This is a genomic window from Polyangiaceae bacterium, assembly GCA_016715885.1.
Taxonomy (GTDB): domain Bacteria; phylum Myxococcota_A; class Polyangia; order Polyangiales; family Polyangiaceae; genus Polyangium.
The window spans coordinates 115,344-173,014 of the sequence record JADJXL010000004.1 but is presented as its reverse complement, the minus strand read 5'-3'; the positions used below and the strand labels follow the sequence as shown (position 1 = coordinate 173,014).

Annotated in this window: 45 protein-coding genes, 2 pseudogenes and 1 CRISPR repeat array (2 of these 48 cut by a window edge); of the genes and pseudogenes, 16 read left to right on the top strand and 31 right to left on the bottom strand. The window is 60.8% G+C overall.

Going from position 1 to position 57,671, the window contains the following annotated elements:
- Both IPM54_09000 and IPM54_08995 read left to right on the top strand, forming a co-directional pair.
- Window positions 1-1,032: the 3' portion of a HAMP domain-containing histidine kinase gene (locus IPM54_09000; protein ID MBK9259958.1), read on the top strand. The gene continues 264 nt to the left of window position 1, outside the view; only the last 1,032 of its 1,296 coding nucleotides appear in the window; the start codon falls outside the window, past its left edge; its stop codon occupies window positions 1,030-1,032.
- Entirely contained in the window at window positions 1,029-1,565 is a 537-nt protein-coding gene (locus tag IPM54_08995) for a response regulator (GenBank protein MBK9259957.1), read from the top strand. Before IPM54_09000 ends, IPM54_08995 begins: the two co-directional genes overlap by 4 nt.
- A 24-nt stretch (window positions 1,566-1,589) precedes the next feature.
- Here the strand turns inward: IPM54_08995 and IPM54_08990 are convergent, their stop codons facing one another.
- The 6 genes from IPM54_08990 to IPM54_08965 all read right to left on the bottom strand — a co-directional run bounded on the left by IPM54_08990 (window position 1,590) and on the right by IPM54_08965 (window position 9,165).
- On the bottom strand, window positions 1,590-2,420 hold the full coding sequence (locus IPM54_08990; GenBank protein ID MBK9259956.1) for a hypothetical protein: 831 nt from the start codon (window positions 2,418-2,420) through the stop codon (window positions 1,590-1,592).
- Between the two features lie 58 nt (window positions 2,421-2,478).
- Window positions 2,479-3,306 carry a hypothetical protein gene (locus IPM54_08985; GenBank protein MBK9259955.1) on the bottom strand — a complete coding sequence of 276 codons (828 nt, stop codon included), beginning with the start codon at window positions 3,304-3,306 and terminating at the stop codon, window positions 2,479-2,481.
- An 18-nt stretch (window positions 3,307-3,324) separates the two neighbouring features.
- The gene (locus IPM54_08980; GenBank protein MBK9259954.1) at window positions 3,325-5,481 is read right to left on the bottom strand and encodes a TonB-dependent receptor plug domain-containing protein; all 2,157 of its coding nucleotides are present in this window, start codon (window positions 5,479-5,481) and stop codon (window positions 3,325-3,327) included.
- A gap of 825 nt (window positions 5,482-6,306) precedes the next feature.
- The gene (locus IPM54_08975) at window positions 6,307-7,020 is read right to left on the bottom strand and encodes a hypothetical protein (protein ID MBK9259953.1); all 714 of its coding nucleotides are present in this window, start codon (window positions 7,018-7,020) and stop codon (window positions 6,307-6,309) included.
- 380 nt (window positions 7,021-7,400) lie between these two features.
- A complete protein-coding gene (locus IPM54_08970; protein ID MBK9259952.1) occupies window positions 7,401-8,393 on the bottom strand; it encodes a hypothetical protein in 993 nt (330 codons plus the stop codon).
- A gap of 10 nt (window positions 8,394-8,403) precedes the next feature.
- Window positions 8,404-9,165, bottom strand: coding sequence for a hypothetical protein (locus tag IPM54_08965; protein MBK9259951.1), 762 nt, complete (start codon window positions 9,163-9,165; stop codon window positions 8,404-8,406).
- Window positions 9,166-9,290: 125 nt separating this feature from the next.
- Window positions 9,291-12,370: a CRISPR direct-repeat array (repeat unit 36 nt; unit sequence GCTTCAATGGAGCCGCTCCCTTTCGAGAGCGGAATG).
- A gap of 767 nt (window positions 12,371-13,137) precedes the next feature.
- On the opposite strand from IPM54_08965, the gene IPM54_08960 reads away from it, so the two are divergent.
- Window positions 13,138-13,905, top strand: a complete 768-nt coding sequence (locus IPM54_08960; GenBank protein ID MBK9259950.1) for a hypothetical protein — start codon at window positions 13,138-13,140, stop codon at window positions 13,903-13,905.
- A gap of 149 nt (window positions 13,906-14,054) precedes the next feature.
- Here the strand turns inward: IPM54_08960 and IPM54_08955 are convergent, their stop codons facing one another.
- The 5 genes from IPM54_08955 to IPM54_08935 form a co-directional block, all read right to left on the bottom strand.
- Complete coding sequence (locus IPM54_08955; GenBank protein MBK9259949.1) at window positions 14,055-14,219, bottom strand: hypothetical protein; 165 nt, start codon at window positions 14,217-14,219, stop codon at window positions 14,055-14,057.
- A 48-nt stretch (window positions 14,220-14,267) separates the two neighbouring features.
- Entirely contained in the window at window positions 14,268-14,690 is a 423-nt protein-coding gene (locus IPM54_08950; GenBank protein MBK9259948.1) for a hypothetical protein, read from the bottom strand.
- Between the two features lie 2 nt (window positions 14,691-14,692).
- Entirely contained in the window at window positions 14,693-15,451 is a 759-nt protein-coding gene (locus IPM54_08945; GenBank protein ID MBK9259947.1) for a hypothetical protein, read from the bottom strand.
- 77 nt (window positions 15,452-15,528) lie between these two features.
- Window positions 15,529-16,035, bottom strand: a complete 507-nt coding sequence (locus tag IPM54_08940) for a DUF1648 domain-containing protein (GenBank protein MBK9259946.1) — start codon at window positions 16,033-16,035, stop codon at window positions 15,529-15,531.
- Between the two features lie 33 nt (window positions 16,036-16,068).
- Entirely contained in the window at window positions 16,069-16,527 is a 459-nt protein-coding gene (locus IPM54_08935; protein ID MBK9259945.1) for a DUF3291 domain-containing protein, read from the bottom strand.
- Between the two features lie 225 nt (window positions 16,528-16,752).
- On the opposite strand from IPM54_08935, the gene IPM54_08930 reads away from it, so the two are divergent.
- Window positions 16,753-18,213: an alanine:cation symporter family protein gene (locus tag IPM54_08930; GenBank protein ID MBK9259944.1), complete on the top strand. Its 1,461-nt coding sequence runs from the start codon at window positions 16,753-16,755 to the stop codon at window positions 18,211-18,213.
- A gap of 24 nt (window positions 18,214-18,237) precedes the next feature.
- Here the strand turns inward: IPM54_08930 and IPM54_08925 are convergent, their stop codons facing one another.
- The 4 genes from IPM54_08925 to IPM54_08910 all read right to left on the bottom strand — a co-directional run bounded on the left by IPM54_08925 (window position 18,238) and on the right by IPM54_08910 (window position 21,866).
- Window positions 18,238-18,720, bottom strand: a complete 483-nt coding sequence (locus IPM54_08925; GenBank protein ID MBK9259943.1) for an SEC-C domain-containing protein — start codon at window positions 18,718-18,720, stop codon at window positions 18,238-18,240.
- 513 nt (window positions 18,721-19,233) lie between these two features.
- Window positions 19,234-19,683: a hypothetical protein gene (locus IPM54_08920; protein ID MBK9259942.1), complete on the bottom strand. Its 450-nt coding sequence runs from the start codon at window positions 19,681-19,683 to the stop codon at window positions 19,234-19,236.
- 95 nt (window positions 19,684-19,778) lie between these two features.
- The gene (locus IPM54_08915; GenBank protein ID MBK9259941.1) at window positions 19,779-21,218 is read right to left on the bottom strand and encodes a M14 family metallopeptidase; all 1,440 of its coding nucleotides are present in this window, start codon (window positions 21,216-21,218) and stop codon (window positions 19,779-19,781) included.
- A 186-nt stretch (window positions 21,219-21,404) separates the two neighbouring features.
- On the bottom strand, window positions 21,405-21,866 hold the full coding sequence (locus IPM54_08910; protein ID MBK9259940.1) for a hypothetical protein: 462 nt from the start codon (window positions 21,864-21,866) through the stop codon (window positions 21,405-21,407).
- A 582-nt stretch (window positions 21,867-22,448) separates the two neighbouring features.
- Here IPM54_08910 and IPM54_08905 point away from each other — a divergent pair.
- Both IPM54_08905 and IPM54_08900 read left to right on the top strand, forming a co-directional pair.
- Window positions 22,449-22,994: a sigma-70 family RNA polymerase sigma factor gene (locus IPM54_08905; protein MBK9259939.1), complete on the top strand. Its 546-nt coding sequence runs from the start codon at window positions 22,449-22,451 to the stop codon at window positions 22,992-22,994.
- On the top strand, window positions 22,981-23,535 hold the full coding sequence (locus tag IPM54_08900; protein ID MBK9259938.1) for a hypothetical protein: 555 nt from the start codon (window positions 22,981-22,983) through the stop codon (window positions 23,533-23,535). The genes IPM54_08905 and IPM54_08900 overlap by 14 nt, the downstream gene beginning before the upstream one ends.
- Before the next feature lie 14 nt (window positions 23,536-23,549).
- On the opposite strand, the gene IPM54_08895 is transcribed toward IPM54_08900, so the two are convergent.
- Entirely contained in the window at window positions 23,550-24,131 is a 582-nt protein-coding gene (locus IPM54_08895) for a Uma2 family endonuclease (GenBank protein MBK9259937.1), read from the bottom strand.
- A gap of 671 nt (window positions 24,132-24,802) precedes the next feature.
- Here IPM54_08895 and IPM54_08890 point away from each other — a divergent pair.
- A complete protein-coding gene (locus tag IPM54_08890; GenBank protein MBK9259936.1) occupies window positions 24,803-25,489 on the top strand; it encodes a hypothetical protein in 687 nt (228 codons plus the stop codon).
- Between the two features lie 74 nt (window positions 25,490-25,563).
- Here IPM54_08890 and IPM54_08885 read toward each other — a convergent pair whose 3' ends face one another.
- Window positions 25,564-26,733 carry a hypothetical protein gene (locus IPM54_08885; GenBank protein MBK9259935.1) on the bottom strand — a complete coding sequence of 390 codons (1,170 nt, stop codon included), beginning with the start codon at window positions 26,731-26,733 and terminating at the stop codon, window positions 25,564-25,566.
- An 81-nt stretch (window positions 26,734-26,814) separates the two neighbouring features.
- Here IPM54_08885 and IPM54_08880 point away from each other — a divergent pair, with 81 nt between their 5' ends.
- Window positions 26,815-27,837, top strand: a complete 1,023-nt coding sequence (locus IPM54_08880; protein ID MBK9259934.1) for a hypothetical protein — start codon at window positions 26,815-26,817, stop codon at window positions 27,835-27,837.
- 128 nt (window positions 27,838-27,965) lie between these two features.
- Here IPM54_08880 and IPM54_08875 read toward each other — a convergent pair whose 3' ends face one another.
- Entirely contained in the window at window positions 27,966-28,634 is a 669-nt protein-coding gene (locus tag IPM54_08875; protein ID MBK9259933.1) for a hypothetical protein, read from the bottom strand.
- Window positions 28,631-30,172, bottom strand: coding sequence for a hypothetical protein (locus tag IPM54_08870; protein ID MBK9259932.1), 1,542 nt, complete (start codon window positions 30,170-30,172; stop codon window positions 28,631-28,633). Before IPM54_08870 ends, IPM54_08875 begins: the two co-directional genes overlap by 4 nt.
- 669 nt (window positions 30,173-30,841) lie before the next feature.
- On the opposite strand from IPM54_08870, the gene IPM54_08865 reads away from it, so the two are divergent.
- Window positions 30,842-31,684: a hypothetical protein gene (locus tag IPM54_08865; GenBank protein ID MBK9259931.1), complete on the top strand. Its 843-nt coding sequence runs from the start codon at window positions 30,842-30,844 to the stop codon at window positions 31,682-31,684.
- A 73-nt stretch (window positions 31,685-31,757) separates the two neighbouring features.
- Here IPM54_08865 and IPM54_08860 read toward each other — a convergent pair whose 3' ends face one another.
- Complete coding sequence (locus IPM54_08860; protein ID MBK9259930.1) at window positions 31,758-32,927, bottom strand: sigma-70 family RNA polymerase sigma factor; 1,170 nt, start codon at window positions 32,925-32,927, stop codon at window positions 31,758-31,760.
- A gap of 93 nt (window positions 32,928-33,020) precedes the next feature.
- Here IPM54_08860 and IPM54_08855 point away from each other — a divergent pair, with 93 nt between their 5' ends.
- A complete protein-coding gene (locus tag IPM54_08855; protein MBK9259929.1) occupies window positions 33,021-34,031 on the top strand; it encodes a hypothetical protein in 1,011 nt (336 codons plus the stop codon).
- A 101-nt stretch (window positions 34,032-34,132) separates the two neighbouring features.
- Here the strand turns inward: IPM54_08855 and IPM54_08850 are convergent, their stop codons facing one another.
- Together IPM54_08850 and IPM54_08845 are read right to left on the bottom strand one after the other, a co-directional pair.
- Window positions 34,133-34,801 carry a hypothetical protein gene (locus IPM54_08850; protein ID MBK9259928.1) on the bottom strand — a complete coding sequence of 223 codons (669 nt, stop codon included), beginning with the start codon at window positions 34,799-34,801 and terminating at the stop codon, window positions 34,133-34,135.
- Window positions 34,798-36,534: a DUF2380 domain-containing protein gene (locus IPM54_08845; protein ID MBK9259927.1), complete on the bottom strand. Its 1,737-nt coding sequence runs from the start codon at window positions 36,532-36,534 to the stop codon at window positions 34,798-34,800. The genes IPM54_08850 and IPM54_08845 overlap by 4 nt, the downstream gene beginning before the upstream one ends.
- Before the next feature lie 522 nt (window positions 36,535-37,056).
- On the opposite strand from IPM54_08845, the gene IPM54_08840 reads away from it, so the two are divergent.
- The gene (locus IPM54_08840) at window positions 37,057-37,833 is read left to right on the top strand and encodes a hypothetical protein (GenBank protein MBK9259926.1); all 777 of its coding nucleotides are present in this window, start codon (window positions 37,057-37,059) and stop codon (window positions 37,831-37,833) included.
- Here IPM54_08840 and IPM54_08835 read toward each other — a convergent pair.
- The 4 genes and pseudogenes from IPM54_08835 to IPM54_08820 form a co-directional block, all read right to left on the bottom strand.
- Window positions 37,823-38,431 carry a hypothetical protein gene (locus IPM54_08835; protein MBK9259925.1) on the bottom strand — a complete coding sequence of 203 codons (609 nt, stop codon included), beginning with the start codon at window positions 38,429-38,431 and terminating at the stop codon, window positions 37,823-37,825. The two genes, IPM54_08840 and IPM54_08835, sit on opposite strands and share 11 nt — an antisense overlap.
- A gap of 90 nt (window positions 38,432-38,521) precedes the next feature.
- A complete protein-coding gene (locus IPM54_08830; GenBank protein ID MBK9259924.1) occupies window positions 38,522-39,190 on the bottom strand; it encodes a hypothetical protein in 669 nt (222 codons plus the stop codon).
- Window positions 39,187-41,031 carry a hypothetical protein gene (locus IPM54_08825; GenBank protein MBK9259923.1) on the bottom strand — a complete coding sequence of 615 codons (1,845 nt, stop codon included), beginning with the start codon at window positions 41,029-41,031 and terminating at the stop codon, window positions 39,187-39,189. The genes IPM54_08830 and IPM54_08825 overlap by 4 nt, the downstream gene beginning before the upstream one ends.
- Window positions 41,032-41,123: 92 nt before the next feature.
- Window positions 41,124-44,571: pseudogene (locus IPM54_08820) on the bottom strand (class I SAM-dependent DNA methyltransferase).
- Window positions 44,572-45,004: 433 nt separating this feature from the next.
- Between IPM54_08820 and IPM54_08815 the strand changes: the two are divergent.
- The 4 genes from IPM54_08815 (at window position 45,005) to IPM54_08800 (ending at window position 52,727) form a co-directional block, all read left to right on the top strand.
- Window positions 45,005-46,657 carry a serine/threonine protein kinase gene (locus tag IPM54_08815; protein MBK9259922.1) on the top strand — a complete coding sequence of 551 codons (1,653 nt, stop codon included), beginning with the start codon at window positions 45,005-45,007 and terminating at the stop codon, window positions 46,655-46,657.
- A gap of 1,054 nt (window positions 46,658-47,711) precedes the next feature.
- Window positions 47,712-49,706 carry a TonB-dependent receptor plug domain-containing protein gene (locus IPM54_08810; GenBank protein ID MBK9259921.1) on the top strand — a complete coding sequence of 665 codons (1,995 nt, stop codon included), beginning with the start codon at window positions 47,712-47,714 and terminating at the stop codon, window positions 49,704-49,706.
- 233 nt (window positions 49,707-49,939) lie between these two features.
- The gene (locus tag IPM54_08805) at window positions 49,940-51,082 is read left to right on the top strand and encodes a PQQ-binding-like beta-propeller repeat protein (GenBank protein ID MBK9259920.1); all 1,143 of its coding nucleotides are present in this window, start codon (window positions 49,940-49,942) and stop codon (window positions 51,080-51,082) included.
- Between the two features lie 85 nt (window positions 51,083-51,167).
- A complete protein-coding gene (locus tag IPM54_08800) occupies window positions 51,168-52,727 on the top strand; it encodes an AAA family ATPase (protein MBK9259919.1) in 1,560 nt (519 codons plus the stop codon).
- A 3-nt stretch (window positions 52,728-52,730) separates the two neighbouring features.
- Here IPM54_08800 and IPM54_08795 read toward each other — a convergent pair whose 3' ends face one another.
- Window positions 52,731-53,351, bottom strand: a complete 621-nt coding sequence (locus IPM54_08795) for a glutathione S-transferase family protein (protein ID MBK9259918.1) — start codon at window positions 53,349-53,351, stop codon at window positions 52,731-52,733.
- Between the two features lie 360 nt (window positions 53,352-53,711).
- On the opposite strand from IPM54_08795, the gene IPM54_08790 reads away from it, so the two are divergent.
- Window positions 53,712-54,626, top strand: a complete 915-nt coding sequence (locus IPM54_08790) for a PAS domain-containing protein (protein MBK9259917.1) — start codon at window positions 53,712-53,714, stop codon at window positions 54,624-54,626.
- Between the two features lie 6 nt (window positions 54,627-54,632).
- On the opposite strand, the gene IPM54_08785 is transcribed toward IPM54_08790, so the two are convergent.
- The 4 genes and pseudogenes from IPM54_08785 to IPM54_08770 all read right to left on the bottom strand — a co-directional run.
- Window positions 54,633-55,193, bottom strand: coding sequence for a hypothetical protein (locus tag IPM54_08785; protein MBK9259916.1), 561 nt, complete (start codon window positions 55,191-55,193; stop codon window positions 54,633-54,635).
- A gap of 354 nt (window positions 55,194-55,547) precedes the next feature.
- Window positions 55,548-55,736, bottom strand: a pseudogene (locus IPM54_08780) (hypothetical protein).
- A 416-nt stretch (window positions 55,737-56,152) separates the two neighbouring features.
- Complete coding sequence (locus IPM54_08775; GenBank protein ID MBK9259915.1) at window positions 56,153-56,461, bottom strand: DUF1330 domain-containing protein; 309 nt, start codon at window positions 56,459-56,461, stop codon at window positions 56,153-56,155.
- Between the two features lie 63 nt (window positions 56,462-56,524).
- Window positions 56,525-57,671: the 3' portion of a hypothetical protein gene (locus tag IPM54_08770; protein MBK9259914.1), read on the bottom strand. It continues 77 nt past the right edge of the window; only the last 1,147 of its 1,224 coding nucleotides appear in the window; the start codon falls outside the window, past its right edge — the gene reads right to left on this strand; it ends in the stop codon at window positions 56,525-56,527.

Here is a 57,671-nt window from a genome sequence, read left to right as displayed (position 1 = left end):
AGCCTCGCGCTCGACTTGCTCGGCGTCTTCGCCGTGCTAGCTGCGTCCGGCGGAGCGGCCAATCCCTGGAGCGCGCTTTTCCTCGTGCACATCGCGCTTGCTGCAGCCATTCTCCCGCGCGGACCCACCATCGCGCTCTCGGCGCTTGCTGCAACCTTGTTTCTCGCACTGTTTGCCGTCCCCTCGGGTGCGTGCTGCCCAAACCATCCCACGCATGATGCATTTTCGACACATCTTTATGGGATGTGGTTCGCCTTTGCCCTCTCCGCGGGCATCATCGCCATGTTCGTCACGCGCGTACGCAGCGCGCTCGAAGCTCGCGGCCGCGAGATTGCCAGGTTGCGCCGAGAAGCCGAAGACAACATGCGATTTCGTGCACTTGCAACGCTGGCCGCGGGAACGGCGCACGAGCTCAACACGCCGCTCGGAACCATCGCCGTGCTCGCGTACGAACTTGCAGATCAAGAACAACCAGAGTTTGTCAAGAAACACGCCGAAGCCATCGGCACGCAGGTCGAGCGATGTCGTGAGGTCATCACGAGACTTCACGCAGGAGCCGCGAAGCGAGCGCCCGCTGAACCGACGGAAATCAAAAACAAATTACTCGAAGCTATCGATGCATGGCGCGCAGCACACCCCGATGCATCCGTGCATGCGAAAACGAGCGGCATGGAAACATTGCGCGTCTCGCTCGGGGCGGCCGATATCGAAGCAGCCGTGGGCGCATTGCTCGACAATGCATGGTTTGCGAGTCGCGCCGTCGATGCGACGGAGCCCGTCACGGTGGAGCTCGGTCGCGACGACAAGGGACCCTTCATTGCCGTGGAAGATGCGGGGATTGGCATTCCGAACGAATTGCGCCAGCGGCTCGGCGAGCCATTCGTGACGACGAAGGAACCTGGCGAAGGTATGGGCCTGGGCCTCTGGCTCGTGCGTCGAACCGTGGAAGAAGCAGGGGGAAAACTCGAAATCGTGCCTGGCGCGAAACGAGGCACTCGAGTCGTCATGCGTCTCCCGGAGCAAACCTCATGAGCAGCGATGGCGGAGCCCCCACGTTGCTCGTCGTCGACGATGACGAAGCATTTCGCGCTGCCATTGGCGGAGCGCTCGAACGCCGAGGTTTTGCGGTGTCTCTCGCTGCGGGAATGGCGCCGGCCCTCGAGCTTGCGCGAGACAAGGTATTCGAATATGCGCTCGTCGATGTACGCATGCCTGGCGGAAATGGCATCGAGCTCGTGCGGGCATTACGAGCCGTCGACGAAGGCACGCGTATCGTGGTCCTCACGGGATACGGCACGATTGCCAATGCCGTCGAAGCGATGCGCGCGGGTGCCGTCGATTACCTCACGAAACCCGTCAATGCCGCCGTATGCGCACAAGCATTGCTAGGCGTCACCAAGAGCGACGCATCCGAAGACGTGCCTTCGCTCGACCGCGTCGAGTGGGAATATTTGAATAGGGTGCTCGCAGATTGCGGCGGAAACATTTCCGAAGCCGCACGAAGGCTCAAAATGCACAGGCGCTCGCTGCAGCGCAAAATGGGCAAGCTGCCTCCTTTGCGGTGAGTTCGAGCCGCGTGCATCAAAGCGCTACAAATCCTTCGAAATGCATTCCCCTTCGCCCCGGAAATGCCCCAACGTACGCGAAAGCGCCGTCACGAAGGCACCCAGGTCATTGATGTTCGCCGCTGCCCCCGTGCCATAAGCACCGCTGCCCGGATCGATGTCGAGCAGCTTCTTCTGCGTCAGCTCATCGAGCGTCACCTCGCCGTCCATGTCCGCATCCGCCGACGCAATCGCGTCGAAGCGCAATGAAGCGTCCGGCGATTGCAAATCATCATAAAAGAAATGGTCGCCGTGAATCGTGAGCTCCACGTCGTCCGTGCCCCCATTCGTCACGAGCACCCCTTCGATTTCGCGCCCGTCCTTGTCCCCCTTGCATTGCGCATACTTCGTGGGCACGTCGAATCCCCAACGAAACGTCTTCTTTTCTGCGCCCTTTTCCGCCGATCCCTCGACATATACGGCATACCCCTTCTCCGTCATCATCGTCAGGTCCGCTGCCGTCGCGCCATCTCCCGCAGCCGTGCCCATGCTGGCCGGCCGTATCGAATAAGAAACGTCGGTCCACGCTTTGGCCGCAAGGTTGTCGAATGATATGACCGGCTTGACCCCCGGCGCGTGGTGATCGAACAGTTTCGTCGTGTCCGCCCAAGCTCCAGACAAACCCGTCGAATCCGTGACGCGAACATCGCCAATCACGACCAAAAACTTCGTGAACTTGACCGTCCAGCCATCCACGAAATCCGAAGCGGGGATTTCTTTTTCAATATAGTCTTCGCCCCACGTCGAAAACGATACCGAACCCGTTCCAGCAGGCTCCTCCGATCCGCAGCCGAAGAGCAATGCCGTCGCAAGCAAAAGCGCATTTTTTCCGAAGCTCATGTTCCTTTTCCTTCTCCTGGTATCCTGCCGAATTTCATGGTGTCGAATACTGAAATCGAAACGCCGGCGCCTTCTTGACGCCTCGTTCGATTGCGCGAAACGCCGCCGAATCCCGCGCGAGCAATACCGGCGTTCCATCCACGCTCTCCGGCACCGCATCCAGCTCCACTTGATCCAGCCAAACGCTCAATGCCAAATGAACCGTCATCGTCCCATCCGCCTGCACGTCCGGCTCACCCTCGATTGCACACCCTTCCACGCGCGGCTCGTCCGCCGCGTCCAGCACGTCCGCGATATCGAACTCGGCACGAAATACCCGCACCATCGTGTCCTTTTTGCCTTCGCCTTCCAGCACCACCACGTGCCCACCCAGCACTTCGGCAGCATCCCCTACCGGTTTGTCCGCGAACATGAAACGCGCCGAACGATAAATCCCCGAAACCCCTTCGCCCGGCGGCAACGACGCCTCGCCAAGCGCCAAATCGACCGAGGCTGGCGTCAGCATCTGCCCCATGGCATCTCCAGGCACATAATGACCAGGATGCGCATGCGCCGAGCGAATGCCAAAGAAACCGTCATCATGACGCGGCTTCCATTCCGCGAACGCAGGCGCGCCATTCCAATAATAAAGAGGCCCGATCGACAATGCAGCACGCGTCAGCACCAACGACCAGCCGTATGCATTGACGATGGGCGCATCGATGGCATCGTCCGCCACGATGCGCGTGTTCAAAACGACGCGCTTCTCCGCGGTCGCCGACGTACAGGACACGCTCGACAAAGCGCCGACCATCGCCGACGTCACGAGCAGCATGGGCCCGGCGAGCATTGCGAAACCGAGGCGCTGAAAACGTGAATGCATATCGTGTTTCCTCTCGAATCAGGATCCAAGGTAAAGAGAAAGGGTCGCCATCAGCGTAAAAGGTGCGCCCACGGTCACGACCTGCCGAGGCACCAGCGACGGAGCAGCTCCACGCACGAAGCTCGATGCATACGTGAATTGGCCGTCGTACCATTGCGCATCGAGCAGGTTTTCCATGTCGACTTTGATGCCCACTTCGCGCAGACGCAGCCCAACCGACACGTCCGCAAGAAAAATATCCCTGCCAAACTCGCCATAAGGAAGCGGCCTTCTGCCGAGATACGACAATCCCGTGCCAATGTGCCCGACTAGGTCCCGCCCCAGGATGCGCGCGAGCTTCGGCGTCAACGCAATATCAGCGTGCGCGACGAACAGCGGCGTATACGGAACGAGCGCGCCTTCTTGATGATTCGTATCGCTCGCGGAAAACGTCGCGTGCGTGTACGTCACGCTGCCGCTCTCGACGATCCACGGCTTTGGACGCATTGTAAAATCCACCGAAAAGCCCGTGCGCATCGTCGCCGGTGCACGCTCATTGCGAGCCGTCGTTTCCTCGAAAACGAGGTCATCCGATAGGCGCGTGTGGAACACCGCAATGCTTGCATTTGCGCGATCACCGTCCGCGTATCGAAGCCCTCCCTCGAATGACCGCACCGTCGTGAATGGCGCCCGCTCGCCGTCGCCCAAACTCCTCGCTTGTGGCGAGCGGAAACCATCCCCGTAACTTGCAAGCGCGTGCAGGTGCTCATGCAGCGCGACGTCCACCGTTGCTTTGCCGCCCACGTGCGTCCCCATGGCCGCTCGCGCCGCGCCGCTGCCTTCTCGCTCGAGGTCCGTCACTCCATAATAAAGCCCATCCACACGCACGCCGCCGCGTACGACCACGCGCCGAATGGGCCGCAAGCTCGCGTCGATCCAGGCCGCCGCATCGACAGCGCGGATGTTCGCGTCGACCAATGTGCCCGTGACATGGTCGTCGACGACCGAAAGGCGTTTCTGCGATTGATCGATGAAATCCGAGCGCGCGAACGTGCCCACCTCCACCGAATCCTCCGGCGAGAAAATACGAATCTTGCGGCGATGATACCCGGAAAAACCCACAGTAAATGCTTCATTCATTTGCTGCTGCGAATCGCCATTCACGGAATCCACGAGGAACCCCGTGTAGTTCGTTCGCAATCGCAAGCTCCGCCCAATGAAAAAAGGTGTGAGCGCCGACCGAGCTGCGCCGTCATCCGATTCGTGCTCGAGCCCCACGACCACTTGCGCGCGCGTCGAATCGCCACCTTGACGCGGATCGTACGTGCCGAATCGATCGACGAGCCCGTTTTCCACGTCGTCGCGAAGCAGCACGCCTGCCGAGGAAAATCGCGCGGCATATGCCGAGGCCATGAAGCGCACCGAAACGTTATTTCCTACGGGAAACACCCATTGCGCCACAGCCGAAGCCCGACGCGCCGCACGTGAAGGCCCAAAACCATCCGTGCTTTGCGCTTCCACGGCTGCAAAGGTTTCCTCGGACGCGTTTTGGGGACGATACGCCACGAACATCCGCCGCTCGCCATACGTACCAAGCCCGAACGACGTCGTGAAACCCGATTGCGCGAGACCCAAATCGAATTCGATGGTCCCGGCGACCGCAAAGTCGCCCTGACGCGGATCGAATGGCCCCGGAGTCGCGCGAACTCGCCGAACCACTTCGGGCATGATGAAATGCAGGTCGGCGTATCCTTGCCCGTGAACGTTCGATACTTCGTTCACGGGCGCGCCGGCCACGCGCAATTCGATGTCTTGCCCGTGTCCCGCGTCGAAACCGCGCAAAAATATTTGATGCGCCTTGCCTTGACCGCCATGCTGCGTAATGAATACGCCCGGTAAAACTTTTAACAAGTCGCTCGCCGTACGATGAGGCGCGGCCCCGAGCACGTCACGTTTCTTCACGACCGAGGATGCATTACGCGGCGGCGTTTCGCCCGCGACCGTCACGGAAATCGCTGGCGGAGGGGGAGGGGTTGGCGTTGCAGAACGATCTGGCTGTGGCAATGGTTGCGGCGACGGCAATGGTGGAGATGCCGGTGGCTGCGCCACGAACCGAGCGACCACGCGAATTTTGGCTTTGACCGGCGAGCCATTGCGTGTTGCCGGCGCAAAGGTCCAGCCCGTGACCGCTCGCATCGCCGCAGCGTCGAACTCTGGCGAAACGCTCGCCTCCACTTCGACGGCCACGACGCGCCCATCCGGCGCGACCGTTGCCACGAGCGGCACGATGACGTCATGCGCTTCGGCCTGGCCGTTTGGCCACGCGGGACTCGGCTGCGTCAACGGGACCGGTGGCACGACGCCATCGTGCGCAGCGGCCGGTACGGCGGCGCAGATCATCGCGACGAGCAAGAACAAGGTTGACCGCATGATTCGACGCAGGTCCCGCATGTAGCACGAACACGCGGCATCGTGCTACGCATTTCGGCGCGCGACGAGGACGCACACCCGAGTGATGGGCATTTCGTTCCTCATGACGCGCAAAAACCCTATGTCAACGCTCGTCCACACGCGTTTTCCGCATGGGAACGCCATATCGACGCCCAACATCGTCCCCCATCGAATCTCCGCGCCTTCTCGCCCGCCGCGATCGCCTGCATCACTCGGGAGACGCCTTCTCGGCCCCCGAGATCACGTTTCCCATGTGGAACGACTGCCCAACGGCCGCCGTGATCACCTTTCCCAGTCGGAAGACGCCTTCCCGCCCGCCGTGATCACCTTTCCCATCGGGAAAACGCCCCAACGGCAGCCAATATCACGTTTCCCATGCGGGACGACGGCCCAACGGTAGCCGATATCACGATTCCCATGCGGGAGACGCCTTCGCGGCGGCTGATATGTGAATTCCCTTGCGTGTTGATGCGTCCAGGAATGTCCTTGACGCCTTGTTGGCGCTCGACGGCTTGAATACCTTTGCAGCGGGTGGGGCTGCGACGGCCGTGTGGTCGTTCCAATGAGGCCCTATTCCCATTCGGCCTTTTTGAATTTCAAGCCTTGGTGTCCCATGACGGGAATCACTGCGCAGAGCAGCAGGCCGCCGCGTCTACGTTCCGCGATGCTTTTGTACGGTTCGAGGAACGGATTCACGTAATCGGAATCGTTGTCGAACATGACGTACGGTTCCCAAATGCCGCCGTGCACTTCGTTCAAATGCCAATGACCGCCGGTCACGTGCCTGGCGACTTCGCCCGTATACGCCACGATTGCGGCGAACAAATTGGGAATTTCGAGTATGCGGCTCCGCGGTCGTATGCGTTTCTTCAGCGCTTCTTCCACCACATCGAGGCTTTCGCGCGTATTGTCGAGCGCTTCGCGGGGCAATTTCAATTGCTTTGCCAATTCGTCGACCAATTCCGGCACCGCTTCGATGAAATGCGGCCCCTGCGGGAGCAATCCTTCCAAGACGTGTTGCGAAAAGGGGCGTTTCGCAGACTCTGCAAGACAGTCTTCGAGAGCTCTTTTGGATTCGTACAGGATGCTGCGTCCGTGGTTATGAAACAGCAAGAGCTCGCCACGCTCCGACACGAAAGCGTCCCCAAGGGTGCTGCAATGTTCGGGATCCAACGTCCATTGACCTTCCGCGAGGAGTGCCTTGGCTTCAGATTTGGTGACAGACCATGCTTTGGCCCATCCTTTGGCATTCGATGGGCGTCGCAGGCGGGGATCGTTCTCCATGGAATTCTCTAGGGGTTGGGGGTGGTGGAACCAGGGACGCCCGGATCGCCCACCAGGCCATCGTCCAGGATGGGCGCGTCAAATAGCACGGGTACGCGTGGAGGGGGTTGACTTTTGAGGCGAAACGGTAGACCAGGGAGGACAAACCCCTGCGACTGCACGTTGATCACCAGGACTTGCAGGCAGTTGAGACACACTGGAGCTACGCCGTGCTTGATGGCTAGCTTCAATGGAGCCGCTCCCTTTCGAGAGCGGAATGTGCTCAATTCCACGGCGGCCCTCTCGGACAAGCTGCTTCAATGGAGCCGCTCCCTTTCGAGAGCGGAATGAAGGCGAAGGGGAGGGGTAGAGGAATGGGGCGTCGCGCTGGAATGTTCGGACTATTTGCGAATACCCGCTTTGAGCTCATCCCGTAGCATTCGGTGGAGCTGCAGAGTGCTCCCGCAAAAGTGACGCATTTTGGGGGTTAGCATCGTATCATCGAGAGACGACTCCAGGTCGTTGATGAGTGGGTCGATAACTGCAAGGCCAGCGTCGAATTCACCATTTGACTGGCAACATCGTGCGTATGTCATGCTCATCGAGTGTCGTCGCTCTTCATTCGAAAACCCGCGCTGCACCAGCTCTTCCCAGATCTCACGGCAAACCTCGTGGGGTTGATCGGATTTGCAGGCGGAATCGAGGATCGACTCGGTGATGCGCCGCTTCGTTTCCTCGTCATCATCTGCACATTCGACAAATTCTGCTTCGATTTGGCGATATTCGCGAACGGCTTGCTCGAAGGTCAGCTCGCCATTGCATTCGCGAAATTGGACTGCATTCACCCGTTGTGTCAATGCGATTTCCCGAGGCGTCAGCTTTCGGTCCATGGGCATGAGAAGCTGGCGGATCCCGGCCTCTAGCTCGTCGCGTATTTTGCGGGCCATCGTGAGATCATGTTCCCAATAGGCGCGTAATTCAGGCGTGAGCGCAGCATGTTCGAGCCACGCTTCGGACTCCGCAATGAGTGGTTCCAGCACTGCGATACCAGCGTCGAACTCGCCATTCCATTGGCAACACCGCGCGTAGATACCGGTGAAGATGCGCTTCTGTTCACGATCGGAAAACCCTCGTTCGACCAATTCCTCCCATATGCCGCGGCAAACCTCGTGGGGCTGCTCGTCATCGTGCGCTGCACCGAGAATCTGCGCTGTGATGCGCCGCTGGATATCTCGCACATCGTCTTCGTCATTGCCCGCCCGAGCGACGAATTCCGTTTCGACGCGGCGATATTCGCGAGCTGCTTGCTCGAAGGTCAATTCCATGAGACGCAGCGTGACTTGGCTCATCTCGTGAGTGAAGGCGACTTCTTCCGCGTACGATTTCAGGCTCATGATCGTGCTCCTATTGCAGCCCCCAGCGTTGGTCCCAATATTCGCAGGATCCATTCCCGACTGCGGTAGGCCATTGTTGAGTATCCCGACAGACCTTGACGCAATTATCGCATCTCGAGGACTTCCAATGGTTCCCCCCGAATGGGTTGCCAATGGTCGTCGCCATGCATGCTGTATAATGCGCCAAACACTTGTTCCACCACTTGCTCTTTTTGGCTAGTTCCGCCACATCCTTCGCTGCTCGATCTACTACTTCCACGCTCACCGCAAACACAATCGTGTATGCGCCAGCTTCGAGCACCAATTCGCTGACGACGATTGCGACGCCGACGGCGGCGACCGCGGGCGAGCCCATGAGCGACCGATTTGCTGCGCTTGCCTGTTCGCGTTTATTTTTCAATATTTGCACGCCCTCGCGCAGGGGCTGCTCGGCAATGGGCATGGCGCGCAGAGCATTCCGCATACAGGCGCCAAGGTCGTAGGCCGAGTTGGGGATATCGTCAATCGTCACATCCTCTTTGTCGCCGTCTTCATCCACGAGCACCTTCGAATCGAATGTGTGATACCCCGGCTCCAGTTGGGATCCATATTCGGCTACGCAATCGGCGGCTCGCACGACCGTGATATCCGGAAGCTCGGGGCGGCCGTCCCATGGTGTCTTCTGCTTGGCGTAAACCGGTCCAAGACGACTCGTGCAGCCGACCAGCGTAAGTCCAATCGTACCAGCCCCCAAAAAACCCCTCGCTAGCATCGTACGCATACGTTTGGTCATTGTCATCCTCCGGGTCTTTCATCGTCTGTTCGTCATCGTGGTGGCGCTCGAGCCCGCAGTCTTCTAGTCACTCGCGTGGTTTCTACAAAGTCGCTTACCGCGGTAAGTTCGATGCATCTTCGTTCGCTTCAATGGAGCCGCTCCCTTTCGAGAGCGGAATGTGGAGGCACGTTCGAGTTCATCGGCCGTGACGAAAAGCTTCAATGGAGCCGCTCCCTTTCGAGAGCGGAATGAAACTCGTCGTCCGGCTCCTCGATGGTCAACGAGGCTTCAATGGAGCCGCTCCCTTTCGAGAGCGGAATGGGCGCACGAGATTCAAAGCGCTTTTTGGGGCACCGAAATGCTTCAATGGAGCCGCTCCCTTTCGAGAGCGGAATGCGCCCAACAACGCGCAAATTGCGCTGGAGTACCACACGCTTCAATGGAGCCGCTCCCTTTCGAGAGCGGAATGGGCGTCGAGTGAGCAGTCGTGCCAGCCGTGTGCGGCGCTTCAATGGAGCCGCTCCCTTTCGAGAGCGGAATGCTCTCCGCCGTAGGGGTCCACGATCTCCGGGACGTTGGGCTTCAATGGAGCCGCTCCCTTTCGAGAGCGGAATGCCTACCGACGCAGCTCGACCCCTCGCGCGTCTTGGGCGCTTCAATGGAGCCGCTCCCTTTCGAGAGCGGAATGAAGAAAGGGGAAGGGTTGACAGGGTAGAAAGGGGACTGCTTCAATGGAGCCGCTCCCTTTCGAGAGCGGAATGGGGGCCGCGATTCGGAGGCATTCATTGGCCTACGCGCTTCAATGGAGCCGCTCCCTTTCGAGAGCGGAATGGTGCGGCGATCACTTCGAGACGACGTGCGAGAGCGGGCTTCAATGGAGCCGCTCCCTTTCGAGAGCGGAATGGCAAGCGTGGCAAATTGGTATCCGGTGGAGCCCACCGGCTTCAATGGAGCCGCTCCCTTTCGAGAGCGGAATGTGCCGGCCTGCGCGTCGGAATCGATCTGCGTACAGGGCTTCAATGGAGCCGCTCCCTTTCGAGAGCGGAATGTTTAAACGCCCAGATGGTTGTCTTGTAGAACTTCGGATGCTTCAATGGAGCCGCTCCCTTTCGAGAGCGGAATGTCGCAATGTTCCCCCGGCTGAGGCTCGGCAAGCCCGCGCTTCAATGGAGCCGCTCCCTTTCGAGAGCGGAATGGGGAAGCATACCTGCCCCCGCCGTTGGGTATCGATTGGCTTCAATGGAGCCGCTCCCTTTCGAGAGCGGAATGTGGCGGCGGCGCGCGCGCACGAACACGCAAGCCATCTTGCTTCAATGGAGCCGCTCCCTTTCGAGAGCGGAATGGAGCTGTGGCAGAAGTATTCGTCAACGATCGACGATGGCTTCAATGGAGCCGCTCCCTTTCGAGAGCGGAATGGTCTTGGCGTCATCTTCGCCGAAAGCGCAGGCGATCCGCTTCAATGGAGCCGCTCCCTTTCGAGAGCGGAATGAGGCAAGCGAACGACGAGGGCAAGCCGAACTTGTCGGCTTCAATGGAGCCGCTCCCTTTCGAGAGCGGAATGGCAAAGACGGCCCGAAGGACGTCCACACGATCCTCGCTTCAATGGAGCCGCTCCCTTTCGAGAGCGGAATGGTGCGATGTTGGCGGCGATTCGATTGACCAAATGGCCGAGCTTCAATGGAGCCGCTCCCTTTCGAGAGCGGAATGCGCGACGCGGAGCGGCTGAGCGTCGATGGCACCGGCGGCTTCAATGGAGCCGCTCCCTTTCGAGAGCGGAATGCGGCGAGCTGAGGTTGACCGCTTCAATGGAGCCGCTCCCTTTCGAGAGCGGAATGGGCGCGCATGGTTATCTCTCCGATGTTTGGTATGGTTGCTTCAATGGAGCCGCTCCCTTTCGAGAGCGGAATGACTTTCCTTGCGATGAAGCCATGAATATCTTGGCGGAGCTTCAATGGAGCCGCTCCCTTTCGAGAGCGGAATGCGCCCGTATACGGGAGCCTGATAACGGGCCGAACCGCGCTTCAATGGAGCCGCTCCCTTTCGAGAGCGGAATGCCTTTCCGCGCGCGTCGCGCTTCGCGTCTACGACGTCGCTTCAATGGAGCCGCTCCCTTTCGAGAGCGGAATGAGACGAGGGAGGCGTACGACAGCCCGTGGGACTGGATGCTTCAATGGAGCCGCTCCCTTTCGAGAGCGGAATGGTGGGCAACGGGTTTGCGGCGTGCGCGTTTGCCCCGCGCTTCAATGGAGCCGCTCCCTTTCGAGAGCGGAATGCGACAAAATGGTAAACGCGAATACCTGCCGCCCGAGCGCTTCAATGGAGCCGCTCCCTTTCGAGAGCGGAATGCCAAACGGATGCGCAAGAGAAAGAAGGTCGACGGACTGCTTCAATGGAGCCGCTCCCTTTCGAGAGCGGAATGTGCACAAGGCACGCGCGAACTCATTGCAAAGAATGCTTCAATGGAGCCGCTCCCTTTCGAGAGCGGAATGAAGCACCTCCTACCGCCCCAACCGCGAGGCAATAAACGGCTTCAATGGAGCCGCTCCCTTTCGAGAGCGGAATGGTGTGTGCAGAATTTGGAGTAGACCCTGGACCGATCGGCTTCAATGGAGCCGCTCCCTTTCGAGAGCGGAATGGACGCTCCCGAGAAAAGTAAGGAACGTCCACGACTCGGCTTCAATGGAGCCGCTCCCTTTCGAGAGCGGAATGGAGTACGAGCGCTTTCGGCGAAATCTTTCTGCTGAGCTTCAATGGAGCCGCTCCCTTTCGAGAGCGGAATGTCCGTCCGGCGAAGTGTTTGCCGCTGACGCGCGCAGCATCAGCTTCAATGGAGCCGCTCCCTTTCGAGAGCGGAATGACGGAGGTTGGCGCTGCGACGGTCACACCTACCGCCGAGCTTCAATGGAGCCGCTCCCTTTCGAGAGCGGAATGCGTATGGACATTCGCGATACAACCTGCGAGTCACGGCTTCAATGGAGCCGCTCCCTTTCGAGAGCGGAATGTGGAGCGTTTTGGATTGTCGAGCGGAATCGCCACGGGGCTTCAATGGAGCCGCTCCCTTTCGAGAGCGGAATGATGAGGGTCAGAAAAACGAGCACAAGCGGCACGTCCGCGCTTCAATGGAGCCGCTCCCTTTCGAGAGCGGAATGCTCGGGAAGTTGCTCATGCAGGTGCGCAGCGAATTGCGGCTTCAATGGAGCCGCTCCCTTTCGAGAGCGGAATGAGGTCCGCCGGCCCCCCGGCCGCCCGGGGCCCCCGGGGGGCCCCTGGGGCGGCCAGCGCCCCCCCGGGCGCGGCGCGGAGACGGGGGTTGGTCGGCCGAACCCCCGACCCCTGCCGCCTACCCCAAATTCCCTTTTATGTCACCGGAGAGGCCCCCCGCGAGCCCCCCCCCGGCCAAACGCGCCACGGAACCTCTCCAAAACCGCCCTGTCACCACACCCACCCGTCTCCCCCCCCCCCCATCCCCCCCACCCCCCCCCTTCCACACTTTTTCCTCAACTCCCCTCACACACCTCACTCCACCCCCGCTTTCCGCACCAAAACCCCGTCGCAACTCCCCGCTCTTGCCCCCTCCCACACGGGTTTCGCCATAGCAACGCCCAACATCGTCCCCACATCGACCCCCCACGCCTCCTCGCCCGCCGCGATCGCCTGCACCACTCGGGAAACACCTTCTCGGCCCCCAAGATCACCTTTCCCATGTGGAACGACTGCCCAACGCCCGCCGTGATCACCTTTCCCAGTCGGAAGTCGCCTTCCCGCCCGCCGTGATCACCTTTCCCATCGGGAAACCGCCCCAACGGCAGCCAATATCACGTTTCCCATGCGGGACGACTGCCCAACAGTAGCCGATATCACGTTTCCCATGCGGGAGACGCCTTCGCGGCGGCTGATATGTGAACGCCCTTGCGTGTTGATGCGCCCCAGAATGTCCTTGACGCCTTGTTGAGTCTGGAATATGTGGCTTTCCTACACAGGAGGCCGCACATGACAACCTTGGGCGAGCAGCTTCAGAATCGAATACGCGTGAGTGAAAAGGTCATTGCATCGGCACGGACGCATGGCCCCAAGATTGCCGCGATTCTTGCGGATTACGCGGTTACCATCGAGGGACCGGGCACGCCGGCGACGGCGGAGGCTTTCAAAGCCGTGATCTATGCTGCTGCCAATGGCCTCGAACATGCCACGAAGGGCATGCGCGAAACCGAACACACTGTGGCGGCAGAAAAGGCGGACGACGTACCCGTGCGGCAAAAGCGCGAAGAGGCTTGTTCGGAGGTTGGTGGTTTGCTCGTTCGATTGCGATCGGCGGTCGAGGATCACCTTGGAGCCGAAGGAGTGCGGACGTATGGCCTCGCGAGTGAAGGGACGCGCGTGCCGCGCAAGGTATTGGAATACGCGCAGAACGTGGTGCAACTATTGGAAAAAGCACCCGTGAAGATAGCGTCTCCATTTGGCGGCTCATTCGATTCAGCGGTGGCGGCGGCGACGCTCTCTGCAAAGGCGGCCATTCTCGCGGGATTCATTGTGGACGACGATCGGGAGGCTCGCGAGCTGGAGGATGCGTACGCATTGCGTGACCGAGCGGTCGCTGCATGGAGCGATGCGTATCAGGGCGCGGCGGCGATGCTCGAAGGGCTGTATCGGCGCGCTGGGTGGAAGGAGCTTGCGGAGAAGGTGCGGCCGACGCTGCGCAAAGTGCGCGGGGAGGAAGTGGGTGACGATATCGAAGGAGCGCCGCCGGAAGGGGGATGATTTGGGAAGCCCACGGGGCGTGATTGAAGCCAAGAGCTTCTGATCTCGACGTCGCCATGCTGCGACGGAGAGCGGGCCGGGCCGTGAGGCGCGCGTTGGCGAGCCGTACCTCCGACAATTTCGCGAAATGTTACGAGGGCAAAGGTATCTCAGGTTTTGAGCGCTTCGAGCTTGGCGCGCAGCTCTCCGAGTTTGTCGACTTCTTGGCGATAATATCTGGCCGCCTGCTTCGTGGTGGCGGGGTCGGCGGCCAATCGTTCGAGCTCTGCAATGAGCGGGTCGAGCACGCCGAGACCAATATCGACCTCCGCCATGCTTGCGGCAACAGTCCGCGTAAAACCACGTCATATTGCATTTTCGTTCTATCCGGAGAAAGCCCAAGTGAAGCAATTCTCCCCAGAGTTGTAGGCAAGTCTCGAAGGGTGCATTCTTGTCGTGCGCCGAGCACAGAATCCTTTCCACAATGTGTCTTCCTGAAGCTCGACCACGTTCGCTTCGTCATCCGCAAGGCGGGGCCTGAATTCCGCCTCGACCGCGCGGTATTCTTCGACAGCGGAGGCGAAGTCGATGCGGAAGCTCTTCACCGTGGTCAAACCCATGGCTCTGTCGAAGTCGATGCTGACATCTCTGGGCCACTTGTCGTAGCCAAAAAGCTCAGCAAAGTACTCGTCCGCTTCTTCGTCGGTCGCCAATTCCTCGTCTTCTTCCAAGTAATGATGGCTGGAGTCGGGCAAGAGCTTCCTCGCTCCAGATTCATCATCCTCGGCACGGTCGTTTACGGCCATTTTCACTTTCTCCTATATGCGCATGAGTATTTACGGTTGTTCGTCCCAACGACACTGGCGGGCCACGTCCCGCGGTCTTTCACGCACTGTTGCCGACACCACTCACAACGCGTCTCTCCGTGCACCGAACCATTCCCACCCGCAACTTGCGTCATCAGACAATCTACGTATTGGATTTGGCATTTGCGTCTTGCATCTTCTTCATCGTCTTTGATGAGGTTGGCCAACCCGACGAGGACCACAACCCCGATCTCGAACAGAACCTGCACGCCACCCGCTTCGACGATGAGCGGTCCGAGGAACACGAGCGGCGTTTCCGATTCCGAGCTACCCAGCGGTGCCCGCTGCTCACGCATCATGCGCTCACCGCCCGAAACCGGCCGCGAGGAACGCAAGCCCAGCGCATCTACGGGCACCGTCATTGCCTCGAGCGCTCGTTCGAAACATTCCTCGAGCTCTGCATCGTGCAGCGTCGCATCGCGCAGTTTTACCTTCGACACTTTGCCGTCCGCATTTGCGAATAACGTGTATTGAAGAGCATACGAGACGTCAGTCAAGCGACTCGTGGCTTCCGCGGTGCAGTTCTTCATCTCGCGCGCGGTCGCATCTGGCACGTTGACGTCACGGCGTGACGGCTCGAATTGCTTGCTCGGCGCCCGCTGTACGAGCGCGTCATCTTGCGCGCCGCCGCATGCAAGCGGCGTCAGCACGAGCGTCGAGCCCATCGCGAGCATACCAGAAAAAGCCGCACGAAATCTCATCGCACCCTCCGCTTGGAGTAACCTACCGGGTCGCAAACCGGCGGGCAAGTTTTCCAGATCCGCATGACGCGTCCGGTTCACAATACCATAGGCGGCCGAAACGATCGGTACAACCACACGAGCCAAAAAAGCAGATACGCAAAAAGTCCCCCCATGAGCACCCACATCGCTCGCTCGTCGAGCGGCTGCTGCGTGAGGTTCGAGCGTAAAACGAGCTGCAATACGGCCGCCCCAAAAAGCGCCATTGCAACGGCAAACCACGCCATCTGCCGCCCAAGCAGCTCGAGCGCCTCCGGCCATCGCTCGTCCGTGAGCCAATATTCACGATGCGGAATGTTCACGAGCTCGCGGGGAATCCATTTCATAACGGCGGGCATCGTCAAAAAAAGCACGACGACGAGACCCATGACGAGCGCATAAAAAATGAAAAACCCGTCGCGCGGCATGAAACCGTCCGGCCGCCCCGATGGACCAAAGTGCGACGCCATGCGTTCGGGAAGCCTTTCCCACACGAGCGCCACGCGCAGCGCCGATAAGAGGGCTATCCCCAACGTCACCAACGTGGCAAGCGATCGTGAAGGCATCGCCGCCGGCATTATCCGCGTTTCGCGAGCGCGTCAAGATTGCGGGGGCGGAAACCTCTTCTTGATCGAAAACGCCTCGGGCGTCGGCCCTTTTTCCATCATCAAAGCCATCTTCGTTTTGGCGTCTTCCACCGTGGGCAACGTCCCTTCGGGTATCCACCACAATGCGAGCGCGTGGCCTCCGACGACCGCTTTTTCGCCGGCAAACCAACGACGCCGCGCCGCATACACTTCGGCATGCGCCGTGCCATACGTGTAATGGTGGAGCGCTTCGATGGACGTCCACACGGACATGTTGAAAAGCACGCGCGGATCATCGAATTCGCGCTGCGCCGGATCCCGCGAATCCGTGAAATACCGCCAAACGAATCCCGGACTGCGGTCGGCAAGCTCGTTCATTTCGTCGAGCCTCGCGATGTAGTCAGCCATGCGCGGGTCATCCGTGGGCACCAAGGCATACGCAACGTTGGCCTGAGCAAGGTGGTACTTCATGGAGCGCTGGCTTGATGGATCCGACAGCCGGCGTCAACCGAGATGAAGTCGCCGTGCACATCCGCACAGATGTCGCACCTCACCCCGGACCCGCTCTCCCCGTCGATCCAAGCTCGAGTTTGCATTTTTCTTGCTGTTCAAACGTTATTTTCTTGCTGTTCAAACGTTCTTTCGGCAGTCTGCTCGGTACGGTTTGGCTGGCCAAGCAACACGCGAGGGCGAGATATGAAGCAGTTGGAAGCGATCTTTGGCTTCATCGGGGACGCGACATGGGGATGGTCGCTCATCCCATTTCTGGTCATCCTGGGAGCGTTTTTCACCATCGCGTCGGGGTTCGTGCAGTTCAGGTATTTCTGGAGCATGTTCCGCGTGCTTTTTCGAAGCTCGAAGGTCGAATCGGAGGGGACCATCAGCTCACGCGAAGCGCTTCTCATCAGCGTGGGCGGTCGAGTCGGGGGCGGAAACATCGCCGGCGTCGCCGTCGCGATCACGCTGGGCGGGCCTGGCGCGGTCTTCTGGATGTGGGCGATCGCCGTCATCGGCATGGCGACGAGTCTGTTCGAGTGCACGCTGGCGCAGGTGTTCAAACGCACGGACGAGGGTGGGACGTATCGAGGGGGTCCGGCGTATTACATCTTCCACGGCCTGGGCCCTCAATACAAGTGGTTGGCGGTCGTGTATGCAATCGCGCTCATTCTGGCTTTCGGTATGGGATTCAATGCATTCCAGGGCAATACCGTCGCGGGAGCCATGCAGGACAGTTTGGGCGTCGACCGGATATGGTCTGGAGCGGGTCTCGCGGTTCTCACGGCGCTGGTCGTATTCGGCGGCATTCAGCGCATTGCGAAGGCGTCGGACGTCATCGTTCCGATCATGGCGTTTGGTTACATCGCGATGGCGCTATTCATCGTGATCATCAACATCACGAGCGTTCCGGCCCTGCTTGCGACGATCGTCAAGAATGCTTTCGGGTTCGAGGCGGCGGTGAGTGGCGGTGTTGGCGCGGCGGTTGCCAATGGAGTTCGTCGGGGGCTCTTTTCCAATGAAGCGGGGCTGGGAAGTGCGCCGAACGTGGCGGCTGTTGCGCAATGTCGCCATCCGATGAACCAGGGCATCGTGCAATCTTTGTCCGTCTTCATCGATACCATCGTGATTTGCACCTGCACCGCATTCGTCGTCCTTTTGGGCAAGGTATACGTGCCCGGAGTGCAAGACATCGACGGCGTGGTGCTCACGCAACAATCGCTGGTCGGGCACGTGGGTGAATGGAGCAAGTACTTTTTGACGGGGGCAGCGCTGCTCTTCGCCTTCAGCTCCATCATCTACAATTATTACTTGGGGGAGAATGCGCTGATCGTGTTCACCGAGAGCCCGCGGGCGCGCAATGCGCTGCGTGTTTTCATCGTCGGGATCGTTTTCCTCGGGTCGGTGGCTCCGAATGCAACGGCGGTGTTCTTCTTCTCCGACCCGATGATGGGGATTCTCGCGATGATCAATCTGCTGACGATCACGATGCTGTTTCCGGTCGGCATGCGGGTGTTGAAGGATTATCGAGATCAATTGAAACAGGGCGTGGAACCGGTCTTCGATCCGGCGAAGTTCCCGGACCTCGATATCGACAAAGATGCGTGGAAATTAGATGACGCGACTGTCAGTGGGGCGTCGGCCGAAGCAAAAATATCGTGAACGGCGCGCTACGCGCGCGTTCGTTCAATCCTCATCGCCCTCCGCGCCTTTTCCTTGTCCGCAACAGCGCTTGTACTCTTTGCCGCTCCCGCAGGGGCACGGGCCTTTGCGGGCCGGTCCTTCTCGGACCGGGGCACTATTTCGCGGCCCTTCGTGATCGCGCATGGCGCGTAAAATGGTCAGCGTATGATCGGGTCGCCACGGGACGTGCATGGCGCGCAGCACATCGCGCGGCAGGTACAGATCTTCGGGGGCGGCCCGAGCAATCCAGGGGATCATGGTGAACAGCCATATGATCACGTTGGCGTTGTTCGGCGCGCGCTCGAGGTAACAAAAATCTTGATTTACGGCCATGGTGAGCGCCAGGCCGGCCGGCACGTCTTCCGGCTTTTCGTATCGAAGAATCGGTGCACCGATGCGCTTGCCCATGGCGACGACGATTCGAGCGCCGAGGTCTCGATGTGCCGCGAGTCGGCCTTCGGGGGTTTCTCGGTCGAGCGCTGCCATTTCTTGGGCGGCGTTCCGTATTCCACGGGCCAGGTCACCGAGCGGCGTACCTTTGCGGTGTTCCGGGATGTCGTAACCGAGCGCTTTTTCCGCTTCCGCGCGCAGTCGCGCATGACGAGCACCAATGGCAAAGATGGAGGAGCAGGTGTCGAGGTTCTGCAATCGAGTGATCGAGTCATGGTGCAAGCGTTTGTATCGGCCGAGCAGGGGTTTTCCGATGCGCGCCACGGACCATATGCCGCGTGCGGCGACGGATATGATTCCTTGGCGGATGGCGCCCCAAGAAAGCGTTGCTCGCTCGTCGTGTTCGAGGAGGTCCATGAGCTTTTTCCATCCTGCCCTCCAAGCCGTCCATGCACGCGAGCACGGCGAAGTTGCCCATGGCCCACAACGTTTGCCAATACGATCGCAACGCGTCCTCGTAAATGGGCCGCAATTTGTCGGTTTTGCGTAAGAGGGGGAGGAGGATTTGCCGCGCGTCGTCGAGGTCGCAAGCGGCTCCGTAATACAATGTCAAAAGTCCAGCGCGTAAAGTGGTTGAAGCGCCGAAACGGCCACGAAGTCTTCGCGCGAAAATTCGTCGGCTGTTTCGTAAATGCGCCGGAGCAGCGCCTTGACGCCGCCGCCTCCGGCAAGCTGCTGGGCCGCTTGCATTCGCTCGCGAAGGTCGCCGACACGGGTCGCGACGACATCGAGCTGTCCGCGCGTGACGATGGGCAAGTTGGAGACCTTCATGCCTTTGGCGAGGCACGTGACGAAGCGCCCATCGCGCGTGAGGATGAGAAACGGGCCTTCTTCGGAATCCTCGAGGGACAATGCGACTCGCTCGGCTTGCTGAGGCACGTGTACGCGGTCGAAGAGGTAGCGAAGGAGGCCCTCGTCGCGGTAGAGGGTCAGGGCCAGCTCGACCTGCGGCATCGAGATGCGGTCGAGACGCGAGAGGAAGTGATGCGCGTGTCCCATGTGGACATGAGAAACCAACGGGTGCGGGGAGGCAACAAGAAATTGGAAGGCTCAGTGCGCGTCTCGAAAGGTGGTGTCGATTTGGGATGGGCCGCTCACCTCACCCGCAATACGCCATGATCCTCTCCCACCTGCGGCACGGGCAAAAGGTCATTCTCGAATACGCCGTCGTCGCTCTCCGGCTCGCACAAATACACCGCAATGGCACCTAGCGGCTGATTCGTATCCACGATCGAATACCCTCGAGGCGCCTCGCGCTTCTCCGATCGCCAACGCACGGCAACTTCGCCGACCTTGGCCGCTTCGAGGATCGCGCGACCGTCTTCATTGCCAAGCGATTCGATCCTGGCCACCTCGACGTCGTACGAGCCTTCCGCTTTTTCGACACGCAGGCCGTGTTTTTTCAAGTGTTCGGCCACGGCCTCTGGCACGAGATACGCTGCTGGGCGATCGACGACCACGGTGCCGCGGAAACGCCCGAAATGCGGAATCGTGCAGGTCGAAGGCGCGCCCTCGAGCGTCCGCGGCGTGCGCGTGAGGACCGTCATCGGTTTGTCGAACGTTTCCAATTTGTATCGCACTGCGATTCGTGAAGGCGGTCGTTTGCTCGATACCACCACCTGCTTGATGGTATCCGCGTTCTTGGCGGCCCACGTGAGCAATTCGATTTGCCACGCCGTCGCCGTTTGCACACGCTCTTCGAATGGCAAATAGCTGTAACATTCGAGCAAAATGTCCATTCGATTCGTGAGCCCTCGGTAATTCGATCCGAAACGCGGGTGATGCGGATAGGTCATCCAGCCGAGGCCCACGCATGCGTCGGGGTCCACGTCGCCACACGCATCCAAAATGCGCTCGTCCTCGACGAAGTTACCATACCAGCCGCTTTCGAATCCGCGCGCTCGCACGGCTTCCATGACCTCCGGGACCATTTTTTGACGCGCCAATTCAATGGGCTCGGCACGCCCCGATTCGACCGTGTGCGGCACGTCGACCGTCATTTGAAAACGATGCACCGATCCGTTCGTCGCGTGGTTGTCGATGGTCAAGTCCGGCGCAAAAGGAATGCAGACGTGATCCTGCAAGAGCCTCATTTCGGGAGCTTTTTGCCGCATGTAATCGCGATTCAAGTTGATCCCTTGGCTTTGTGTGCGCGTGCCGACGACGGGGCCGATTTGTCCCGAAAGCTTTTTCAGGTCGAGCCTTCGGTTGGCCGGATCGAGCGCATCGTTTCCGTCGGGATTGAAGAGCGGCACGACGAGCAGCGTGATCGAATCGAGGAAATCGGGGTGTTTGCCGTCGAGCATGTCGCGCACGAGCGCCAAACTCGCTTCCTTGCCTTCGACTTCGCCCGGGTGAATGCCATCCATCATGAGCACGACGGGTTTGCCGGCTTTTCGAGCGTCCTCGGGGGAGCGCACGCCGTCTTTCGAGAGAATCAAGAGCGGCATCTCGCGGCCCTGGGGCGAGACGCCGAATGTTTTTACGTGAAGGCGCGGGTCGTTGCGGTCATCGAGCGACCGGATGAAGCGCATGACATCGGCATGCAGGGATGTTTCACGGAAAGACGTGGCTTCGGCGCGCGTGAGGAGCATGCGGAGGGCATAGCATGGATGGGCAATGGCTGCACCAAGGTGCATGCGAGGTCCGTTCGCTCCGGGTTGCTCCCGGCCATTCAGACGTCGCATTCGAAGTGGGCCGGCGCCGGGCGCCAATCGAGCTCAGTTGCAGCACTGGCTGGTGTTTACGGCGACGCATTTCGCACCGACGTAAAACCCGGTCTTGTAACGTTCTTTCCCCTCCCACCAACAGCTCCAGTCATAGCCGCACATGGCGCACCACCCGATGTCGATATTCGAGACGTCTGAAAACGTGGCTTTGAAAGCTTCGAGCGCTTCCTGGGCTTCGGGCGAGTCGTCTTGCACGCGGACCCATTCGCCCGGGTTGCATCGCGCGCGATCGGTCGCTTCATGGTCGGACGTCTCGAGGCCGTCATTCACCGAGCGGTTCGTCGGCAGGCCGCGCGAAATATCGAGCGCTTCCGGGATGGTGATTGGAGACGCTGCAACGATCTCCGGCGTCGCGCCCTCGAGAGCGGCGAGATCGGCGTCGTCCACCGATTCCGCGGTACAAGCCATCAACGACAACGAAGCGACCATCGATACGAACAACACGTTACGCATATGAACCTCCCTGGTTGCCAGAAGCCTCTAGCAGGTTGCGTACCAATGGCGTGACGAGCCAAATCAATGGGTTTTTCCGTTTGTTGGCGCGCCCAAGGCGCCCTCGTTGCTGGCCGTCACCCAGGCGTTGGATCGAATGATCAGGGTCGCTGCCCCAAGCGTGTGATCGATTGATCAAGAATGGATCGAATGATCAACTACGCGAAGCTACCCGCTCGGACGGTCCACCGGCAAGGTGTGCCGAGCCTCCCGAGTCGTTCGTACCGTCAAACCGTCAAACTTTTTCCTGTTTCGCCCGCCACGTTTTGCGCCCGCCAAAAAAATCGTCACCCCCCGGTCACGCTTGGCCTCCCAAGCGCCTATCCAGCTTGCCGCCGTCAGAGCGGTAGAAGGAAAATCACATGAAGAACACACTCGTTCGCTTGATGACCGCCGTCGCTCTCGTCGCTCTGCCCGCTTTCGCGTTCGCCGGCGATTCTTGTCCGTGCCAGTCGTCGTGCCCCTGCGGTTCGGGTTGCGATTGCGCCAAGAAGTAATTCGTGCAAGGGCTGGCCGGAGGATGGAGCGATTCGCTGATTCATGATGAACCAGGTCGAGCGCGAGCAATTGCACCAAGCGATGGTGCGTCTTGCCGATGGTGACAGGAGCGCCTTCGACCCTGTGTTCGTCACGATTTGGCCCATCCTCCGGCGCTTTGCCTTGCGCGTCATGGTGTCTCCTGCCGATGCCGAAGACGCCGCCCAAGCGGCGCTCGAAAAGGTCCTGCAAAGGGCATCCGAATTCGATCCGTCTCGGGATGCGCTCGCCTGGGTGCTAGGCATTGCCGCGTATGAATGCCGAACGCTTCGCCAGAAGCATCGACGGCGCAAGGAAGAACCGAGCAGCCTGGACGAGCTCGAGCCCGTGCTCGCAGGGGACGGCGCCCCATCGCCGGAAGACCGCGTGATTGCTCGGGATTTGGACGCCGCGGTGCTCGAGGTGCTCGGCACGCTGCGGGCGAACGATGCGGAAACCCTACAATTGTTGCTTGCGGACGAAAGACTGGAAGGCGCGACGTTTCGCAAACGTGTAGAAAGGGCCATGCGTCGGTTGCGCGAGGCATGGAGGGCCAAGCATGGAACGGACTGAGCTGCAAATCAGGGCGCGGGCGAGGCGCGTTTACGAACTGGGTCGGCTCCGGTCCGCGATGAAGGTGCTTTTGTACGTGGTGCCGATCGTGGTGCTCGCGTCGTACAGCAGCGCGACGAGCGTGTCTGGGGACATCGTTTTGGGATTGGCGCTCGGGGCGCTGACGGTGGGCCTTTTGTGGCGCGGCGAAGCTTATGGGCGCGCGGTGGGAACGGGGCTGCTCGCGGGAGCGGTTCCACTATTGCTGCCGCTCGCGATGCAAACGACGGGGCATTGTTGCATGGCTGGCGCGTGCTCGACGTGGTGCCTTCCGATGTGCATTGGAGCGGGCTTTGCTGCGGGCATCATGGTGGGCGTGCGGGCTTCGTCGGAAGCGCGGGCGCCGGGGCGTTTTGCGCTGTCGGCGATGGGCGTTGCGGCGCTGACCGGAGCGCTCGGGTGCGCAGGCATGGGGCTTGGCGCGGTGGCCGGGATGATCGCTGCGCTGACTGTGGTTTCTGCGCCGCTGGCGGTGGTGGGCATGCGATTGCGGCGGCGGTGACGACGTTTCCATCGTCATTCACGTTCGGCGTCGTCCTCCTCTGCCTCTGCGCCCCATTGATCAATTTCTGCCCATAACTCGTCGAGGTCGAGCACCAGGCCTTCACAACCAGGTATTGGTTCGAGCTTGCCGGCCTCTGCCCCGAGGGCGCGTACATACCGCCCTTCCGCATTGAGCTCGAAGATTTCGAACGTTCTCATCGTCGGGTCGAGCAGCCAATAATAACGCGCTCCGAACGCTGCATATTCTCCAAGCTTTTCGATACGATCTCGACGCACGTCGCGCGGACGCGGCGAGACGACTTCGATCAACACGTCGGCTGGTTTTCGCAAGGCACCCCGCAGCGGTGGGCGCTTCTGCCCCGGCAGGATCATCGACACATCAGGCTTTCGTCCGCGTCCTTTGCGCAGAACGTACTTGAGCTCGGAACCTCCAACCAACCCCCCGCGAGGCACCGCCCACGAGCGAAGCGTGGCGATGAGCCAGCCAACAGCAACTTCATGAAGCCAATCAGGCACTTCTTCCTCCACGAGCACGCCGTCGACGAGCTCCCCCTCCTCGTCCTCGGGCAGGTTCGCCCACTCCTCGTCGGTCATGCGACGCGGCCCGCCTTCACCGATGGGTTCAACAGCAACCATGAAACGAGGCTAGCATGGTTTGGCCCGGTCGTGAAGAGCCAGCCCAAGGGCCATCCTTGTCGAGATTGGTCCCCCCTGCGCGTTCGCACGAATTGAATGCGCGCATCGACATGACGACATCTCCACGCTCAATCGCGACGCAAACCGCACTCCCTGGTCAACCTCCCAACATCACACCCGAGCCATTCCGCGCCCCTTGGTCAACCTCCCAACATCACCCCTCAGCCAAGCCGCATCCCTTGGTAACCCTCCCATCATCGACCCCCGCGCAGAGCGCATCTACCGGTAAGATCGCCACCATCGCCCCCCGCAAAAACCGCTCGCGCCACGCCTGCATTGGCATGTGACCCCCACGCAAACCGTGTGGTGTGCGGATCGAGCGAGGTGCACATGCCACGAAAGGCGTGCATGGCACGCCGAATTTGTCATTCAGGTTGTGATTGATCGTTGACAATCACGCTCGACGCTTGGTACGAACCACATCGGATCCCCACGACACATGTCCTTTTTTCACAACCGAAAGCGAGGTACTTCGTGGACGTCAGTTTATCCGAGCTTTTCCCGGGCATTTTACAACTTCACGCCAGGGCGACGCATCCTGAGCATGCGGCAAAGTCAAAACGGCAGCCTTGGCCGCCAATGAAACGGCGCTCGTGGCGCATGCCGAAGCGTGCATCACGCACGACCAGCACACGCTGGTTCTGGATGCGCAGTGGAATGCGCGAACCACAACGACGATCGGCAATCCCGAGCTTCGCGACGTCGACATCATCCTCGATCCGCTGGTGACGTCGCTGCGCGACACCATCGATAGCCAAGTTCGCGGGTCGAAGCCGGGCGATGCACTTGCCGAACTGGGCGGTCAATTGTTGGTTGCGCTGTTTCCGCAAGGCGTCAGTGCGGTCACGCACGCGACGTATGCGGACGAAGCAGCCGAGGTGGAGCGCATCATCGTCGAAATCAAGAAACCCGAATGGGGCGCGGTCGTCGCCGGATTCGGTTTGGCACGTATCGTCGAGCGGATGCAGGAGGTCATTCTAAAATATCGGCAATTGCTCGAAGCGCCTGCGGCGGCGGGGCTGAAGTTTGCCGACGTGAAAGCGACGCGGGCCCAGGGACAGAGCTTGCTGTTGCAAACGCTGGCGATGGTATTGGCCAAGTATCCATCGGACAGCGAGGCGGACAAGGCGGGTCGCGAGGCGCTGATGGGGCCGATATTGCGGCAGAACGAAGCGATTGGTCAATATTTGAAGTCGCGCCGCACGGTGCCGGATGTCAATCCGGATACGGGTGAAGAGGTGCAGGGGCCGAAGTAGGGGCGACTTCGCCCCCGCAGCAAGCTCGCGCAAGCCCGTCAAGGCCCATCGGTTTTACGGGCGCAACCTCGTGGTCACTTGCAACCGTGGCGCGCGGGGCGCATGCCCCTCTTTGCGCACCACTCTTCCTTCGAAAGACAGTCGTTGCCGCGGGCTGTCTCGCTCTCACACGCCATGTCATACGGATCCATCCCGCCTGGATCGTACTCCTCCTCTGGCTCTTGCGGTGGAGGCGTTTGGCGCTCCGTGCCGGCGCAAGCTCCAGCGGTCATGGCAGACGCCAAGAGAAAACCAAAGGGGACGACGGTTGTTTGGAGACAAAGGGCAAACTTGGTCGACTTCATGGCCGAAGCAGACCACTGCTCGCCGAGTTCGTCAAGGCCAATCGGTTTTACGGGCGCAACCTCCTCGGGCAAGGGCGGCGCCGTAGCATTCGTGGTGGTTGTCTCTGGCGGGGCCAACGCCACGAGCGGTGGTATGTCCTGACGTACTGGCGTAGCCGTCGAATTCCCAGGCGCGACGATTCCGCAGACGACGGCCACGGTAATCGCGCCCGCCGCGTGGGTCGCGTGCGGAAGCAACCGCGAAACGTGCCGGGCCAAACGAGCACCTTGTGCGCGGGCGTTTTTTGCGACGAACAAGACGAAGGCGATGATGGTTGATTGCATGGCCGCGCGCAGCAAGCGCCGCACGCGGCGAAGGCGCGAGTCAACCGTCGACCAACGCCGGTTCTGTTCGTCGGCAATCTGCTGGACGGTCTTGTCTTCGACGTAATGAGCACGCAAGAGCGCCAGGTCTTCGGCATCGAGCAGAGCCAACGCCTCTTCTAGAGCTTTGCGCATACCCACGTCGGGCACATGGGCGGGCGTGGAGAGCGCGGTGGCGATGTTCGTATCGGTGAGCTCTTCGCCTAAAAGCTTGCGATGTTTGGACCCGCGATTGGTCAACGCCGCATATCTCGCGAGCTCACACATCCACCCGACGAATTTTTCTCGATCGGCGCTGGACCGGCGCTTCGAAATGGGTTTGTCTAGGGCCTTGATGAAGGCATCATGCACGACCTCCAGGGGATGAATATGCGCAGGACAACCCACTTTCCGCACCACCGCCATCATCGTGTTGACCAGCTCGTCGAACTCAGGCCTCGACAAACCAAACGCCGATGCAAGCATGCGACGAACATCCTGGGATGGCTGGACCTTCGGCGGATCGTCGGGGGGATCAGTCGGTGGTCGATGCGTCATGACGGGATAGGGTACGAGGCTACCGGAATCCCGAAAAAATCGTCCACCCTCCTGCTCTTTTTCTTCACGCTCGCGCTAACCTTGCCGGTTCGTACGGCGTTTGCCCTCGACGCACCCGCCATCGCCCCGACGCAGCTCGACTTCGATGCAAGGCAAGCGCCCAAGAGTTGCAACGATCGCGTGACGTTTGACGCGCTCCTTCGGACCTGGGTGGCTGAAAACGTGTGGACACCCGATGCAGCTCGCCGGCTCATTGTCCGCATCCATCGTTCTCCGAGGGGTGAAAAGCTGGTCGATGTGACGCTGGTGGATGCAACTGGGACAACCATGGCTGAGCATCACGAGCGCTTCGGCTTCAGAGAGGAATGTCACAAAGTGCTCTACGAGTCGGCCCGCGCTGCGGCGAGGCTCCTGGGCGCCTTCGAGAAGCCGCCGCCGCCCGAACCGTGTCCGACGTGCCCAGCGTGTCCGTCCTGCGCCGACTGTCCGGCATCGTCCGTGCCCGCGCAACCACCTCAGCGGACAGTCGTGCCCGTGCAGCCACCTCCGCGGAAGGTCGCCCGCGCGCAGTCACGGCCACAGCCACCGCCATCCACCCCGCCACGTCGTACGTCTGTCATGGCCGGTGCTTTGCTCGCGACGGGAATCACGTCCCAAGGCACCGCGGGGCCGTTCGTTGGCGTCAACATCGTCCCATCGTCCCATTTTCCCCGCTTTCATGTGGAGCTTGGTGGTGCGTGGTTGCCGCCGATGCAGGCGACATCGAAAACGCGCGCGGGATATCGAATGGACATCGTTCCGCTTTTTGGATCCGTTTGTCACGCGCGACATGTCTTTCGCTTTTGCGGCGGCATTGCGTCGACATTTTACGACGCGCAGCGTGCGGACGGTGCAATGGGGCACGATGGATTGCGCGTCACGCTCGCGGGTGTGGCGCGTTTGGGCGCGGAGCTCGATGTTGCGGGCGCCTTTTCGATGCGCGTGGACACGTACATGCTCACGCGGTTTTGGCGCCGAACGTTTGGCAATGAATGGGCAGCATTCGATGACCCGAGCCCCATTGCGTTGGGCGTGGCAGGCGTGGCCGTGTGGTCGCTCGAATGAGGGAGGAAGGTATCGTCGAGCGAATGCAGGAGGTGATAGCAAAGAATCGGCATTGCTCGAAGCGTCCCCCTCGTTGGGATCGAAAGGATAGGCGAAGTCCATATTGGCGAGCGTGGCTCGCACCAAGGTCACCCAGTGCTCAACACGTCGCCCATCTCCACGAATGAAACGTTGGTGAACCGGTGTTCTTCGATTAGGCATTTCACGTTGTCCGTGCAAAGTATGCCACCAGGGAACTCGTAAACACGGAAGATCCCATCGATGGGCGGGACGAAGAGGCCCTGTCCTTCGATCCGAGGAATCATCCGGTTATGCATCACCCCGTTCTCTTGGTCCCAGGTCGATTCCTCATCTTGAATTCCCAACAACTCGTAGTCTGTGGTTCCATCAGCCAGTTGGCGTGTCGTGATGGTTGAGCGTTCCATGTCGGCATGCGTCCATGCGGTCGGCCAAAGGTCCCATAACTTCGGTCCCGTATAGGGAAGGCGCACCCTTGGCCTCTTCAAACGGCGCCTCGACATTTTGGCGACTTTGGCGCTCTCGAACATCTCCACCTCCCGAAGTTCGAAGCCCCCGATCCCGCGATCGGCCAAGGCCCGAGCGACCTGGTCGGTGATCACCAGCTCTGTGTCGAACCCCGGCCATGTGAAGTCTCCAACGACATCCGAATCAGGCAGCCACTCGATGACGATGGGGCGCCGCCTCTCCTGGTACTCCCCCGGTTGCGATATACCGCCGACCCGGAGAGCCCGGGCATAGTCATAGTCAAAGGGCTCGTGGAATGCCCAGATTTTCATGGTCGATATGCCTCCAGGCCAAACTCCTTGACGAGATCGTCTCGGATTTTTAGGATGTCCTCGGCAGTCAGCTTCCCCGTCCGCCTGCGGACGCGGTCTATGCGCGATTTGAATTTTTCATTCCATTCGCCGCCGCCCGCCCCTTTGTGAATGCGCTTGTGAACATCCTCTGGTATCGCCCAACGGTTCGGCGCGCCGGGCTTACCTTGAACCGCCTTTCGCACATTGTCAGGCAGCATCTTAAGGATTTCCGTCGGGACCGTGTGGTGATCGTTGGTCTTGATCGCCCCTGGCCCGCTCGCCGGTGCTTTTCCCTTTGGCCGCGTCGTCGTCCTCGTACCTGACGGACTCGTCGTGGTCGTTGCGATCGTTCGTCCGGACGAATCCTTGGTGGTCGTCTTGATCACCGGCTGCGCAGTAGGCGCTGCTTGCACCGGTTTCGCCGCGGGTGCCGGCGGTGCCTTGGGTGGCGGCGCTGCCGGCGGACGTGCGGCGGGCGCTGGCGCCGGTGGCGGCGTCGATGCCGTAGCCGGCTGCGCATCATCCGCGCGCGCAAGGATGTCCGACAGCGCGTCCGCCCCGTGCCGCACGCTCATGACGCACGAGAGCAGGCCATTGGCCGCGAGGCCCGCGGAGCCCACGAAAACCACGACGCCCGCGGGTGCACCTCCGCCCGTCGCCGTGAGTCCGCCACCGCCGGCCATACCGGCGCATCCAACGGCCACTTGCCCAATGCCTCCAACGCCTTCGCCTACCGCTTTGCCCAAACGCGCCCACGGCGTGCCGCGCGGCAAAACGCCCGATTCAATGCCGACATCGGCGCCAAGGCTACCCAAAGGCACCAAGCTTATCGGCACGCCCGCTCCGGCACCTCCAACGAATTGCGCGGCCGGATGATCCACCGCGCGAGGGCCAGGATCCGCGGTCGCGGGAGCCGACACGGGCTTTCCCGAGCGCGCCGCATCGACGAGCATGCGCTTGAGTTTCTCAATGGCGATCCCCGTGGGCGGCAAAATGCGCATGGGCCGAACACCCGCCTGCTGGCCAATGAATGACGCATTCGGTTTTTCGTCGGCCGCTGCCTTGCAGGTTTGCTCGACGACGCGGACGAGTTGCGCGTGAAGCTCGTCCGAAATGGCAAACGTCGTCGATTCGATGTCACGCTTGCACGGCGCTTTTTCATCCGCGCAATTCACAGCGAAATGCGCAAGTGACGGCCGTGGTAATGGCGACGCGTTCTTTGCATCCGGCAGCATTCGTGCCTGGTCTGCCTTCGGCAGCAATCGCTCGCTGCCAGGCAAGACCGTCGGCGCTTTCCGCGGCCGCTGCGCCACGGCAGCGGGCTTTTGCGCTGGACGCGTTATGGGCTTGGGCAATGGTTTCGGAGCATTGCTCACGCTCGTCTTTTGCGGCTTTGGCTTGGCCTTCTTCGGCGGTGGCGGCTTCGGTGGCGGCAGGGTGGCGGCGGTGGCGGCGGTGGCGGTGGCGGCGGTGGCGGTGGCGGCGGCTGAACCGCGGGTGCTCGCTTGCAAGTCCACGCAATCTTGCGGATATCCTCGGGAAACCTATTGAGGCTATCAGGGCCAAGGTTTGGGTTGTGCTTGTAAACAATATGATGATCGGTCCTCGTCCCCCTCCATGCACCGACCTCCCTCCACCCCTTCGCATCCTTGACGATGACGAAGGTGTCGTCATCCGCCGCCAATTTGTCAGGCCGCCAGCACACTTCGATGGGCGCCGGTGCGGCTGAGGCGTTCGTCGCCAGCATCACGAGCAAGAGCGCACAGGAACAAGCCCATCGCCGCAAGACAAGCGCCCAAGCGACCCAGAGAAAGCGAAGCCATCTTGTCATCGCAAGCTGCCTCCCGCGACAGGCAGGCTACAGGGTGGAATTGCGGAGAGTCAAGCAAACATAGGTCAACCTCCCAACATCACGCCCGAGCCATTCCGCACCACTTGGTCAACCTTCCAACATCATCCCTCAGCCATTCCGCACCCCCTGGTAACCTTCCCATCATCGACCCCCGCGCAGAGCGCATCTACCGGTAAGATCGCCGCCATCGACCCTCGCCAAAACCGCACGCACCACGCCTGCATTGGCATTCGAGTTCCACGCAAACCGTGTGGTGTGCGGATCGAGCGGGGTGCACATGCCACGAAAGGCGTGCATGGCGCGCCCAATTTGTCATCCAGGTTGTGATTGATCGTTGACAATCACGCTCGATGCTTGGTACGAAGCACATCGGATCCCCACGACACACGTCCTTTTTCACAAGCGAAAGCAGGTACTTCATGGACGTCAGTTTATCCGAGCTTTTCCCGGGCATTTACAACTTCACGCAGGGCGACGCATCGCGCGGCAAGGCGCGGCGCCCCCGGCCCCCGAGGCCCGGCCAGCCGAAGCGTGCATCACGCACGACCAGCACACGCTGGTTCTGGATGCGCAGTGGAATGCGCGAACCACAACGACGATCGGCAATCCCGAGCTTCGCGACGTCGACATCATCCTCGATCCGCTGGTGACGTCGCTGCGCGACACCATCGATGGCCAAGTTCGCGGGTCGAAGCCGGGCGATGCACTTGCCGAACTGGGCGGTCAATTGCTGATCGTGCTGTTTCCGCAAGGCGTCAGCGCGGTCACGCATGCGACGTATGCGGACGAAGCGGCGGAGGTGGAGCGCATCATCGTCGAAATCAAGAAACCCGAATGGGGCGCGGTCGTCGCCGGATTCGGTTTGGCACGTATCGTCGAGCGGATGCAGGAGGTCATTCTAAAATATCGGCAATTGCTCGAAGCGCCTGCGGCGGCGGGGCTGAAGTTTGCCGACGTGAAAGCGACGCGGGCCCAGGGGCAGAGCCTGCTCTTGCAAACGCTGGCGATGGTGCTGGCGAAGTATCCGTCCGACAGCGAGGCGGACAAGGCGGGCCGCGAGGCGCTGATGGGGCCGATATTGCGGCAGAACGAAGCGATCGGTCAATATTTGAAGTCGCGTCGCACGGTGCCGGATGTCAATCCGGATACGGGTGAAGAAGTGCAGGGGCCGACGTAGGGGCGCCTCGAGCTCGCAGCAAGCTCGCGCTGGCCCGTCAAGGCCAATCCGTTTTACGGGCGCAACCTCGTGGTCACTTGCAGCCGTGACGCGCAGGGCGCTTCCCTAACTGTGCGCACCACTCTTCCTTCGAGAGACAGTCTTCGCCGCGGGCCGTCGCACTCTCACACGCCAGGTCATACGGATCATACCCGCCTGGATCGTACTCCTCCTCTGGCTCTTGCGGTGGAGGCGTTTGGCGCTCCGTCCCGGCGCAAGCGCCAGCGGTCATGGCGGACGCCAAGAGAAAACCAAAGGGAACGACGGTTGTTTGGAGACAAAGGGCAAACTTGGTCGACTTCATGGTCGAAGCAGACCACTGCTCGCCGAGTTCGTCAAGGCCAATCGGTTTTACGGGCGCAACCTCCTCGGGCAAGGGCGGCGCCATAGCATTCGTGGTGGCTGTCTCTGGCGGAGCCAACGACACGAGCGACGGTATGTCCTGACGTACTGGCATAGCCGTCGAATTCCCAGGCGCGACGACTCCGCAGACCACGGCGACGGTCATCGCGCACGCCGCGTGGGTCGCATGCGGAAGCAACCGCGAAACGTGCCGGGCCAAACGCGCACCTTGGGCGTGGGCGTTTTTTGCGACGAATACGACGAAGGCGACGATGGTTGATTGCATGGCCGCGCGCAGCAGGCGCCGCACCCGGCGAAGGCGCGAGTCAACCGTCGACCAACGCCGGTTCTGTTCGTTGGCAATCTCCTGGACGGTCTTGTCTTCGACGTAATGGGCGTGCAAGAGCGCCAGGTCTTCGGCATCGAGCAGAGCCAACGCGTCTTGCAATGCTTTGCGCATACCCACGTCGGGCACATGGGCTGGCGTGGAGAGCGCGGCGGCGATGTTCGCATCGGTGAGCTCTTCGCCTAAAAGCTTGCGATGTTTGGACCCGCGGTTGGTCAAAGCCGCATATCTCGCGAGCTCACACATCCATCCGATGAATTTTTCTCGGTCAGTGCTGGACCGGCGCTTCGAAATGGGTTTGTCTAGGGCCTTGATGAATGCATCATGCACGACCTCCAAGGGATGAACATGCGCAGGACAACCCACTTTCCGCACCACGGCCATCATGGTCTTCACCAGGTCGTCGAACTCTGGCCTCGACAAACCAAACGCCGATGCAAGCATGCGGCGAACATCCTCGGATGGCTGGACCTTCGGCGGATCGTCGGGTGGATCGGTCGGTGGTCGATGCGTCATGACGGGATAGGGTACGAGGCTACCGGAATCCCGAAAAAATCGTCCACCCTCCTCCTTTTTTTCTTCACGCTCACACTGGCATTGCCAGTTCGCATGGCGTTTGCCCTCGACGCACCCGCCATCGCTCCGACGCAGCTCGACTTCGATGCAAGCCGAGCGCCCAAGAGTTGCAACAATGATGTGACGTTCAAAGAGTTGCTCGAGATCAGGGTGCCTGCCAACGTCCTCAAACCGGATGCAGCTCGCCGGCTCATTGTCCGCATCCATCGTTCTCCGAGGGGTCAAAAGCTGGTCGATGTGACGCTGGTGGATGCAACCGGAACAACCCTTGCCGAGCATCACCAGCCCTTCGGCGTCAGAGAGGAATGTCACCGAGTGCTCTACGAAGCGGCACGCACCGCAGCGAAGCTCCTTGGCGCCTTCAAAAAGCCGCCGCCGCCCGAACCGTGTCCGACGTGCCCAGCGTGTCCGTCCTGCGCCGACTGTCCGGCATCGTCCGCGCCCGCGCAGCCACTGCCGCGGCGGGTCGCGCCCGCGCAGCCACCTCCGCGGAAGGTCGCCCCCGCGCAGTCACGGCCACAGCCGCCGCCATCGACCCCGCCACGTCGTGCGTCTGTCATGGCCGGTGCTTTGCTCGCGACGGGAATCACGTCCCAAGGCACCGCGGGGCCGTTCGTTGGTGTCAGCGTCGTCCCATCGTCCCATTTCCCGCGTTTTCATGTGGAGTTTGGTGGTGCGTGGTTGCCACCGATGCAGGTGACATCGAAAACGCGCGCGGGATATCGAATGGACATCGTTCCGCTTTTTGGATCCATTTGTCACGCGCGACATGTCTTTCGCTTTTGCGGCGGCATTGCGTCGACATTTTACGACGCGCAGCGTGCGGACGGTGCAATGGGGCACGATGGATTGCGCGTCACGCTCGCGGGTGTGGCGCGTTTGGGCGCGGAGCTCGATGTTGCGGGCGCCTTTTCGATGCGCGTGGACACGTACATGCTCACGCGGTTTTGGCGCCGAACGTTTGGCAATGAATGGGCAGCATTCGATGACCCGAGCCCCATTGCATTGGGCGTGGCAGGCGTGGCCGTGTGGTCGCTCGAATGAGGGAGGAAGGTATCGTCGAGCGAATGCAGGAGGTAATAGTAAAATATTGGCAATTGCTCGCCCCTTCGTTGGTATCTCGGCGAGCGTGGCTCGCACCAAGGTCACCCCGTGTTCAACACGTCGCCCATCTCCCAGAATGAAACGTTGGTGAACCGGTGTTCCTCGATCAGGCGTTTCACGTTGTCCGTGCAAAGTATACAACCGGGGAACTCGTAAACACGGAAGATCCCATCAATGGGCGGGACGAAGAGGCCCTGTCCTTCGATCCGAGGAATCATCCGCTTATGCATCACCCCGTTCTCTTGGTCCCAGGTCGATTCCCTACGCGGAATTCCCGACAACTCGTAGTCGGTGGATCCATCAGCCCGTTGGTGTGTCGTGATGGTCGTGCGTTCCATGTCGGCATGCGTCCATGCGGTCACCCATAGGTCCCATAACTTCGGTCCCGTATAGGGAAGGCGCACCCTTGGCTTCTTCAAACGGCGCCGTGACATTTTGGCGACCTTGGCGCTCTCGAACATCTCGACCTCCCGAAGCTCGAAGCCTTGGATGCCATGATCGGTCAACGCCCGCGCAACCTGGTCGGTGATGACCAGATCCGAGCCCAGCCCCGGCCATGTGAAGTCTCCAACGACATCCGAATCAGGCTCCCACTCGATGACGATGGGGCCCCTCCTCTCATAGGGCTCCCCCGGTTGCCATGAACCTCCGACCCGGTGAGCCCCGGCGTAGTCATAGTCGTAGGGGTTGTGGAATTCCCATATTTTCATGGTCGGTATTGCTCCAGGCCAAACATTTTGACGAGTTCGTCTCGGATACGTAGCACGTCCTCGGCAGTCGGCGTCCGCGTACGCTTGATGATCTCTAAGCGCTCTTTGAATTGTTCATTCCATTCGCCGCCGCGCGCTCCTTTGTGAATGCGCTTGTGAACATCCTCTGGTATCGCCCAACGGTTCGGCGCACCGGGCTTACCTTGAACGGCCTTTCGCACATGTTCAGGCAGTGTCTTCAGGATTTCCGTCGGCACCGTGTGATGATCGTGGGTCTTGATCGCCCCTGGCCCGCTCGCCGGTGCTTTTCCCTTTGGCCGCGTCGTCGTCCTCGTGCCTGATGGGCTCGTCGTGGTCGTCGTCGTTGGCTCGGACGCTCCCCTCGGGCGCGTCGTGGTCGTCGTCTTGGCCGGCGGCGGTGGCGCTTGCACCGGTTTCGCCACGGGTGCCGGCGGTGCCTTGGCTGGCGGCGCTTGTGGCGGACGCGTGGCGGGCGCTGGCGAAGGTGGCGGCGTCGATGCCGCGGCCGTCGCCGGCTGCGAATCATCCGCGCGCGATAGGATGTCCGACAGCGCGTCGGCCCCGTGCTGCACGCTCACGACGCACGAGAGGAATCCGTTCGCCACGAGGCCCGCGGAGCCCACGACGATCACGACGCCCGCAGGTGCACCTCCGCCGGTCGCCGTGAGTCCGCCGCCGCCAGCGATACCGGCGCATCCAATGCCGATTTGAGCAATGCCCCCAACGCCTTCACCAACGGATTTGCCCAAGCGCGCCCATGGCGTCCCTCGAGGCAAAACGCCCGATTCCATGCCGACATCCGCGACAAGGCTGCCCAAAGGCAGGAAGCTGAGCGGCACGCCAGCGCCAGCGCCTCCAACGAATTGCGCAGCGGGATGATCCACGGCACGAGGGCCAGGATCCGGGGTCGTGGGAGCTGGCACCGGCTTTCCCGAGCGCAGCGCGTCGGCAACCATGCGCTTGAATTGCTCGATGGCAATGCCCGTGGGCGGCACGATGCGTAGGGGCCGAACACCCGCCTGTTGGCCGATGAATGACGTATTTGTTTTTTGGTCGGCCGCAGCCTTGCAGGTTTGCTCGACGACACGCGCTAGCTGTGCGTGAAGCTCGTCGGAAATGGCGAACGTCGCCGATTCCGCGTCACGCTTGCACGGCGCTTTTGCATCCGCGCAATTCACCGCGAAATGCGATAGTGACGGCCGCGGCAATGGCGACGCGTCCTTTGCATCCGGGAGCACGCGTGCCTGCTCGTCCTTCGGCAGCAACCGCTCGCCACCAGGCAACACCGACGGCGCTTTCCGTGGCTGCTCCGGCTTTGCAGCAGGCCTCTGCACTGGCCGCGCTATCGGCTGTGGCAACGGTTTCGGACCATTCGCCTTGCGCGGAGCTACTTGCGGCTTTGGCGTGGTCTTCTTTGGCGGAGGCGGCTTTGGCGGGGGTGGCGGCGGCGGCTGAAGCGGCGGTGCCGGCTTGCAGGTCCACGCAATCTTGCGGATATCCTCCGGAAACCTGTTGAGGCTATCAAGGCCAAGGTTTGGGTTGTGCTTGTAGACGATATGATGATCGGTCCTCGTCCCCCTCCATGCGCCGACCTCCCTCCACCCCTTTGCATCCTTGACGATGACGAACGTGTCGTCATCCGCTGCCAGTTTGTCAGGCCGCCAGCACACTTCGATGGGCGCCGGTGCGGCTGAGGCGTTCGTGGCCAGCACGACAAGGACCAGCGCACAAGAGCAAGCCCATCGCCGCACCACCAACGCCCAAGCGACCCAGAGAAACCGAAGCCACCCCATCATCGCAAGCTGCCTCCCGCGACAGGCAGACTACGGCGTGGAATTACTGAAGGCCAAGCAAACACAGGTCAACCTCCCAACATCACGCCCGAGCCATTCCGCACCACTTGGTCAACCTTCCAACATCATCCCTCAGCCATTCCGCACCCCCTGGTAACCTTCCCATCATCGACCCCCGCGCAGAGCGCATCTACCGGTAAGATCGCCACCATCGCCCCCCGCAAAAACCGCTCGCGCCACGCCTGCATTGGCATGTGACCCCACGCAAACCGTGGTGTGCGGATCGAGCGAGGTGCACATGCCACGAAAGGCGTGCATGGCACGCCGAATTTGTCATTCAGGTTGTGATTGATCGTTGACAATCACGCTCGACGCTTGGTACGAAGCACATCGGATCCCCACGACACACGTCCTTTTTCACAACCGAAAGCGAGGTACTTCGTGGACGTCAGTTTATCCGAGCTTTTCCCGGGCATTTACAACTTCACGCCAGGGCGACGCATCCTGAGCATGCGGCAAGTCAAAACGGCAGCCTTGGCCGCCAATGAAACGGCGCTCGTGGCGCATGCCGAAGCGTGCATCACGCACGACCAGCACACGCTGGTTCTGGATGCGCAGTGGAATGCGCGAACCACAACGACGATCGGCAATCCCGAGCTTCGCGACGTCGACATCATCCTCGATCCGCTGGTGACGTCGCTGCGCGACACCATCGATGGCCAAGTTCGCGGGTCGAAGCCGGGCGATGCACTTGCCGAACTGGGCGCTCAATTGCTGATCGTGCTGTTTCCGCAAGGCGTCAGTGCGGTCACGCATGCGACGTATGCGGATGAAGCGGCGGAGGTGGAGCGAATCATCGTCGAAATCAAGAAGCCCGAATGGGGCGCGGTCGTCGTGGGATTCGGTTTGGCGCGTATCGTCGAGCGGATGCAGGAGGTGATTCTAAAATATCGGCAATTGCTCGAAGCGCCTGCGCCTGCGGGGCTGAAGTTTTCGGACGTGAAGGCGGCGCGGGCCCAGGGACAGAGCTTGCTCCTGCAAACGCTGGCGATGGTATTGGCCAAGTATCCATCGGACAGCGAGGCGGACAAGGCGGGTCGCGAGGCGCTGATGGGGCCGATATTGCGGCAGAACGAAGCGATTGGTCAATATTTGAAGTCGCGTCGCACGGTGCCGGATGTCAATCCGGATACGGGCGAAGAGGCGATCACGCCCTGAACGCGTCGCGCACCTCGGGCTTGCGAAGATAGATCGCACCCACGAGATAGAAAACGATCTGCACGAGGAGCCAGCCCCAACCCACGGCGAGCCCGAAGAGCATGCCCATCTCGAAGAAGCTGCTCGACAAGCCCTCCATGGCTGGTGGAGGAGAATTTCCAGCGGGCCATGATGCATGCATTATCTTGGGCCTGAATTCGCGCAGGATTTGCATCGTCGCCGTTCCGATCGACACCGAGGCAATCCCATGGAGCACCATCGACGGAATCGCCACGACGAACGTGGTCGCAAGGATATCGCGGCCTTGCTTGCGACGATTTAGGCTCATGAACCCCCCCACGAGCAGCGCCGCCGAGACCATGAGCGAGAGGGTCACCTCGAAGCGGTTGAACGTCGCCCAGCTCTCGGTTAAGGCCATCAGCGCTTTTTTCATCTCTTGCTGGACCTCGGCGAGCGCCGCCGTTTGTGCGGGAGGCGTGGCGATCGTTTTCTCCGGCCCCGCCAAAAGTGCTGATACTCCGGCGAGCGCAACCAAAAGATTTACTGCGCCAAGGATGATGGTAACAGTCGAGAGCGTCCGGAGCTTGCGCGGAGTCATGCGCGCTTTCCTACCGGAGAGCTCCCGTGGACGCCAGTATTTTCAGACAAACCATGGAAACCGGCGTGATGACGGTCGCTCGGACCGAGGTCACCCAGTGTTCAAGACGTCGCCCATCTCCAAGAAAGAAACGTTGGTGAACCGGTGTTCTTCGATCAGGCATTTCACGTTGTCCGTGCAAAATATACAAGCGTCGAACTCGAAAACACGGAAGAACCCATCGATGAGCGGGACGAAGAGCCCCTGTCCTTCGATCCGCGGACGCATCTCCCTGATCACCCCCTTCTCTGGGTCCCAACAGATCGTTTCCTCATGTTGGACCCCCGACAAATCGTAGTCGGTGGATCCATCAGCCCGTTGGTGTATCGTGATGGTCGAGCGTTCCATGTCCGCATGCCTCCATGCGGTCACCCAAAGGTCCCATAGCTTCGGTCCCGTATAAGGAAGGCGCACCCTTGGCCTCTTCGAACGGCGCCTCGACATTTTGGCGACTTTGGCGCTCTCGAACATCTCCACCGCCCGAAGCTCGAAGCCTTGGATGCCGCGATCGGTCAAGGCCCGCGCAACCTGGTCGGTGATGACCAGATCTGCGGCGAACCCCGGCCATGTGAAGTCTCCAACGACATCCGAATCAGGCTGCCACTCGATGACGATGGGGCGCCTTCGTTCCTGGTATTCCCCCGGTTGCCATGTACCTCCGACCCGGATTGCGTCGGCGTAGGCATAATCATGGGGGTTCATTAATTGCCAGATTTTCATGGTCGGTAAACCTCCAGACCAAACAGCTTGACGAGCTCATCGCGGATACGTAGGACGTCCTCGGCAGTCAACAGCTTCTTCTGCTTGACGTCATCTAAGCGCTTCTTGAATTCTGCATTGTATTCGCCGCCGCGCGCCCCTTTGTGAATGCGCTTGTGAACATCCTCTGGTATCGCCCAACGGTTCGGCGCGCCGGGCTTACCTTGAACCGCCTTTCGCACATCGTCAGGCAGCTTCTTCAGGATTTCCGTCGGCACCGTGTGGTGATCGTTGGTCTTTATCGCCCCTGGCCCGCTCGCCGGTGCTTTTCCCTTTGGCCGCGTCGTCGTCCTGGTCCCCGACGGGCTCGTCGTGGTCGTTGCGATCGTTCGTCCGGACGAATCCTTGGTCGTCGTCTTGATCACCGGTTGCGCAGTGGGCGTGCTCGGTGCCGGTTTCGCCACGGGAGCCGGCGGTGCCTTGGCTGGCGGCGGCGCTTGCGGCGGGCGCGCGGCGGGCGCTGGCGAAGGTGGCGGGCTGGATGCCGTAGCCGTAGCCGGCTGCGCATCATCCGCGCGCGATAGGATGTCCGACAGCGCGTCGGCCCCGTGCTGCACGCTCACGACGCACGAGAGGAATCCGTTCGCCACGAGGCCCGCGGAGCCCACGACGATCACGACGCCCGCAGGTGCACCGCCACCCGTCGCCGTGAGTCCGCCACCGCCAGCGATACCGGCGCATCCAACGCCGATTTGAGCAATGCCCCCAACGCCTTCCCCAACGGATTTGCCCAAGCGCGCCCATGGCGTCCCTCGAGGCAAAACGCCCGATTCCATGCCGACATCCGCGACAAGGCTGCCCAAAGGCAGGAAGCTGAGCGGCACGCCAGCGCCAGCGCCTCCAACGAATTGCGCAGCGGGATGATCCACGGCACGAGGGCCAGGATCCGGGGTCGTGGGAGCCGGTACGGGTTTTCCCAAGCGCAGCGCGTCGGCAACCATGCGCTTGAATTGCTCGATGGCAATGCCCGTGGGCGGCATGATGCGTAAGGGCCGAACACCCGCCTGTTGGCCGATGAATGACGTATTTGGTTTTTGGTCGGCCGCCGCCTTGCAGGTTTGCTCGACGACGCGGACGAATTGCGCGTGAAGCTCGTCGGAAATGGCGAACGTCGCCGATTCCGCGTCACGCTTGCACCGCGCCTTGTCGTCCGCGCAATTCACCGCGAAATGCGAAAGTGACGAACGTGGCAATGGCGACGCGTCCTTTGCATCCGGGAGCACGCGTGCCTGGTCGTCCTTCGGCAGCAACCGCTCGCCGCCAGGCAATATCGACGGCGCTTTCCGCGGCTGCTCCGGCCTTGCAGCAGGCCTCTGCACTGGCCGCGTTATCGGCTGTGGCAACGGTTTCGGACCATCGCTCGCGCTCTTTTTTTGCGGCTTTGGCTTGGCCTTCTTCGGCGCTGGCGGCTTCGGTGGCGGCGGCTTTGGCGGAGGAGGCGGATCCGCCGGCGGCGGCTGAACCGCGCGTGCTCGCTTGCAGGTCCACGCAATCTTGCGGATATCCTCGGGAAACCTATTGAGGCTATCAGGGCCAAGGTTTGGGTTGTGCTTGTAAACAATATGATGATCGGTCCTCGTCCCCCTCCATGCGCCGACCTCCCTCCACCCCTTTGCATCCTTGACAATGACGAACGTGTCGTCATCCGCCGCCAATTTGTCAGGCCGCCAGCACACTTCGATGGGTGCCGGTGCGGCTGAGGCGTTCGTCGCCAGCATCACGAGCAAGAGCGCACAGGCACAAACCCACCGCCGCAAGACAAGCGCCCAAGCGACCCACAGAAAGCGAAGCCATCTTGTCATCGCAAGCTGCCTCCCGCGACAGGCAGGCTACAGGGTGGAATTGCTGAAGGTCAAGCAAGCATAGGTCAACCTGCCAACATCACGCCGAGTGGTCAGGCACCCTTCGACGAGCGCGCATTGCGCCAGCGCTTGCCCTTGTCGTCCTCGACGGCCACCACGACACCCACGGCCGCGAGACCATCGAGCAATTCTGCGATGTCCTTTTTCTTGGCACCTTTGAAGCCCGCGGCAATGGTGTCGACCGTGAACAGGCCATGCGTCGATGCGAGCCGGTCGCGAATGGCAGCGATCTGCTCGGGCAGCTTCTTCGGCCATGTTTTCGCGGCGGAAGCGGCAACCGGGGTCGCCTCTTCTTCGGTCTCGGCAGTTTCCTCGACAGCCGCGATGGCGGTTTGCGTCGCGGGTCGTGCGCCCTGCGGATTTTGAAAGTCGGGCCGAAGCCACCGAATGATCCCGCGAGCTTCTTCGGCAGCGCGTTCGGCGTTCAGGGCGACGAGGTTTTCGAGGATCTGTTCGTCGGTGAGGTCCCGAGGCCAGCCGTACGCATCGAAAACGGCAGCGTCGAGGTCGTCGTGTAGGCTCTGGAGCGTAGTACCAAGCCCGTCCCGCCAAACCTGTTCATCAGCAGCATCCAGAGCATTGCCAGATCGGACGTCATCGAGCGCTTTGTAGAGCTTGGTTAGTGTAAGCTTGGGATGAAGCGCTTGCTGCCTCTTTCGATGAGCATCGAGCTCTTCTGCGAGCGAGCGAATACGCTTTTGCAGCGTCTTGTTGGCATCTGGGAATGGAAACGGCTCGAAACAACGAGTCTTGTTATAGCGGGGGTCATGACGGATTCCGAGACGCCCGCCAGCGGCGAGCGCCCAGCATATATGAATGCGGCTCGAAAGCACGCCTAGATAATAGGCGTCGTCAAGAGCAATCGCAACGATCATATTGTCTGGCAAAATATCCCCATCGAGAAATACGAAGTAGCGACGACGGGCGCTTTCCACAGTCGCGATGTATCTTCCGAGCCCTGCGAGTGCAGGACGAAAGCTATTTCTGGGCTCGCCGAAAATCCACCAGTTGTGGCGGTAGGACGCCCTCGCATTATGGTCGCGCTCCGGCTTGACTCGTTCGGCAACCCGCTGGTAAACGGCGGCGAATTTGCGGCGCACGTCTTCCGCCGTGAGTCCCAGCAGGTCGATCACCATGACATTGCGCGGTCGCGCGGCGATGTCCTGTCCATTCATGTATCGCCGAATGTGCTGCATCAGTCGCGGATCTCGACCCAGGCCCAGCTCTCGTGCCTCGGCCGGTGTTACGATGAAACCCGAACCATGAAGTTTCATGCCTGGACAGCTAATACCCATGTTTGCTCGGAGTGGGCTGGCCGCGGTCACGTTTGCGCCTACTGTTAGATCGGCGTTTATTTTTTCCGGTGCGCCAAGTCAAGTCGATGCGCACTTCGCCATTCTCCGCCTCATATTCGCGAGCGACGCGGCCAAGCGTACCTTCGACATTGCCCGGCGCGACAACACTCATCGCTGTCCGAACTTCTGCGCCCCCCGTTGTTTGGTCGTATTTAGCCGTTGTCCATGGATGATCTGGAATTGCGAAAACGAGTGACGCAGGACTTTCCTGGTCGGTGAGATGAACTTCCACCATACGACGATTGAAAACTTGGGCGATGCTGGTAGTTGTAATGAATCCTGCGCGACGGACGGCGCCGCTCCGGACCATAGTCGCTGCGCGATGCCACCAATACATGACGAAATCTGCCGATTCCGGAACGTCTTTGTAGGTAGCGCGCAGCGTCTGGGCATATCCATCCCCAAGCTCGGCTCGCATACGCCAATTCCCAAGATAAGGCGGATTCCCCACGACAAAATCCGCCTGCGGCCATTCCGCTTTGCGCGGATTCACGTAATTCAGAATCGGCACCCGCGCTTTCTCATCCGGCACGTCCTCCCCAGTAACCGGGTGCTTTTTCAACGTTTGGCCGTCCCACCGCGTCACGGGTTTGCCCTTCTCGTCCCGAACGAGCTCGGCGCGATCATAGGCAAGCACCGCGTCACGGCATTCGATGTTTTGATAATCCTGAAGCACGGGCTCGGGCGGAGGGCTCACGCGCCCGTGCGTCCGAAAATGCCATTGCAGATAGCCGATCCACAAAACCAACTCGGCAATTTCCTTGGCCCAGGGTTTGATTTCGATACCCAAGAGTTGCCGCGGCGTTACGCGGATACCTTCGGCATGCAAAAGCTCCTGCCGCTCACCCATGTCATGGAGCAACGCTACGACCTCGCTCTCCATCCGTTTGAACAGGTCGAGCGTCACGTAAAGAAAAATTCCCAGATCCGCACGCAGGATCGAGCACCCGCGTGTTGGCCAGCTTCGTGTGAAATGCTCGCACGACCGCCCGTGCCGCCTCGGCTTTCCCGTCCTGGTACAATTTGCGCGCGGCGGTCTGCACGTTCTCCCAATCTTCGCGCAGCGGCTCCTCGATCGTGGGTCGCACGAGACGCTCGACGTAAGCACGCGGCGTATAATGCGCGCCGAGCTTGTGCCGCTCCTTGGGATCCAAATGCGCGTTCGAGCAGCGTACCAAAGATGGCCGGATCGACCGCGGACCAATCGCGATTTGCCGCTTCAAGGAGCAGGGCGAGCGCTTTCTTCGAAAGCTTCAGCGCGGAGGGTTGCTTGAAGAGCCCGCCGTTGAAGCGAAGAAGCTTTGGAAAAAAGGCGAATGACGTTCCTTCATTCATGGCTCGCCAAAGTCCCTCAACCGCACCAGGAAATGCAGGTGGATTGGGAAGCCAATGGTGTTCGAGCCCTTCTTTGAATAGCTGCGACGGCAATAGACCGACGGATTCGGCGAACATCGTAAAGAGGCAGCGCATGAGGAACTTGGCGACGGCCTCGGAGGGTTGTTCTCGGCCTCGAGCTGCTTGGCAAGCTCGGCGAGTTGCGCGGCGACCTCGCGCGTTACCTTCTCGGCGCGACGCGACGGATCGAGCGACAATGGCTCCGTCCAAATGGCACGCAAGACGTCGAGATGCTGGTGGAGGTCTTTAGATAAAGTCGCCGTTTTTGCGCGTTCGGAAAAGCAGGCCAGCGGCGGGTCCCATCGAAATCGGCATACAGCTCGAAAGCATATCCAATGTCGCAAACAATCAGGAACGGCGGCGGAGCATCGAGCGCCATGGCGTAGCCCAGGGCTTGTCCTCGCGCGTCCACCATGGCGAGATCCCAAGACTCGGTGCCGCGTTGCACCTTGCCGCCTTTTTTCGTTCCTTCCGCGGCGGCCTGCTTTGCTTCGAGCAGAAAACAACCGTGTTTGTAGAGGTCTGCGCGCTTTTTCGTGACTTTCCCGCCCTCGATGGCCATGGGGATGGGTTTCTCGAAAACGTACGAGTCACGCTCGGGATCCTTCGTTGCCGGCTGGGGTCGAGGAACGCCCAACACATCGCAGAGCTCCGTGAGAAAGAGGTCCTTGTTGGCGCGTTCGGAGGCGCTGGAGGCGCTCCACTTGGCGATGAAGGCGGCAACGTCCATGGTGGGGCCGCGAAGGTAGCGTACTTCGCGTTGGAGGGGGAACGAAAATTGTCGAGGACGAGTTGCTCGGCCCAAAGTCATCATCCCCGGCCGCTGAACGATGCCGACAGTCCTTGGGTCAATCCCCCCACGCAAACCGCACTCCTTGGTCAACCTCCCAACATCACGCCCGAACCATTCCGCACTCCTTGGTCAACCTCCCAACATCACCCCCCGAGCCATTCCGCCCGCTTTGGTAACCTTCCCATCATCGATCCACGCGCGGAGCGCATCTACCGGTAAGATCGCCACCATCGACCCTCGCGAAAACCGCACGCGCTGCGCCTGCATTGGCATTCGAGTTCCACGCAAACCGTGTGGTGTGCGGATCGAGCGGGGTGCACATGCCACCGGATCCCCCAATCCTTCGCACCGCGCATGCGGCGCGCAGCGCTTGAACGATGCTCGTGACGCTTGCAACGCCGATCGGGATCCCATAACGTCGATCCTCGCGCCGCTCATGGAAGAACTGATCGGAGGACGATACCGCACCGAAGAGAAGTTGGGTGCGGGGGGAATGGGCACCGTGTATGCCGCTACGGACACGGTGACGGGGGCTCGTGTCGCCGTGAAAGTGGTGGCGGCACAAGTGGCGGAAAACGAAGTGCTGCTGAGCCGGTTCGAACGCGAAGTGCGCGCGGTGCGGGCGCTGGAAACGCCGCATGTGGTGCGCATGTTCGATGCGGGGCGCGACGCGTTTTCAGAGCTGCCGTTCTTCGTGATGGAAGTGCTGGACGGCGACGACGTGGCGCACGTGGTCAAACGGCTGCGGCCGCTTCGTCCAGACTTGGTGCTGCGCATCGGAGCGCAAGCGTGCTCGGGGCTGGAAGTGGCGCACGCGGCGCGTATCGTGCATCGAGACATCAAGCCGTCGAATCTGTTTCTGGCGAAAGGTCCGTCACCGGGTGAACGCACGGTCAAGATCTTGGATTTCGGCATTGCGAAGCTGGTGCCGGAGCAAGGTTCGTCGGCGGGGGCAGGGGAGCTGACGAGTTTGACCGAGACGGGGAGCATGTTGGGGTCGCCTTTGTACATGGCGCCAGAACAAGCTCGCGGGCACAAAAACATCGATGCTCGCGCGGACATTTGGTCGCTGGGTGTGGTGCTTTATCAGGGGCTGACGGGGCGGACGCCGCACCCGTACACGGATGCGCTGGGGGAGCTGATCATCGCGATATGCACGGAACCGGCCGAACGGGTGGAAAAATTCGCGCCGTGGGTGCCGAAAGCCGTGGCGGACGTGGTGCATCGAGCGCTGGAGATCAACCCGGCAGCGCGGTTTCAAACGATGGCCGAGATGCGGGCAGCTCTGGTTTCGCTGTTGCCGGGGGGCTCGAGCATTCATGAAAGCATGATCGTGACGATGCCGGAATCCGAGCGGGTCGCGCTTCCGGAGGCCGCGACAAACGCTGCATCGGGGGGCTCGGATGGCACGGGCATGGGAGGTCGGACGATTTCGGATTTGCCGACGGCGCATTGGGCGGGTGCGAGCAGCGGCGCGATGCAGCTCGGGCCGGTGACGACGGCAGGCGCGCGTGGTTCGACGACGGTGGTGGCAAAGCGCGCGCACACGGGGATTTTGGTGGCGTCGGTGGTGGCGTTCGCGGCGCTTGGAGGTGTGGCGGCGTTTCTGCTCTTCGGTGGGGCTGCGACGCCGAAGGAGCCGGACAAACCTGCCGTTGCGGCGCAATCGGCCGCGGTTGTGGTGCCGACGCGGGTGGTGCGCGTGGGCATCGAGCCTGCGGGGGCGGAGGTTTCCGTGGACGGGCGTGCGGCGGCATTGCAGGACGGGGCGATCACGATCGAGGGGACGCTGGGAAGCTCGCACGTGGTGCGCGTATCGGCGGATGGTCGGACGGAGACGAAAGAGGTGATCATCGCGGAGCAGGGGGCGTCGCCGGATCGCGTGGTGGTGGGGCCCGCGACGACGGCGGCAAGCGCGACGGCGCCGGTGGGACCGGTCAAGAAAGGGACGCTTGCGCCGCGCACGACGGCAACGAGCAAGCCGCAACCGCCGCCACCGGGCGAGATTTACTTGGGGCGATGATGAAACCGGGCCAGGGCTTGGGCGCTCGCTTCGCGCGCGTGGGATGCGCGCTCGCGAGAGTTTTGTTTACGATGGGGGGGCCCGAGGCTCGCCTCCCGGTGCTTTTGCTGCGCAAAAGCACGGCGAGGCTCGGGCCCCCCCATACCCCCCCGGATTCGAACTGGAGCCACGCCAGAGAGTCCAAATCCTGGTCCGGTCTCCCACTCATCACGCTCCTTTGCATACTTGGTTTTTCCGGACGAGCTTTCGCCGACGGGCTCGCGGACGAAGCCGAGCTGCACTTTCAGCTTGGGACGAGCGATTATCAGAAGGGCGAGTACACGAGCGCGCTCGAGCATTACATGCTGTCGAATCGGCTGGTGCCGAACCGCCGCGTGGTGTTCAACATCGCGCGATCGTTCGAGCAACTGAAGCGATATCCCGACGCGCACCGATATTACGTGGACGCGCTCGATGGAGAAACGAATGCCGCGGCCATCGATGCGGCCCGTGGGGCGCTCGAACGGCTGACGCCATACGTTGCGCTGCTCGATGTGAAGACGGATCCGCCGGGTGCGACGGTTTACATCGATCGCAAAGACCTTGGGTCGCGCGGAAAGGCTCCGCGGGCGCTGGCGCTTGCACCGGGAAAGTACCGCGTCATCGCCGAGCTTGCGGGGTACGAGGCCGCTTCGAGCGAAGAGATGACGGTGAAAGTGGGAAGCGTGACGCCGGTTGCGCTGAAGCTGAAACGCATCGAAGGCAAGGTGGCGGTGACCGTGACGGGGGCGCCGAAAGCAGCGGTGCGCGTGGACGATGAAACGAGCGCGCCGGTGTGCACGGCGCCATGCGAGTTTTCGCTGCCGGTGGGCAAGCACGAGCTGTTCGTGACGGCGGATGGCGTGGCTGCCTCGCCGAGAATCATCAACGTGGTGGCTGGGCAAAAGCTCGACGTGGGGGTTGCATTACGTCCACCATCGGGCGTGGTCGTGGTGGGATCGACCGAGCCGGGGGCGCTCGTGACGATTGATGGCAAGCCGGCGGGATTCACGCCTGCGGTATTGCGGACGTGCCCGTGGGGCCGCGGCGCGTGCGCATCAGCGGGCCGGGATATGCGCCGGAAACGCGAGACATCGTGGTGCGTCAGGGCGGCCAGGTGGATTTGGGCATCATCGATTTGGTGCCGCAACGCGAAGTGACGGCGGTGTCGCGTTATGCCGAACGTATCGACGATGCGCCGAGCTCCGTGACGGTGATCGACGGCCGCGAAATTGCAGCATTCGGGTATCCAACGATTGCGGAATCGCTCCGCGGGGTGCGAGGTTTGGCATTGTCGAACGATCGCGTCTATGCATCGGTATCCGTGCGAGGCATTGGGCAGCCCAACGATTATGGCAGCCGCGTGCTCGTGATGTCGGACGGTCAAGCGCTCAACGACAACTTGCTGAACAGCTCGTACATCGGTTCCGACGGTCGAGGGGACTTGGGTGACGTCGAGCGAATCGAAGTGGTACGAGGTCCGGGGTCGTTGCTTTATGGAGCAGGCGCGTTTGCGGGCGTGGTGAACTTGGTGACGCGCGGGCGGGATGCGCCGAACAGCGTGCACGTGGGCATTGGCAGCTACGACAATGCGGTGTTGCGAGGTCGTGGTGGTTTTCAATGGAAGTTCGGGCAGGACAAGGGCGTTTGGGCGAGCGGCTGGGGCGCTCAGTCGGATGGTTTCGACGTGGAAGTGCCGCTGACGGGCGATCCATTGCCGACGCGCGTGCGCAATGTCGAACGATTTCAATCGGGTGGTACGGCGGGCCGGTTGTATTTGGGTCCGGCGACGATGCAATGGTTCGTGCATCATCGCACGCAATCGAGCCCCGTGGGTGCATATGCGACCGAAGTGAGCAACACGCGCAACTCATTTGCCGACACGCGGATGATGGTCGAAGCTCGGTTCGAGCCAAAAATATCGAATTCGGTGCAGCTTCTCCTGCGGGCGCATGCAAACAGGTACGTCTACGATGGGACGTACGCTTTCGCGGGCGGTCTCGATAACGTCGAACAACTCTCCGGATCGTGGCTCGGTGCCGAAGCGCGGGTCGTTTTCGCGCCGGGGCCTCGATTTCGTCTCACGGTGGGCGGCGAAGGACAGTGGCATCCCGAAGCAACGTTATCGGGCACCGAGCGTTCGCCGGGTCAGCCCGATTCGCGCTACATGAACGAGCGCCGGCCGTATCAATTTGCGGCAGGGTATGCGCTTGCCGAGGGCAATGTGCTGTCGTGGCTGCGGCTGAGTGGCGGCGTGCGTGTGGACGTGTACAGCACATTCGGCGCGGTCGTCGTTCCACGGGGAGCTGCCATCATCAAGCCTTCCAAGAGCGGCACGTTGAAGATCATGGGAGGTCGCGCATTTCGAGCGCCCAGCATTTACGAGCAGCTTTACAACGACAACGGTCAATCGCACGAAAAAGCGCTCACGCTGGACGCCGAAAAGATCGTATCGGGCGAAATCGAATACACGCATCGTTTCCTCGAAGATTGGGTGGCTCTTGGTGCCATTCACGGGAGCGTCGCGGACGACATCATCGAGACCGAGCCTGTACCTGGTAAAACGACCGTGCGGTATGCAAACCAGGACAAACGAATTTTGGTGCTTGGTGCGGACGCGGAACTGCGGCGTGAATGGCGCAAGGGCTGGATGCTTGCAGCGACGTACGGTTATCAACGCGCCCGGTATCTCGAAACGCCAGCGGGCGACGTGCAAGTACCCAACGTGCCCGAGCATCTCGGGAGCTTGAAGTTCGTGGTTCCGATTTTGCCGACGATTGCATTGGCTGGTATGCGAGCGACCGTGGAAGCCCCGCGATTGCTCTCGAATGGTGATAGCACGCCGACAGGGGTCGTGGCAGACTTGACGATGTCCGGCGAAATGAAGTCATTCGGGCTTCGTTATGTCGTTGGTCTGTACAACCTGACGGATCGTCGCTATGCGGTTCCGGTGACGGGCACGTTTCCAAGTCGTACCATGCCGCAAAATGGGCGCACGTTCTTGGTGGACTTGACGGGCACGTTTCCATGAGAGAGGTTCCGCAGGCTGCTGCGCATTGCGAATCGTCGGTCGGACTTGCTCAGCGTACGGAGTACGCTTCCGCCGTCCTCCCTAGCTTCGCAATGCTCGCGACGCCTGCAGAACCTCTCTCGGGCAGCCTCTCCGAGGTGGCCGACTGGCAACTTGGTTGACGGCTTCAGGTTTTGCTTTGGGTGAAAGTACTGGAATTTGGGATGGCATTCGGCTTGCTGGAAGGCTTGAGCATGAACTTGCGCACGATCTTTTCCGCTTTTGGTATGACGACGATACTGGCAGTTGCAGGCGACGCGGAGGCAACTTCGTTTGAGCCTCGGGACGACATGGCCCTGGTGGCGCTCGATGCGCGCACGGGAGAGCGACTTTGGACGCATTACCCGGAAAAACTCAGTCAAGCGACGACCGAGCTTTATCCGGATCACCTGGTCGTGCACGGACGCGTCGATACTACCACTTCGTCAAAAGAGTTTACCATCGGGCTCGATCCGGCAAAAGGTACGTTCATCAGTGATCCCACACCGATGGGCGCTCCCCTTGCCGTATCCGACACATTCGGGCAGCCGGAAGTGCGCCTCGACAACGGTTGGAAGCTTTCCTTCGATCCGGGTAATGACGAGAAACTCGATTTCGTCGACGGTCAAGGTAACGTCGTGTGGACCATTCAAGCCGGCGGGTTTCCGGAACACGTGACGTCGTGGCATGATACCGTGTTTTGGGAAATGAGTTATCCCGAAGAAACGGTCGTGTACGCGTACGAAGCTTCAGCGACGATGCCGAAGTGGACGTTCGATCCGAAAGCGCTGGTCAACGTCACGGATGAGCCGACGCATCGTCTTCATATCAAAGTTTTTGGTGATGATTTTTATGTGGGTTTGCACGAGCATTTGTTTTTGCTCGACCCAGCGACGGGCATGGTAAAAAGGCAATGGAACTTGTCGGCGCTCACGGGCGTTCCATTCGTGAGCAACACCGTATTGGATGAGGCTTTTTTCCATGGAGGGCTCGAAATGGCGACCCTTTCGGGAAATGCCGAGACGCTCGTGCTTGGTTTTGAAGGGCAAATCATCGCGCTCGATAGGCCGAGCGGCGATTTGTTGTGGCATGCTGATTCGCATACGGTTCCGTACGATCCGTATCCAATGCTGCACGACAAACTCGTCGTCGTGACGGCGCACGAAAACCTGGCCGGACCGCGTCCACCTGCGCCGCCGCCACCTGCGCTCGATCCCAGCGGGTGCTCGCTGGCTGGGGTATCGAGCGAATCGACGGGTGGTGGGAGTGCGCTGCTGATTCTGGGATTCGTGGGATTGTTCGGGCTGATGAGGCGATCGGAATCGATCCGCTCTATGCGAGCTCGGCGTCACGGCTAGCGGGATACCAAGTCTCGCGAAGTGAATGGGGATTTGGCTGTCCGAAAGATTGGACAGACGAACAGCGATGGTTTAATGTAGCCGCATGAGGCTCTCGTTCAACACGGCAGGTCCTTGCATCCCCGGCGAGCATTACATGGTGCCGCCTGGGCGGCGGCTCGGCGAGGTTCTCGAGCTCATCGACGAACGCAAGTTCTTCACGCTCACGGCAGGCCGGCAGACGGGCAAAACGACGAGCGCCCAGTGGCTCGTGCAGCACCTCAACGGTACGGGAAAGTGGTGCGCGATGCACGTCGACGTGCAGAACGCGCGCGACACGGATTCGCCGTTTCATGCGTTCAAGATCATCCGCGAAAACCTCGATCACGCTGTGCAGCGGGACCTTCCCGATGTCGGAGTGCCACGTGCGACGGCGCGAAAGCTCAATCCCTCCCGCAGCTTTCTTCTGCGCTACCTGCGCGACGTGGCTGCTCGAGCGCCGCATCCGGTCGTCATCCTGTTCGATGAGGTCGATTCGCTCATCGGCAAGGCCATGGTTACTTTCCTTACTCAGCTTCGGCTGGGATACATCGATCGGGCGCGAACGCCATTTCCCGCGAGCGTGGTGCTCATCGGCCAGCGCCAAGTGCGTGACTACGCCGTGAGCAAACGCGACCAGAGGGCGCTTTCGTGGCTGGGAACGTGCTCGCCGTTCAACATCACGGCGGAACCGAAGACGATTGCGCCGTTCACCGAGCCCGACGTGCAAGAGCTGCTCGAACAGCATACGACAGCAACGGGGCAACGTTTCGAGGCGGAGGCGGTGGCGCGCATTTACGAATTGGGGCAGGGGCATCCGTGGCTGACGAATGCAATGGCGGACCAGATCGTACGGCGGGACGTGCAGGACAGGAGCGTCGCGATTACGGCGACGCACGTGGACGCTGCGAAAGAGACGATCATCCTCGAGAGGCGGAGTCACATCGATTCGCTCGTGGCGAAGTTGCGCGAGGACCGGGTGCGGCGAATCATCGGGCCGATGATCGCAGGGTCGATGCCAGATGGCAGCTTGCTCGATGACGACCTTGCGTATGTGCTTGGTTTGGGTCTCGTGCGTACGCAGGGGCGTGGAGGCGGTCTCGAGATTGCCAACCCGATTTATCGTGAGGTGATCCCGCGCGCGCTAACGCATGCAACACAAATAACCATCGTTGTAAATCCGCCTTCGTATGTCCGCAAGGACGGATCGCTCGACATAGGCAAGCTCATGGCCGACTGGCAGGCGTTTTGGCGCAAGGATGGCCATCTCGCTGCCGAGGGGTTCGGCTATCGCGAATCCGGGCCACATTTGATGCTGATGGCGTTTTTGCAACGAATCGTCAATGGAGGCGGGCGCATCGAGCGCGAATATGGTCTTGGTCGCGGGGCGCTCGATTTGCTGGTCTGCTGGAAAGACGAGCAGCACGCCATCGAATTGAAGATTCGACGTGACACGGAAACCGAAACCGAAGCGCTCGACCAGGTTGCCGGATACCTCGACCGCCTCGGGCTCGGCGATGGCTGGCTCGTCATGTTCGACCTGCGCAAAGAGATTGCTTGGCAAGACAAACACTTCGTGCGCGAGATCGAGCACGCCGGCAAGCAAATTCGGATCGTGGGGTGCTGAGCATCAAGGGAAGTTGCGCGCCTTTACTTTCGCAAGGCGCGGGTCGGCGTCGAGCGAACGCGCGATGGCGGCAAGCTTTGGCGTGTGTTGCTCGAACCACGCTCTCCCGGGGCGCCAATGCACCATGACCCAAACGTACACATCGAGAACCGAAAGCCGATCGCCCAGGAAAAACGGGCCCTTCGCAACCGATTCCAGCAACTGAAAATGCTTGTTTCGTAATGCATCGGTGCTCGCGCGAAGCTCCTTCCGAGCGTCTTCGCTGGTGACGAACCGTTCTGGCACGTCGCCGTACGTGAACGTTGGGTAAACGGCCGCCACGAAAAACACGAGCCACCGCAAAAAAGCGGGCCGTGCAGCGTCTCCGGGGGCCGGTACGATGTTCGTCCCGGGCGCGAGGTCCGCCATGTAAAACGCAATTGCAGCGCTCTCCGTCAGCACGGACCCATCGTCGAGAACGACCGTGGGCAGTTGCAAGAGCGGGTTGAGCTTTTGCAGTCTGTCTTTCGCAGGACCCTCGACGCTCGGGTCCACGTCTTCTGTTTGGTAGGACAAACCAGTGAGCTCCGCGCATGCTTCGACGATGGCAGAACCCCACCCGGGAAAACTCAGGATCGTCAACATGGGGCGAAGCGTACGGCTGGGCATCGTCAATGTAAAACGATTTTTTGGGTGGGGCACAAATGTTTCTGTGGGTGCAGCTTTTTCACGGCGGGCATCGCGGCGATCAGCACGGAAACCCAATTCATGCTGCGCGATGAAATCGTGCTTCAATGTTGCTCGCGCAAATCGTGCTAGGCGCGTGCTTTTGACATCACGAACGTACATGAAAGCAATATCGTCCCGACGAGACTCGAAAGCAGAAATTCGGGAATGACATACGACGATATTTGCTTCGAGCAAGAAGGCGACGGCAGGGCATTTCGCATGTGCGGCTGTGCTGCGGGCAATTGGGCATGAATGGCTTGGCTTGGGGAGGTTACGATGGTGGACTATGAGCAGGAGAATGTGGTCTTGCGCAAGCGGGTCGCCGATTTGGAGGAGCGCCTAGCAAGGCAAGAAGCTGTCGGAGCGGACGAGCGGCGGTTTGCTGCTGAAAAGCAATCGACACGCATGGCGAAGATGTTGCAAACCCTCCTCGATAACCTCGACCTGGTCGTTTGGGCCATCGACGAGAGAGGTGTATGCATCTTCCACGATGGGAAAGGTACCGACGCCACCAGCATGCCTCGGGGGTCGCTCATGGGGCAGAACTTGCTCGAACTTTTCCCGGACACGGCGGGGCTCCGACGTGCGCTCGCAGGCACACCACAGCACGATATCAGCACCACCGAAAACGTTACCTGGGAAACCTGGTATGTGCCGGTGCGGGATCGTGACGGCGATCCGTGGAACGTGATCGGGCTTACGCTCAATATCACGGAGGCACATCAGGCGAAAGCAGAGCTCGAGTCGAAGCTTGCATTGATCGAAAGGCAGCAAGCCGTCATCGCGGACTTGGAGACTCCAATCATTCAAGTGTGGGATCGCATTTTGACGCTGCCGATGGTGGGGATGGTCGATAGCCGACGGGCCGCGCGAGTGACCGACGATCTACTCAATCAAGTATCGCGAACGCATGCGCTCTTTGCGATTCTCGATTTGACCGGCGTCGAAGTCGTCGATACGGCGACGGCGGGTCATATGTTGAATATCATTTCGGCCGTACGTCTTCTCGGGGCCGAAGGGATCATCACGGGAATTCGGCCGAACATCGCGCAGACGATCATTTCGCTCGGCGTCGACCTCTCGCGCGTGCGCACGCTCGCGACATTGCGCGATGGCCTTGCGTTCGCCATTCGAAGGCTCTCCGAACGCGAGTCTGCGACGAGCGTCCCCATTTTTCAGGCGGGCCCATAAAACAACTCACAATTCCCATTCGAGCCGCACCCTCGAACCGGGTGGTAATGACTCGAATGGCTGCTCTTTCGCATCGAGCTCTTCGTCGCTCGAGACGAGCTCTACCTCGAACGTCTCGCCGTAGTTCACGCCGCTCGTCAGTTTCACGTCGGCGAAGATCAACCAGTCCGGCGCGTCCGCCAACGCGATCTGAAGTGCCGCTATGCCGCCAGTCTGGGGCAACGAGGGGCTCGTCGTCACGAGAGGCTCGATTTTCAGCCGTTTCCCCGCGTGAGCTGCGACGCGGCCATACAGCGTCGCCAGATGAACGACCTGGTCCGGTTGAGCGACCGCGTCGGAATGGCTGTCCTCGGCCACGGAAGGCGCTACCGACGGCGGCACGGGCGGCGGCGCGATGGCCGGCGTCGGAGGACATTGCGCTGCAATGGGCACTGTCGCCATGGGCGGCGATCGATATGGGCTTGCCGCTACCATGTACGGCGGCGCGGCTTGATCGTAGTCAGCCGTGACGATTCGCTGCCCGGGTTCGATCATTGCGTCACAACCCCAAAAAAATAGCAATGACACCAATACACCAACCTTTGTCGGATGCACGTTCGTCCTGGCCATCCTCAGCCCCCTGTTTGAACCGTTGGGGCTTCGGATCGCCTCCGGCGTCCTTCGCCCCAAACCCCATGCTCGGTCGACGTCCCGAAGTTGTGAGAAAATGAACGAACACGGCGAATGCGCAATATAAATTTGTATGAAATGTATCTTTTGGAGTCGTCGAAAGGTTGATGAACCGTGCTGGGCGTGCGACTGCTTTGGTGGCGACAGAGCACGGCGCCGATCGAAACTGGAAAATCGACAAGCGCTATCGGTGTGTCAGCACACCAGATCCCCGGATCGTATCCCGACGATCCGGGGATCCAGCGAAAACGACTACCAGCCCCAAGGTCCGTAGTAACCGCCCCAAGGACGGAAAGTACGGTAGTACGGGAATGCGTACGGCCGGTAGTACGGGGCGTACGGCCGGTAGTACGGGATGTACGGTCGGATGAACGGCCGGTAGTAGCCATACCCATACCCATACGGGCGGTAGTACGGCCGGAATCCGCCGTAATACCCATAGCCACCACGCCAGCGATAGATTGCGTCGGCGCTTTCAGCCGTTTCACCCTCGTCGGCCTCGGCGACTTCAGCTCCTTCGGCATCATCATCGCCCAAGGCGATGCCTTCGTCTGCTACTTCGGCTTCGCCCAAGGCGATGCCTTCGTTTGCTTCTTCGGCTTCGGCTGCTTGGGCGTTCGTTGCCACCACGGTGGCCGCGGACAACGCAAACAGTCCCGCGATCTTCACGAGATGATTCATCTTTTTCCCCCTCTCGACGCGAACCCGAGCCGCGCACGAATCACCTCCCGGAGCTCGTGCCAACGTCCGGGCTCGACAATGCATACATGCGTCCGGACGCGTCCACGTCGAGCTGCCCATGACGATTTCCGTCCCAGGCGCGGATAGAAAAAGTGTAAATGGTGGCGTTTCGCCGTTCAGCGTTCGCCCGTCGTACCCTTGATCAGGAGCGCTGAGCGAATCGATTCATTCTTCAGGTGGAGAAATCGCCGTCGCTCCTCGTCTTGCGCGAAGCTCGCGAAATCCTCGTCACTCGGAAAGCGGACGATATGGATTTCGTAAGGCACCTCGATGTGACTTGCGACGATGCTGTCGGCGTTCGGCCGAATTCGCAAGAGAAGCTCACCGTAGTGCTTGGCGATCAGCGGAATGGCGACGTCTTCGAATTGGTGAAAGACGTCCTCTTTGCCTGGGTGCACGTACACGAGCTGGGTCAGGTGAATCATCGAGCGCGGATGGTATCATGAAGGCGTGGCAAGCGCCCATCGTGACGATGGCTGACGCCATTGTCAGTCGCAGAACCCGTTCGAACAATCGTTGCTCAGACATTCTTTGTTGGCGTCGCACGGGTGACCTTTCAAACCCTTGCAGACGTTCCACTTGCATTCCCCACTGGCGCAACTGGCGTCGCCTCCGTTGCATGGTTGCCCATTGGCGATCTTGCACGCACCCGTGCCATTGCAGACGGTCGTGTCCATGCAGGCGCCATCTTGCTGGTATAACGGCACGTTCGTGCACGTGCCTTTGCTGCCGGCGACGTTGCAGGCCATGCAATCGGTCGTGCATGCACCGTCGCAACAAACGCCGTCCGCGCAGAACCCGCTGGCACAATCGGCATTCGTGGCGCACGTATCGGCAATGGCTTTCAAACAATTCCCGGCACCATCGCAGACACGATTGCCGCTGCACGCAGTGCCTGCCGCGACGGGCGAATGAACGGGGGTCGTTCCGTTGCATTCGTCGATGGTGCACTCGTTGCCGTCGTCGTTGATGTCATTGGGCTCGGCAACGTCGACCGGGTTTCCCGCTCCGTCGCAAACACGCGCTTTGCAGTCCCCTGCCGCTTGCGTATCCAAAGGCTTTCCTTCCAGCACTTGCTGTTGACACATGCCCGCATTGCACACGGAAGCGGTGCAATCCGTCGCTCCGCCGGCGCAATCCGCATCGTTTGTGCACCCCACGCATTGCCCGTTGCCATTGCACGCGAGGTTCGTCCCGCAAGGAGTGGCTTCCGCAGAGTTCTCGTGCGATGGTACGCCGCCGATGCACACGTCCTCCGTGCATTCCAGGCCATCACTCTGCACGTCACTGTCGTCGTCGATTTCGATTTCGCCACCTGTGCCATCGCAAACGACGATTTTACAATCGCCCGTCACCTGGTTCGTGACGGGTGTGCCAGCCGTTACGGGAATTTCCGTGTTCACGCCCATTTTGCAGACGTGCTCGAAGCATTCGCTATGCGATGCCATGGGCGTCGCCACACCGTCGAGGGTCTTGGTGACGCAGAGGAACGTGGCCACGTCACAAGAATTCATGGTGCACGCATTTCCATCGTCGCAATCGGCGTCAGAAATGCACACCTCGACGGATGGCGTCTCCGTGAGTGGCTCGAAGCGAGCGTCTTGCATGGGGCAACCGGCAAGGCTCGTGCAAAGC

Coding starts and splice junctions, on each gene's coding strand:
- IPM54_08835 (MBK9259925.1), bottom strand. CDS start 38,431: ATGACTCCGCGCAAGCTCCGGACGCTCTCGACTGTTACCATCATCCTT.
- IPM54_08850 (MBK9259928.1), bottom strand. CDS start 34,801: ATGAAAATATGGGAATTCCACAACCCCTACGACTATGACTACGCCGGG.
- IPM54_08930 (MBK9259944.1), top strand. CDS start 16,753: ATGAAGCAGTTGGAAGCGATCTTTGGCTTCATCGGGGACGCGACATGG.
- IPM54_08950 (MBK9259948.1), bottom strand. CDS start 14,690: ATGGCCGTAAACGACCGTGCCGAGGATGATGAATCTGGAGCGAGGAAG.
- IPM54_08860 (MBK9259930.1), bottom strand. CDS start 32,927: ATGACGCATCGACCACCGACCGATCCACCCGACGATCCGCCGAAGGTC.
- IPM54_08790 (MBK9259917.1), top strand. CDS start 53,712: ATGGTGGACTATGAGCAGGAGAATGTGGTCTTGCGCAAGCGGGTCGCC.
- IPM54_08830 (MBK9259924.1), bottom strand. CDS start 39,190: ATGAAAATCTGGCAATTAATGAACCCCCATGATTATGCCTACGCCGAC.
- IPM54_08970 (MBK9259952.1), bottom strand. CDS start 8,393: ATGAGCCTGAAATCGTACGCGGAAGAAGTCGCCTTCACTCACGAGATG.
- IPM54_08960 (MBK9259950.1), top strand. CDS start 13,138: ATGACAACCTTGGGCGAGCAGCTTCAGAATCGAATACGCGTGAGTGAA.
- IPM54_08955 (MBK9259949.1), bottom strand. CDS start 14,219: ATGGCGGAGGTCGATATTGGTCTCGGCGTGCTCGACCCGCTCATTGCA.
- IPM54_08855 (MBK9259929.1), top strand. CDS start 33,021: ATGGCGTTTGCCCTCGACGCACCCGCCATCGCTCCGACGCAGCTCGAC.
- IPM54_08895 (MBK9259937.1), bottom strand. CDS start 24,131: ATGACCGACGAGGAGTGGGCGAACCTGCCCGAGGACGAGGAGGGGGAG.
- IPM54_08900 (MBK9259938.1), top strand. CDS start 22,981: ATGGAACGGACTGAGCTGCAAATCAGGGCGCGGGCGAGGCGCGTTTAC.
- IPM54_08935 (MBK9259945.1), bottom strand. CDS start 16,527: ATGAAGTACCACCTTGCTCAGGCCAACGTTGCGTATGCCTTGGTGCCC.
- IPM54_08825 (MBK9259923.1), bottom strand. CDS start 41,031: ATGACAAGATGGCTTCGCTTTCTGTGGGTCGCTTGGGCGCTTGTCTTG.
- IPM54_08995 (MBK9259957.1), top strand. CDS start 1,029: ATGAGCAGCGATGGCGGAGCCCCCACGTTGCTCGTCGTCGACGATGAC.
- IPM54_08940 (MBK9259946.1), bottom strand. CDS start 16,035: ATGCCTTCACGATCGCTTGCCACGTTGGTGACGTTGGGGATAGCCCTC.
- IPM54_08945 (MBK9259947.1), bottom strand. CDS start 15,451: ATGAGATTTCGTGCGGCTTTTTCTGGTATGCTCGCGATGGGCTCGACG.
- IPM54_08975 (MBK9259953.1), bottom strand. CDS start 7,020: ATGGAGAACGATCCCCGCCTGCGACGCCCATCGAATGCCAAAGGATGG.
- IPM54_08925 (MBK9259943.1), bottom strand. CDS start 18,720: ATGGCAGCGCTCGACCGAGAAACCCCCGAAGGCCGACTCGCGGCACAT.
- IPM54_08910 (MBK9259940.1), bottom strand. CDS start 21,866: ATGCGTAACGTGTTGTTCGTATCGATGGTCGCTTCGTTGTCGTTGATG.
- IPM54_08980 (MBK9259954.1), bottom strand. CDS start 5,481: ATGCGAGCGGTCACGGGCTGGACCTTTGCGCCGGCAACACGCAATGGC.
- IPM54_08885 (MBK9259935.1), bottom strand. CDS start 26,733: ATGACGCATCGACCACCGACTGATCCCCCCGACGATCCGCCGAAGGTC.
- IPM54_08805 (MBK9259920.1), top strand. CDS start 49,940: ATGAACTTGCGCACGATCTTTTCCGCTTTTGGTATGACGACGATACTG.
- IPM54_08915 (MBK9259941.1), bottom strand. CDS start 21,218: ATGCGCTTCATCCGGTCGCTCGATGACCGCAACGACCCGCGCCTTCAC.
- IPM54_08775 (MBK9259915.1), bottom strand. CDS start 56,461: ATGATTCACCTGACCCAGCTCGTGTACGTGCACCCAGGCAAAGAGGAC.
- IPM54_08800 (MBK9259919.1), top strand. CDS start 51,168: ATGAGGCTCTCGTTCAACACGGCAGGTCCTTGCATCCCCGGCGAGCAT.
- IPM54_08795 (MBK9259918.1), bottom strand. CDS start 53,351: ATGTTGACGATCCTGAGTTTTCCCGGGTGGGGTTCTGCCATCGTCGAA.
- IPM54_08985 (MBK9259955.1), bottom strand. CDS start 3,306: ATGCATTCACGTTTTCAGCGCCTCGGTTTCGCAATGCTCGCCGGGCCC.
- IPM54_08965 (MBK9259951.1), bottom strand. CDS start 9,165: ATGACCAAACGTATGCGTACGATGCTAGCGAGGGGTTTTTTGGGGGCT.
- IPM54_08905 (MBK9259939.1), top strand. CDS start 22,449: ATGAACCAGGTCGAGCGCGAGCAATTGCACCAAGCGATGGTGCGTCTT.
- IPM54_08920 (MBK9259942.1), bottom strand. CDS start 19,683: ATGGGACACGCGCATCACTTCCTCTCGCGTCTCGACCGCATCTCGATG.
- IPM54_08875 (MBK9259933.1), bottom strand. CDS start 28,634: ATGAAAATCTGGGCATTCCACGAGCCCTTTGACTATGACTATGCCCGG.